We start from the raw sequence: 55109 nt of genomic DNA, 5'->3' as shown, positions 1-55109 counted from the left end.
AGCTCGCCAAGATCAACTCGGACGAAAACCCCGAGCTTTCCGCCCAGTTCCACGTCCGCAGCATCCCGTACGTAGTGGCGTTCGTGGATGGCAAGCCGGTCGACCAGTTCGTCGGGGTTTTGCCGGAAGCGCAATTGCGGGCGTTCCTTGACCGCGTGATCCCGCAACCCGCGGAAGTCGCCTATCGCGAAGGGCTGGCCGCGAGCCAGGCCGGTGAAACTGCCCACGCGCGCGAAGCATTCCAGAACGCCCTGGCCTTCGACCCCGGCTTCGACGCCGCGCGCTTTGCGCTGGTGAACCTGCTGCTCGACACCGGCGACGCGCATGCCGCGCAGGACGAATTCGCATTGCTCTCGCCCAAGGCGCCGCAGGACGAGCGCTATGCTCCGCTGCAAACGCGCCTGCGGGCCACCGAACGGGCCGACACGCTGCCCGATGCCGGTGCCCTGCGCACGGTCGTGGAAGCGCAACCGGACAACCTGCAGGCCCGGCTCGACCTGGCGCAGCAGTACATCGCCGGCCAGGATTACGAAGCGGCCCTGGAGCAATTGCTCGCCATCGTCGAGCGGGATCGCGCCTTCCGCGACGACATTGCGCGCAAGACGATGGTCTCGGTATTCGACATGATGCGGGACGCGCCCCAGGCGGTATCACACTGGCGCCGGCAGCTCGCGTCCAAATTGAATTGAGGCAGCCATCATGCGATTGATCTACGTGGCCGATCCGATGTGTTCGTGGTGCTACGGCTTCGGCCCGCAATTGGCTGACCTGCGCAAGCGGCTGGGGGACACGCTGGGTGCGCCGGTGCCGCTTACGGTCATCACGGGGGGCCTGCGCCCCGGCCAGCGCGAGCCGATGGCCGCCGACAAGCGCGACGAAATCCTCCACCACTGGCATGCCGTGGCCGAGCGCAGCGGCATGCCGTTCGACCAGTCGCCCCAGGTGGCCATGCGTCGCGACGGCTTTGTCTATGACACCGAACCCGCCTGCCGCGCCGTCGTCATGGCGCGCGAACACTGGGCCGAGGACGACGAACGCGTGCTCACCGTCTTTCAGGCGATCCAGCACGCTTTCTACGCTGAAGGGCGCGACACCACACAAGCCGATGTGCTGCGCGACGTTGCGCTGGCCCATGGCGTTAAGGCGGAACACTTCGATGCCGTGTTCGATACGGATGCGCTGCGCGATGAAACACGCGAAGACTTCCGACTCTCGCGCCGCTGGGGCATCAATGGCTTCCCGAGCCTGCTGGCGGAACAAGGCGGCACGCTGTACCAGATCGGGCGTGGCTATGCGCCATCGGTGGCGCTCTATGCGCGGGCGGTGGAAGTGCTGCAGCAGCATCCCGCCCCGGACGCCGGCTAACAGGTTTGCCCGTCGTCAAACTGCGGCGCGGTGTACCTCACTTAAGCTGATCGCCTCGCCCATCCCATTTCCCAGCCTGCCATGCCCGTGATCGAATGGTCAGAAGCGCTCCAACTCGGAGACGCCGCCACCGACGCCAACCACGTCGAGTTCTGTGCGCTGCTCAATGCCGTTGCAGATGCGTCGGACGCGGAGTTCATCCACGCACTCGACGCCTTCATCGACCACACCGAGCATCACTTCGCTGAAGAAAACGCCTGGATGGACGCGGCCGACTTTCCCCCGCGTCACTGCCATCGCGGCGAACACGACAACGTGCTGGCGCTGTGCCGCGAAGTGCGCAAGCGCGCCGCGGCCGGTGAGATGGAACTGGGCCGTCGGCTGGTGGCGGAATTGCCCGCCTGGTTTGCCCAACATGTCGACATGATGGACCGCATGATGACGACGTATCTGGCGCAAATGGGCAGCCCGCTGCGCAATATCGAGCCCGTCGCCTGAACACAGGTTGTCGACCGGCGGTCTGCTGCCTAGAGTCAGAGTGGCCCTGCCCGCAGGCCTTCGTTGCGCGGGCGTCCACTCCACCCTGGGAGCGCCCATGAAGACCGTCAACGATGCCTCGTTTCAATCCGATGTGATCGACGCCTCGCAACGCAACCCGGTGGTGGTGTGCTTTGCCGCAGAGTGGAGCCATCCCAGCCAGTCCGCCGTGGCCAGCCTTGAACAGATGGAATCGAGCTACGCCGGACGCGCCACCTTCGTCACCATGGACTTCGACGAAAACCAGCACACCGCCGATCGATACGGCGTGTCGGTCATGCCGGGTTTTGTGGTCTTTGCCAACAGCCAGCCGCGAGACGGGTGGTCGGGCGTGTACGCCGACACCATCCGCGAAAAGCTGGATCAGGTCATCCCGCGATAAGGCCGCACGCCGTCACACGCCGGCGATCGCGCGCAGCGCCGTTGAGGCGGCCACCATCCCGAACACCGCCGTCACACATACGGACGAACCAAACCCCGCGCATGCCAGGCCCTGCGGCCCTTGCGCCGGCTGCGGCGCGGGCGGCGCGTTGACCACGGCAATGTCGCCCGCCGCCGCAAGGTCGTGGATGCCGGCGTGGCTCGACTCAACGGGCAACTCGACGGCGCACGCCTGCTGCTCGGGTTCCGGGTAGCGCAGCGGCTCGTCGGAGAACACCGCGTCGATACCGAAACGCGACTTCGGGTTCTTCGAAAAGCCGTGCTGGCGACGCAGGTTGCCGCGCACCTTGGCCAGCAGGGGGTCTTGAATCGTGCGCGAGAGATCTGTCACGCGAATGCGTGTGGGGTCCAGTTGCCCACCCGCGGCGCCGCACGTCACGACGCGCTTGCCGGTGCGTTTGCAGAACGCGATGATGGCCGTCTTCACCTTCACAGCATCGATGGCATCGATCACGTAGTCGAACGGGTGGCCGAGCAATGCCTCGACGTTTTCGACGGTCACGAAGTCGTCGATACGGCTGATTTCGGCGCGCGGATTGATCTGGAGCATGCGCTCGGCCATGGCGTCGACCTTGGCCATGCCATACGCGTCGCCCAGCGCGTGGATCTGGCGGTTGGTGTTGGACACGGCAATGTGATCGAGGTCGATCAGCGTGAACTTGCCGACACCGCAACGCGCCACCGCCTCAGCCACCCACGACCCCACGCCGCCGATGCCGATCACGCACACGTGCGACGCCGCAAACCGCTCGAGCGCCTGCGGGCCGTACAACCGGGCGACGCCGCCAAACCGGCGTGCGTATTCGTCATCGAGGATGGGCGGGTGCGCGGGCGCGCTGATTGCTACTTGGCTCATGACACAATTGAATCGTGGTTGCGCCGAACTATATATCAACGCGCGCGGTCGCATTTTTGTGCCAATACCAACAAAAACACGATGCGTACATCCGGCAAACTCGCCCTCGGACTGGTCATCACACCCGTCGTCATCGTGGCAGCGGCGGTCATCTTTGTGCTGACGTTCGACTGGAACCGCGCCAGGCCCTATCTGAATGACCGCGTCTCGCAAGCCATCGGGCGCCCCTTCGCCATCAACGGCGACCTGATCCTCACGTGGAAGAAGCCTCAAGGCGAATCCGGCTGGCGCGCGTATGTGCCGTGGCCGCGATTGATCGCCAACGACATCACGGTCGGCAACCCGGACTGGGCCAAGCAACCGCACGTTGCCACCATCCATCAACTCACGTTTGTGCTGGAGGCGCTGCCGCTGCTGGCGCATCGCATCGTGATCCCGAGCGTGACGCTCGACACGCCCGCCATTGCGCTGGAGCGCGACAAGCAGAACCGCAACAACTGGACGTTCAACCTGCCGGGCAGCGAGGGCGACAACAAGAAGCCATCGGATTGGAAACTGGACCTGCGGGAGATCGCATTCAGCAAGGGCTCGCTGGTGCTGGACGACGACATCAAGCGCATCCACCTGGCCGCGACCATCGACACCGTCGACAACCAGGCGCTGTACACCGCCGCCAACGGCACCGTCGTCAAGAGCGCGGACCAGCCCCCCAAGGTGCCGGCTGCTTCGGGCGCAGCAGCTTCCGACACTGCGGCGCAGATGCCAGTCGCGCCGGACCCCCAGCAGCCTTACGGCATCGCATGGACGGTCAAGGGCACCTACAACAACGCCACCATCAACGGCACCGGCAAGGCCGGCGGCGTGCTCCGTCTACAGGACGCCCAACGTCCTTACCCGCTGCAGGCCGATGTGACGGTCGGCAAGACGCGCATCGACCTGGCTGGCACGCTCACCAACCCCGCCAGCCTGACGGCCCTCGATTTGCGCTTGCACCTGTCGGGCGCAAGCATGGCGCAGTTGTATCCGCTGACCGGCGTGGTACTGCCCGACACACCGCCGTTTGACACGCGCGGCCGCCTGATCGGCGAACTGCGCAAGCAAGGCTCGACGTGGCGCTACGAGAAATTCACGGGACGCGTGGGCGGTTCCGATCTGGGCGGCACGCTCACTTATGCGATGCGCGAGCCGCGTCCGCAATTGACGGGCGAGCTGGTCTCGCATCAATTGCTGTTTGCTGACCTCGCGCCCATCATCGGTGCCGACTCCAACGCCAGCAAGGCCAAGCGCGCCGACCCGAGCGCCGACCCCGGCGACAGCAAAACCGTGCGCCAACCCGCCGACAAGGTCCTACCGGTGGAGCCCTTCCGCACCGATCGCTGGAACGCCATCGACGCGGACGTGAAGTTCACCGGCGAGCGCATCGTCCAGACCGCCGACCTGCCGATCAACCACCTCGTCACACACATCAAGCTGCAGGACGCGGTGCTCACGCTCGATCCGCTCAACTTCGGCATTGCGGGCGGCACGCTCACGTCCAATATCCAGCTCGACGGACACGCCACGCCGATGCAGGCGCGCGCGGCGCTGGCGGCACGACACTTCAAGATCAAGCAACTGTTTCCGAAAATCGAATCCGTGCGGGCCAGCGTGGGTGAGATCAACGGCGACGCTCGGCTCTCGGCGACGGGCAACTCGGTGGCAGCGCTGCTCGGTTCGTCCAACGGCGAGGTCAAAATCCTGGTGGAGCAAGGCACCATCAGCAAGTTCATCCTGGAAGCCATGGGGCTGAACGTCGGCAACGTGATCCTGACCAAGCTCTTCGGAGACAAGCAGGTCACCATCAATTGCGCCGCCGGCGACTTTGCCGTGAGCAACGGCCTGGCGCAGGCGCGCACGTTCGTGGTGGATACGCAGGATGCCGTCATCGATGTGACCGGCGCGACGAGCTTCAAGCAGGAAGCGCTGGACTTTACGATCCACCCGGATTCGAAGGGGCTGCGCGTGTTTTCGCTGCGCACGCCGCTGTATGTGAAGGGCACGTACAAGCATCCGGATGTGTCCGTCAATCCAGCCGTCGTGGCGCTGCGGGCAGGCGGTGCAGTGGCGCTGGCGCTGACGGCGCCGGTGGCGGCGGTATTGCCCGTTCTGGAACTGAAGCCGGCGCCGGAGAGCGCCTGCGGCAAGCTGCTCGCCGACGTTCGCCAGCGCCCCACCGCGCCGCCACCCGGCCAGACGTATCACAGCAAGAAGCCGGGGCGCACGCCGGAAGGCGAGTTGAAGTCGACACAACCCGACGCGGGCAAGACGGTGGCGCCCCAGCGTCCTGCACCCCGCCCCGCCCCACCCGCGTCGCGCGATCCGCTGACCACCGGCGGCTGACACGCCGCCGGCACGGTGGCGCTACTTGGCTGAGCGCCGTTTGGCGATGGCTTCCGCGGTCACCGCCGGCGTGGCGGGGTCGCCAAACTGGTGCGTGACGTAGTTCGTCAGCGCAGCGAGCTGTTCATTCGACAGTTCGCGCCCGAACGCCGGCATGCCGATGTGCCGGTCGCCCGCCTTGCGCTCAATGCCGAACAGAATGACCTGCACGAGGTTGGTCGTATCCCGTGTGCCGACCGTGGAGTTGTGCAGCAGCGGCGGGTAGTAGCCGTCGGGCGTGCCGCGTCCATCGGCTTGGTGACACGTGGCGCAATTGCCGAGATACAGGCGCGCGGCGTCGATCGTGGTCTCGATGGGCTTGCCGCGCAGCGTCGTCACATCGGTGGCAGGCTTGCCCCAATCCTGCCGTGCGCGTTCGAGGTTGTTGCTCACCGCAGGCACCGTCCGCAGATATTCGGCGATGGCCTGGACGTCCTGCATCGTCATCTTCGAAAAGCTGTGCTGCACCGCTTCGCCCATCGGCCCGGCGGCCTGTGCCACGCCGGGCACGCTGCCGGTGCGCAGGTATTGCACCAGCTGTTCGGGCTTCCATGCGCCGATGCCGCTCGTGGGGTCCGAGGTGATGTTGAACGCTGTCCAGCCGGCCAGCGTCGAGCCCGCCAGATAGCCGCTGCCGCGCTCGTCCAGCGCCTTCTCCTGCATGGCAAAACCGCGCGGTGTATGGCACGTACCGCAGTGCGCCAAGCCCTGCGTGAGGTACGCACCGCGATTCCATGTCGGCGACTTGTCGGCCTTCGGAACGTACGGCTCGCTCTTGAGGAAGATGAGGTTCCACAGCTTGAGCGGCCAGCGCATGTTCAGCGGCCAGCGGATCGTGCTTTGTGGCGGGTCGTTCTGCACGGCCGGCACACCGTTGCGGAAGTACGCATAAAGATCGCGCATGTCCGCATCGCTGATCTTTGCGTACGACGGATACGGCATGGCCGGATACAGGTTGTTGCCGTCGTCGTCCACGCCCTTGCGCACGGCGCGCTCGAATTCTTCGTAGGTCCATTTGCCGATGCCGGTCTTCTCATCGGGCGTGATGTTGCTGCTGTAAATGGTGCCCAGCATCGGAATCTGCATCGGCAAGCCACCGGCAAACGGCTTGCCGCCGGGCGCCGTATGGCAGGCCGCGCAGTCCGCCGCAATGGCGAGGTATTCGCCGCGTTTGATCTGTGCGGTGTCGGCCGGGGTGTCCTTCGCCCAGGCATTGGCTACCAGGCCGGTCAGCAACAGCAGCGAAAAAGAAGCGATCGTTTTCATCTCACGCCTCCTTCTTCAGTTGATCGGCGATCCGCAACGCCAGCGCCGCGATGGTCAGCGTCACGTTCACGGTGCCCACCGTCGGCATGGTGGAACTGCTGCTGATGAACAGGTTCGGGTGGTCAAACGTCCGGCAATCCTTGTCGACCACGGAGTCTTTCGGATCGGCACCCATGATCGTGGCGCCGGTGATGTGATTGTTGGGCGCGAAGTCGTCGTGAAACTCGACATGGGTGCCGCCCATCACCTGCGCCGCCGTTGCGTAGACCTCGCGTGTATGCACGGCGCTGCGTTTGACGTAGTCGTCGATGTGGTACGTGATCTCCGGGCGCGGAATGCCAATGGCGTCGACCTCAGTCGCGCTCGGCACGATGCGGTTTTCCGGCAGCGGCAGGATCTCGTGGAAACTGTCGAACTGCACGTAGCGCGCGGCCTGGTCGCGGATGCGCGCATCCAGTTCGGCGGGCTTGATGAGCTTGCCTTCCTTGAAGATGCGCTGCGTCTCCTGCTCGATGCGCGAGATATTCGACAGGTGCAGCTTCTTGCCGGCCTGCGTGGCGCGGAACGGCCCGTCACGAAAGCCGATCAGCGAGGTCATTTCCTGCGGCCCGCGGCCCGGCCACAACTTGCGGTCGGCATAAAAGCTCACGCCGGTGCCGGGGTGGTCCATCAGGTTGCGCCCGACCATGTCAGAACTGTTGCCAACGCCCTTCGGAAAATCCTGGCTGGTCGACATCAGCATCAGCTTGGGCGTTTCGATACCGTTGGCGGCCAGCACGAACCATTTGCCTTCCACGCGGTGCTCGGCGCCTTTCGCGTCTTTGTAGCGCGCAGCCACGATGCGCTTGTTGGGGCCGACCTCGAGCTTGAAGACCACGGCGTTCTCGATCAGCCGCGCGCCGGCCTGCTCGGCTTTCTCCACGTGGACGATGCCGTTGTACATCGCACCGATCGGGCAGATCGGCATGCAGTTGTTGTTGCCACAGCAGGTCGGCCGGCCGTCGTACGGGCGGCTGTTGCGGGCCACGGGTTCGGTCACCACGTGGAAGCTCGCGTCGTGCGCGTTGAGTGCATCCTTGATCGTGCGTTCACTGAATGACAGCGGAAGCGGCGCCATGGGATACGGCTGGCTGCGCGGCGAGCCGAGGTCTTCGTCGTTCGGGCCCCATACGCCGAGGGCCTCTTCAGCCAGGCCGTAATAGCGCTCAAGATCCTGATACTGGATCGGCCAGTCGCGCGCGATGCCGTACACGCTGCGCAGCTTGAAGTCGTTCGGCAGAAAGCGCCACGTCGATGCGGCCCAGTGCCACGTCGTGCCGCCTACCGCGCGAATGTATTGCGAGTTGAACTGATGCTCGCCCTTGAGCACGAGGTAGTTGTTGGGCGGGCCATATTCCGGATGCGGCGCCCATGGCGTCGACGGATATGGCGCCATGAAATCCATCTTGTCGGCCTGGTTGCGAAAGCGCTCGACGATCTCCCAGCGCGGCAGGCGCGGGCCGGCTTCGAGCATCAGCACCGACTTGCCCGCGCGGGCCAGTTCGTACGCCACCAGCGCCCCGGCCACGCCGGAACCCACGACCACGATATCGGCTTGTTGGGTATCGGCCATCAGGCTTGCCTCTCGACAGGGGGCTCGGCCCAGAAGCCGGGCTGGTTCGGGCAATACGTGCGGATGACGAGCGTGTCGGAGACCACGCTGTACATCAGCGCCTGCTCGTACGTAACGACATTGCCGTCGACCACACCCAGGTACCACGCTTCGAGAATCTGCAGCGCCGTCTTCTGCTGTGCGTCGGACAGCGAGCCCGCTGCCAGTGCCTGTGCCAGCGGCCGTAATTGCGCGGCAAAGTCGGCGCTGGATTTGCCCAGCGCGGCCAGCAACCGCGTGCCCACGCCGCGATCCAGCGCGGGCCGTGCCGTCAGCGCCTGTGACAACGCCATGAATGCATCGAGCGATTCAGTCGGGGCCTGGGCGACTGCACGCAGCACCTGCGAGCCTGCCAGCCCGGCCGCAGCCAACGCGAGCGTGCCCTGCAGCCACTGGCGGCGCGTCAGACCAGCGGCGGTGTCGGGAACATGGGAACGGGGGACCATTTCGACATCCTGTTGAAATTTTTGTGGCAGACATGGCAAGCGCCGCAGCCTGATGCCCTTGACTAGCCAATATAGGCGGCGCAGAACGGATCGCCAGCCCCCGGCGGCAAGCGCAAACCGTGCCAGCCCCCTTTGCGCGCGAGCAAATAACGGCAGGCGGTGTTTGTCTATACTCGGCCCGTTCGCATGCCGCATTCGCCACGCCCATGACCTCCATTGCCGATATCCGCACCGATTACGCCCGCGCTTCGCTCGACATCGCCGACGTCGACGCCAACCCCCTGCGCCAGTTCCGCCGCTGGTTCGACGAGGCCCTGAAGGCCGAGATCGCTGAAGTCAACGCCATGACGCTCGCCACCGTCGACCCGCATGGCCAGCCGTCGGCCCGCATCGTCCTGCTCAAGAACCTGGACGAGCGCGGCTTCACCTTCTTCACGAACTACGCCAGCCACAAGGGCGAAGAACTGGCCGCCAACCCCCGCGCAGCGCTGCTGTTCCACTGGATCGGGCTGGAGCGGCAAGTGCGCATCCAGGGCATCGTCGAAAAAGTGAGCGATGCCGAAAGCGACGCCTATTACCACTCGCGCCCGCTGGGCTCCCGTCTGGGCGCCTGGGCCTCGGAGCAAAGCAGCGAGGTGCCCGATCGCGCCACGCTGGAAGCGCGCGAAGCCGAATACCGCCAGCGCTTTGGCGATGCGCCGCCGCGCCCGCCGCACTGGGGCGGCTACCGGCTGCTGCCGGAGCGGCTCGAATTCTGGCAAGGCCGCCCATCGCGCCTGCACGACCGGCTGGAGTACCGCAAACAGGCAGACGGCAGTTGGGCGATCGTCCGCCTCGCCCCATAGCCGGACGGGCCGGCGCAATGGGTTATTGCGCATTGCGCCATGCCGGCACGGCGCTTGCTGCCAAGCGATTGGCCCGGCACGCGCCCCTAAGACCCGCACAGCACAATGGGAAAGTTTGTCGTAAGCTAATGTGATCCGTTCGGGCCGCAATCCGATGGCCGTCCCGAACACCTGCACATCAGGGAGGCGTCGACATGTTTTTCCAACAGGCGATTGACCGCAAGCTCGAGCAGTGGATCCACGACATCCGCGAGTCTGCCAACCTTCCTGTGCGCCTGCGGTTATGGAACGGTGATCAATACGAACTGGGCCGCTTCGAGCAGCCCCGCGTCACGCTCACCGTGCGCGAAGCGAGCGCCCTGCCGCTGCTGCTTTCCCCGACCCTCAACAATCTCGGCGAAGCCTACGTCCAGGAGAAGATCGACCTGGACGGCAAGCTGGCCGACATCATCAACGTGGGTTACAGCCTCGCCTCTGCGGCGGCAGTCAGCAGCGGCAATGCGCTGGCCCGCGTGGTGCGCCACTTTGCCCACACCAAGGAAGGCGACAAGGAATCGATCCAGTACCACTACGACGTTTCCAACGACTTCTACAAGCTGTGGCTGGACCAGAACATGGTCTACTCCTGCGCCTACTTCGAGAACGGCGATGAAACGCTCGACGAGGCGCAGCTCAAGAAGATCGACCACATTCTCACGAAGATCCGCCTGCAGCCCGGGCAAACGCTGCTCGATATCGGCTGCGGCTGGGGCGCGCTGGTGCTGCGTGCCGCGCAGAAGTACGGCGCGCGCTGCCTGGGCGTGACGCTGTCGCAAAACCAGTACGACCTCGCCACCGAACGCGTGCGTGCTGCGGGCCTGCAGGACCAGATCGAAATCCGTATCCAGGACTACCGCGACCTGACCGGCAAGTTCGATCGCATCACGAGCGTCGGCATGTTCGAGCACGTCGGTCGCAAGAACCTGCCGGGGTATTTCCGCCGCATGCACGACCTGCTGGCCGACGACGGTATCGCCATGAACCACGGCATCACGTCGTCCGATCCGGCCGGCGGCGAAAGCTCGATGGGCGGCGGCGATTTCATCGACCGCTACGTCTTTCCGCAAGGCGAGCTGCCGCACATCTCGCTGGCACTGAGCGCCGCCCAGGATGGTGGCCTGGAAGCGCTTGACGTCGAAAGCCTGCGCCGCCACTATGCGCGCACGCTCGAGCACTGGGCCGAGCGCTTCGAGACCAACGGCGAAACCATCCGCGCGATGGTGGGCGAGAAGAAATACCGCATCTGGCGTGTCTACCTGGCCGGCTGCGCACACGCTTTCGACGCCGACGAAATCTCGATCTTCCAGACCGTGCTGCAGAAGGCCGGCAAGTCGGCGACGTCGATCCCGTGGTCGCGCCGCTATATCTACGCGTAACCATTTGACCGCCAGTTCCCCCATCGACGATCTGTTCGGCGCGCCGCCCGCCCCAAGCGACAACGCGACCGCCGAACCCGGCACCTCCGCTCCGAAACCCAAACGCTCGCCCGCGCGACAGGGCGTGCAGCCGGCCGTGATTGCGCCCGATGTGGTGGCACTCGCGCAGCGCTTGCCGCGCGACCTGCGCATCGGCACTTCGTCGTGGTCGTATCCGGGCTGGGACGGGCTGGTGTATGCGGGCGAATACTCCGATTCGATGCTCGCGCGCAAAGGCCTGGCGGCGTATGCCCAGCACCCGCTGCTGCGCACGGTCAGCATCGATCGCGGGTTCTATTCGCCGATCCCACTGGCGGACTACGTCGCTTATGCGGCCAGCGTGCCGGAAGACTTCCGCTTTGCGGTCAAGGCGACCTCCGCGGTATGCGACGCGTGGATTCGGGAATCGGACGGGCGCGGCCGCATGGCCAATCCCGCCTTCCTGAATGCTGAATTTGCCATCCGCGACTTTGTCGAGCCCGCCACTCGCGGGCTTGGCGTGCGGTGCGGGCCGCTGGTGTTTCAGCTCTCGCCACTGGGGGCGCTGGCCGAAGATGCGGCCGGCTTTGTGGAACGGCTCGAGGCGTTCCTGGCCGCGTTGCCGCCACTCGATCCGCAACTCAATCCCGACGCCGTCTACACGGTGGAATTGCGCGACGCCACGCTGCTCACGCCGCGCTTCATCAAGATGCTGCGCGCCGCAGGCGTGCGTTATTGCGTCGGCCTGCATGAGCGGATGCCGGCCGTGGACCGGCAAGCCGCGGCCGTTGCGTTGCTGGATGAAGGCGCGGGCGGCCCGCTGGTGGTGCGCTGGAACCTGAACAGCCGCTATCGCTACGCACAAGCCGAAGCGGCGTACAAACCGTTCAACAAGCTCGTCGATGAAGACCCGTTCTCGCGCGAGACGCTGGCCGACATGGCCGTCGCCGCGCTGGCGGCCGGGCGCAAGGTGACGATCCTGGTCAGCAACAAGGCGGAAGGATCGTCCCCGCTGTCGTGCATCAAGCTGGCCGAGGCCATTGCCGCGCGCCTGCCGGCGGACGCGGCGTAGCCTCGGCGCTCTTTCTCAGCCCTGCAAGCGGTGCGCGAACTGCTTGCGGAACTTCGCCACCTTGGGCGAGATGACGAACGCGCAATAGCCCTGGGCCGGGTGGTCGCGGAAGTAGTTCTGGTGCTCGTCCTCGGCACGCCAGAACGTCACCTTGCCGTCAGCGGCATCCACCAGCTCCGTCACGATGGGCGCTTCAAAAATGTCGCTGGCGCCCAGTTCGGCAATGGCCGTGCGCGCCGTCGCCAGTTGCTCGGGCGTTTGCGCAAAGATGGCCGAGCGGTATTGCGGGCCGACATCGTTGCCCTGGCGGTCGACCGTGGTCGGATCGTGAATGGCGAAGAAGATGTCCAGAATCTCGCGATACGGAATCACGGTCGGGTCGAACTTCACGGCGACCACTTCAGCGTGGCCGGTATTGCCGTTGCAAACAGCGCGGTAACTCGGGCGATCGACATGGCCGCCGGCATAGCCGGACACCACGCTCTGCACGCCTTGCACCTGCTGGAACACGGCTTCGAGGCACCAGAAGCAGCCTCCGCCCAGGACGGCGGTTTCAAGGGCGCGTTGTTCAGTCATTCGGTTTCTCCTGCATTGATTGGGCTGCCATTGGTCGGCCGAAGACGCCAATCCTGACACAGTCGCCATCATGTGGACGCAGCATCACGCAAAGCCCTACGTCCGGGCGGCCTATCGGTCGTCCGTTACAATTGCGCATTACTTTCGGTAGTTTTCATGGATCAACACGGAGCCATTCCCATGGATGCGCGCGACAGGGAATCTTCCGCGCGCGAGGCGTCGTCACATCGACGCCCACATGGCCGCGCCACCCCGCCCGACTTCGATGCCGCGCATTTCCGGCATGCCCTGTCCCAGTTTGCGACGGGCGTGACGGTGGTCACCACGCGCTCGGAAGGCCGGCCAGGAACCCCGGCGTTTGTCGGCGTGACGGCCAGCTCGTTCAATTCGGTGTCGCTGGACCCGCCGCTGGTGCTGTGGAGTCTGGGCATGCAGGCGAATTCATTCCCGCTGTTCCACGCCGGCTCGCACTACGTCATCAATATCCTGGCCGCCGAGCAGCTGGACCTGTGCAAGCGCTTCGCCACGCTCAAGGGCGACCGCTTTGCCAACATCGACTACCGCCTCAGCCCGACCGGCCTGCCGATCCTCGCGCAATCATTGGCCTGGTTCGAATGCCATAACCGCAGCCGATACGACGAGGGCGATCACGTCATCTTCGTGGGCGAAGTCGAGCGCTGCGGCGTCGTCGATGCGGAGGGTGCGCCGCTGGTGTTTCATCGCGGCGCGTTTTCGTCGCTCACCCGCCTCGGCGACTGAGTCGCCGTCATGCGGCGGTAACGTCCTGGCCATGGCCCGCTTCAGTCGACAAGACACGGGCCACTATCCACTATCCGCGCATGCTTGCAGCGGGGCATTGACCCACGCCAGCAGGCGGCGCGCTCGTTAGCCCTTCCCGCGCTTGCCCGTCGCCCCGCCTTCCAGCGGGCGCACGCCACGCGCGTCCATCAGCAGCGCGAGACCGCCCTCGCGGTCCTTGATGGTGCGCAAGACGATATTCGAGCGGATATCCATCACGCCGGGCGTCTTGTACAGCCGCTCGATGATGAATTCCGAGTAGTGCTGCAGATTCGGCGCCTGCACGCGCAGGATGTAGTTGCAATCCCCGGTGATGATGTAAGCGGCCACGATCTCCGGCCAACTCTGCACGGCGGCCATGAAGGTCTCGTGCCAGCCCGTCACGTCCTGGCGCATCGACACCTGCACGATGGCTTCCAGCTCCAGGCCGAGCGCGGCACGACCGAGTTGCGCCCGATACCCCGTGATGGCACCGCCGTCCTCGAGCATCCGCACGCGCCGCAGGCAGGCCGACGGCGACAACGCAACGCGCTCGGCCAAGTCCTGGTTGCTGATTCGGCCGTCTTCCTGCAAGACCTGCAGAATGCGCAGATCGGTGGTATCGAGTTGCATCCTTCGTGTTTCCTTGCGTCATCTTGTTGTTGCTTTGCATTTTATGCGAATCCATCGAGACGACACGCACGATTATGCAAACCCATTGCGCACGGATTTCCCTATCATTTCGGCACGGATTCACCGATTTTCTTGCCCTGGAGCCGCCTTGGAACGCACTTTGTGGGACATCAGCCCCGCCCTTTCGCCCGCCACGCCGACGTGGCCCGGTGACACGCCGTTTTCGCAGGAAATTGCGTGGAAGCTCGAAGGTGACTGCCCGGTCAATGTCGGACGCATCACGCTCTCGCCGCACACGGGTGCCCATGCCGATGCGCCGCTGCATTACCGCGCGGACGGCGCTGCCATCGGCGAGGTGCCGCTGGACGCGTACCTGGGCCCGTGCCGCGTTATCCACTGCGTGGGCGTAGCGCGTGTCGAGCCCGAGCACGTGCGCGATGCATTGACCGACGCACCGCCGCGCGTGTTGCTGCGCACGTACGCACAGATGCCGCAGACCGCATGGGACGACAACTTTGCCGCCGTTGCGCCCGAGACCATCGCATTGCTGGCCGCGCACGGCGTCAAGCTCATCGGCGTCGACACCGCCTCGCTCGATCCGCAGACGTCCAAGACCATGGACGCGCATCACGCCGTGGGCAAACACGGCCTCGCCATCCTGGAAGGGCTCGTGCTCGACGACGTGCCCGCCGGCGATTACGAACTGATCGCCCTGCCACTCAAGTTCGCCACGCTTGATGCGAGCCCGGTGCGCGCCGTGCTGCGCAGCCTGCCCTGATCGATACATCGACAGAACACCAACCGTTTTTTCTTCGCCCCCAATTCACATGACCATCACCCGCAACTCCTGCGTCGAACGCGACGCGGCCGATCCGATCGCCGCGCTGCGCGACGCCTTTGCGCTGCCCGACGGCGTGATTTACCTCGACGGCAACTCGCTGGGCGCCCGCCCGAAAGCGGCGCTCGCACGCGCGCAGGAAGTCGTCGCCAACGAATGGGGCGATGGCCTGATCCGCAGCTGGAACCAGGCTGGCTGGTTTGAACTGCCGCGCCGCCTGGGCAACAAGCTCGCCCCGCTGATCGGTGCACGCGAAGACGAAGTCGTCGTCACCGACACCACATCGATCAACCTCTTCAAGGTGCTGGCCGCCGCGATTCGCGTGCAGCGCGAAGACGCACCCGCCCGCAAGATCATCGTGTCGGAAACGCATAACTTTCCGACCGATCTGTACATCGCTGAAGGGCTGGCCGACCTGCTGCGCGACGGCTACAAACTGCGCCTGATCGACTCGCCGGAAGAGCTGGAAGGCGCGTTGGGCGACGACGTCGCGGTCACGATGCTGACGCACGTGAACTACAAGAGCGGGCACATGTACGACATGGCCGCCGTCTCGGCACTCGCGCACAAGCACGGCGCGCTGGCCATCTGGGATCTGGCACATTCAGCTGGCGCCGTGCCCGTCGACCTGCACGCAGGCGGCGCGGATTACGCGATCGGCTGCACCTACAAATACCTGAATGGCGGCCCTGGCTCGCCGGCCTTCGTGTGGGTGGCGCCTGCGCTGCGCGAGCGCTTCTGGCAGCCGCTGTCGGGCTGGTGGGGCCATGCGCGGCCGTTCGCGATGGAATCGCGCTACGACGCCGACGCAGGCATCGGCCGCTTCCTGTGCGGCACGCAGCCGATCACGTCGATGGCGATGGTCGAATGCGGGCTCGACATCTTCGCGCAGACCTCGATGGCCGCCCTGCGCGCCAAATCGCTGGCGCTTACCGATCTCTTCATCACGCTGGTGGAAACGCGCTGTGCAGGCTTTCCGCTCACGCTCGTCACGCCGCGCGACCACGCCATCCGCGGCAGCCACGTCAGCTACGAACACCCCAACGGCTATGCGGTGGTGCAGGCACTGATCGCGCGCGGCGTGATCGGCGACTACCGCGAGCCGCGCATCATGCGCTTCGGCTTCACGCCGCTTTACACGAGCTTTGCCGATGTGTGGGATGCCGTGGAAATTCTGCGCGATGTGCTCGAAACCGGCGCATGGCAATCGGCCCAATTCAACGAACGTACGCTGGTGACCTGAGATGTCGAACCCGAACCAACCCGCAGCATCGGGCTGCCCCAATGCCGCCCAGGGCGAAGGCTGGCACGACGCCCAGCTCGATTTTTCGAAATCGATGAGCTATGGCGACTACCTCGCGCTCGACCAGATCCTGAACGCGCAACACCCGCGCTCGCCGGATCACAACGAGATGCTCTTCATCGTCCAGCATCAGACCACCGAGCTGTGGATGAAGCTGATGCTGCACGAACTGCGCGCCGCGCGGGATTGTGTGCGCAATGACAACCTGCCGCCTGCGTTCAAGATGCTGGCGCGTGTGTCGCGCATCATGGATCAGCTGGTGCAGGCGTGGAACGTACTCGCCACGATGACGCCACCGGAGTACTCCGCCATGCGTCCGCACCTGGGGCAATCGTCGGGCTTCCAGTCGTATCAGTACCGCGAGATCGAATTCATTCTCGGCAACAAGAACGCGGCGATGCTCAAGCCGCACGCACATCGCACCGAGCATTACGAACAGGTCAAGACTGCGCTGGAAACGCCGTCGCTGTATGACGAAGCGGTGCGTTACATGGCGCGTCACGGCTTTGCATTCGACGCCGATTGCATCGAGCGCGACTGGTCGCGGCCGGTGACTTACAACGCCTCGGTGGAAGCGGCGTGGCTCGAGGTCTATCGGGACCCGACGCACCACTGGGAGCTGTACGAGCTGGCCGAGAAGTTCGTCGATCTGGAAGACGCGTTCCGGCAATGGCGCTTCCGGCATGTGACCACGGTGGAGCGCGTGATTGGCTTCAAGCGTGGAACGGGCGGCACCGAAGGTGTCGGTTACCTGCGGAAGATGCTGGATGTGGTGTTGTTTCCGGAGCTTTGGAAGTTGCGGACTGACTTGTGACTTTTGCTATTGGTCGATCTCTGGTTTCATCCCCTGCCGGGGCTGACTCACTTTCTTTGTCTTGCCAAAGAAAGTAAGCAAAGAAAGGCGCGCCCGAGATGGCGAAAGATTCCTTGAATTTATGTCGCAGAGAGGGGAAGGGAAAAACTCGCTGCGCTCAGACAGTTTCCCTTCCTTTTTCCTCTCTGCAACAGAAATTCAAGGCGCCATCTAGGGCATCAACGGCCAAACTCGTCTGGATGCGAGGGCCGGCGGCAGAGCAGGTTCTGCCTAATCTTAGAGCGGCCTACGCGGCGGGCTCGATCACTTGGCCTAGCCGTGCCGCAAACTCCCGCAGCGCGGGGGCCAGTTCGTCGCGGATGCGCTCTGCATCGGCGGACGTGTATGGCGCGCTGCAACTCACGACATACGGCTCGCGCTGGCTTGGCGCGAAGAACGCGACTGCGCATGCGTGGATGGCGGGATGCCAGTCACGCAGCGACACGGCGTAGCCGTTGCGTACGCCGGCTTTGACTGCGTCGTCTGCGGCAGCGCCTTCCGCTGCCCACTGTGCGGGCTGCTGCGTGCGCAATGCTTCGTACAACCGCTCACGCCGCGCTACGGGCAACGAAGCCAGATACGCCCGTCCCATCGAACTCGACAGCAGCGACAGCCGCGAGCCCACGCCCAAGCCAGATGAACCGCTCATCGACGGGCTGTCGTGACGGATCGTCTCCAGATAAACCATGTCCAGCCGATCGCGCTTGCCGAGCGAGATCGACACGCCAAAGCGCTGTGCAAACGCGCTCATGTGCGGGCGCGCGAGCTGGATCACATCGCTCGAGGCCAGATAGGCAAATCCGAGTGCGAGCACACCGGCGTCGAGCCCGTATTTGCCGAGCGCGTCGTCATAACGCAGGTAACCGAGCGACACCAGCGTGCCAGCCAGCCGGCTGACGGTGGCTTTGGGAAAGCCCGTGCGCCGGACAAATTCCTGATTGCCGAGCAGCGTGTCGCCAGGGCGGAATGCGCGCAGCAGTTCCAGCCCGCGGGCGAGTGCCGTGACGAAATTCGGATCGCTCGACTCAGCGGGCGCGGTATCGAATTCGGGATCGGGGAGACGGGTGGTGCTCATGGCAAAAAAGCCCTGGAAATCGTCGGTGGTTGCGCTATGATAGCCCTAAATTTCGAAACTGTGTTCCGTACATCGGAACAACAAAGACTCGGAGACTACCGCTGTGACTGCTCGCAACGCCTTCAATTGGGCTGACCCCCTGCTGCTCGACCAACAACTGACCGACGACGAGCGCATGGTGCGCGACGCCGCCGCGTCGTACTGCCAGGACAAGCTGATGCCGCGCGTGCTGGAGTCGTTCCGGCATGAGAAGACCGATGCGTCGATCTTTCGCGAGATGGGCGAGCTGGGCCTGCTGGGTCCGACGATTCCAGAGCAGTACGGCGGCCCGGGACTGAACTACGTCAGCTACGGTCTGATCGCGCGTGAAGTCGAACGTGTGGATTCGGGCTATCGCTCGATGATGAGCGTGCAGTCGTCGCTGGTGATGGTGCCGATCTACGAATTCGGCAGCGAAGCGCAAAAGCAGAAGTACCTGCCGAAGCTGGCGACGGGCGAATGGATCGGCTGCTTTGGCCTGACCGAACCGAACCACGGTTCCGACCCGGCCTCGATGATCACGCGCGCCAAGAAAGTCGACGGCGGCTACTCGCTGTCGGGCGCCAAGATGTGGATCACCAATTCGCCCATCGCCGATGTGTTTGTCGTGTGGGGCAAGCTGCCCAACGACAACGGCGAGGATGAAATCCGCGGCTTCATCCTGGAGAAAGGCTGGAAGGGACTGACGGCGCCCGCCATCCACGGCAAGGTCGGCCTGCGTACGTCCATCACCGGTGAAATCGTGCTGGACGAAGTGTTCGTGCCGGAAGAAAACCTGATGCCGGGCGTGCGCGGCCTGAAGGGTCCGTTCACGTGCCTGAACTCGGCGCGCTACGGCATCGCGTGGGGCGCGCTGGGCGCAGCCGAAGCCTGCTGGCACATCGCACGCCAGTACGTGCTGGATCGCAAGCAGTTCGGCCGCCCGCTCGCCGCCAACCAGCTGGTGCAGAAAAAGCTGGCCGACATGCAGACCGAAATCACGCTCGGCCTGCAAGGCTGCCTGCGCCTGGGCCGCATGAAAGACGAAGGCACGGCCGCAGTGGAAATCACGTCGATCATGAAGCGCAACTCGTGCGGCAAGTCGCTGGACATCGCCCGCGTGGCGCGCGACATGCTGGGCGGCAACGGCATCTCGGATGAGTTTGGCGTGATCCGCCACGTGGTGAACCTTGAAGTGGTGAACACGTACGAAGGCACGCACGACATCCACGCGCTGATCCTCGGCCGCGCACAAACCGGCATTCAGGCCTTCTTCTGATTGCGCTTTGTTTTTCCGGCGAGTTGGGGCACACTCGTGCACCACTCGCCACACGCGTTGCCGCATCTCGCCCGTCCTGGGCACCGTTGTTCCCCTCCCCTCGCGATATACCAATTTGCAAATGACCGGGATACGCCGCGCCGGATGAATCGGCTGTAGCGCGCGTCTATGCTTCGGTCCAAGTGTCGGCGGATTGTTGGGCCGCACGCCCTCACACCGATAAAACGAGCGCGCAATCCACACGCAGAGTGCAGCGCCACGCGACAAAACCAATCGCGAGACAACGGTCTGGAGAATGCCCGCGCATGTACGCCGGCACCCGTACCGATATCAAAACCAGAACAGGGCACCCTACGCGGACGACCAAGATCGCCCGGCGCGGAGTCCTGCCAGGAGACAAACCCACCATGGCTGAACAGTCCATTCCGTCGTCGACGGAACTTGGCGCCGCCGGCATCGCCGATGCGCGTGCCATCGATCGCTATTTCCAGATTTCCGAACGCGGCAGCACTCAAAAGCGCGAGGTCGTGGCTGGCATCACCACCTTCATGGCGATGGTCTACGCGGTGTTCGTCGTGCCCGGCATGCTGGGCAAGGCCGGCTTTGACACCAGCGCCGTGTTCGTCGCGGTGTGCCTGACCACCGCCTTCGGCTCGCTGCTGATGGGCCTGTGGGCCAAGCTGCCGATCGCCATTGGCTGCGCAATCTCGCTGACGGCGTTCATGGCTTTCGGCCTGGTGCTGGGGCAAAAGCTGACGCCGGAAATCGCGCTCGGCGCCGTGTTCCTGATGGGCGTGGTTTTCACCGCCATCTCGGCCACGGGCGTGCGCTCGTGGATCCTGCGCAACCTGCCTTCGGGCGTGGCGCACGGCACGGGCATCGGCATCGGGCTGTTCCTGCTGCTGATCGCGTCCAACGATGTGGGGCTGGTCGTCAAGAACGCCGGTGCGGGCCTGCCCGTTGCACTGGGCCACGTGACTGCCTTCCCGGTGATGATGTCGGTGCTGGGTCTGGCCGCCATCTTCGGCATGGAGCGTCGTCGCGTACCGGGCGGCATCCTCATCGTCATCATCGCCATCTCGGTCCTGGGACTGATCTTTGACCCGGCTGTAAAGTTCACCGGCGTGTTCGCCCTGCCCTCGCTGGCCAGTGCCGGTCACGCCTCGCTGATTGGCGCGATGGATATTCACGGCGCACTCACGGCCGCCGTGCTGCCGAGCGTGCTGGCACTGGTGATGACCGCCGTGTTCGATGCCACCGGCACGATCCGCGCGGTCGCCGGCCAGGCCGGACTGCTCAACGACAAGGGCCACATCATCAACGGTGGCCGCGCCCTGACGGCCGATTCGGTCAGCTCGATCTTCTCGGCGTTCTTCGGCGGGGCACCGGCGGCGGCCTACATCGAGTCGACGGTTGGCGTGGCAGCCGGCGGCAAGACGGGCCTGACGGCCGTGGTGGTCGGCGTGATGTTCTTGGCTGTGATGTTCTTTTCGCCCCTCGCCGGCCTGGTGCCTTCGTACGCAACGGCACCGGCGCTGATGTACGTCGGCCTGCTGATGCTCTCCAGCGTGAGCAAGCTGCACATGGACGACATGGTCGACGCACTGTCGGGCCTCGTCTGCGCCGTGTTCATCGTGCTGACCTGCAACATCGTCACCGGCATCATGCTGGGCTTCAGCACGCTGGTGATCGGTCGCCTGGTGGCCGGCGAATGGCGCAAGCTGAACATCGGCACCGTGGCGATCGCGGCTGCGCTGGTAGCGTTCTACGTAGGCGGCTGGGCGATCTGATCGCACACGGAACCGTCTGCCACAAAAGACAAACCGGCCAGACCCGAAAGGGCTGGCCGGTTTTGTTTTGCCTGAGAACCGCAGCAGGATCCTGAGCCGGCACCAACGCAAAAAACGCCCGGCACAAGGCCGGGCGGCAATCACACTACCAAGGAGACGGTTACTTATTGGGCTGCGGCGTCAGGCGCAGGTAGGGACGCAACGCCTTGTAGCCCTTCGGAAATTTCTGCTTGATGACTTCCTCATCCTTCAGAGACGGCACGATGACCACGTCATCGCCGTCCTGCCAGTTACCGGGCGTGGCCACGCTGTGGTACTCGGTCAACTGCAACGAGTCGATCACGCGCAGCACTTCATTGAAATTGCGCCCCGTCGATGCCGGATACGTAATCGTCAGGCGAATCTTCTTGTTCGGATCGATCACGAACAACGAACGCACGGTGAACGTCTCGCTCGCATTCGGATGAATCATGTCGTACAGCTGCGAGACCTTGCGATCGGGGTCGGCAATGATCGGGAAGTTGACGCTGGTGTTCTGCGTCTCGTTAATGTCATTGATCCAGCCCTTGTGGGACTCGACCGAATCGACCGACAGCGCAATCGCCTTGACATTGCGCTTGGCAAATTCGTCCTTCAGCTTGGCGGTCAGGCCCAGTTCGGTGGTGCAAACGGGCGTGTAGTCGGCCGGGTGCGAGAAAAGCACGCCCCAGCTGTTGCCCAGCCACTCATGAAACTTGATGCGGCCTTCGCTTGAATCCTGCTCGAAATCAGGGGCGATATCGCCCAAACGTAAAGACATCGTGTCCTCCATACACAGATTGGGAACCACTATAGCCAGATTGCCATCCAACCAAAACGACTATAAATTCACAACAACATCACTTTTCGTCATTAGGCGCGGCATTTGCTGACAACAGGGTGGAAGGCATGCGCACATTGCCGGACAATGACCGAGGTCTTGATCCATCGCAGCATGCGCGACGCGAGCGCTTGAAGTTTCGCGGCGCCCACACATATGCTAGCGAATAAGCACGCCGACATATTGACGATTGAACTACCCGATACAGAGGACCCGACCATGACGAACACTTCCCCCAACCTGGCCGATTCCGTCAATAAGGAGAAACTGATGACCGACGTGAAGACTGTACTGTCCGACGCTGAAACCCTGCTGAAGCAAGCTGCGTCCAGCAGCGGCGAAAAGGCCGCCGAACTGCGCGAGCGCGGCATGGGCATGCTCCGCCAAGCCAAGGAAAAGGCGCAGGACCTGCAAGACGCGGTCGTCCACAAGAGCAAGGCCGCCGCCCGCGCCACCGACGACTACGTTCACGATCACCCGTGGCAAGCCGTGGGCGTGGCAGCCGGCGTGGGGCTGCTGATCGGCCTGCTGCTCAACCGCAAGTAACCCGCCGCACCCTTTCTGGCCGATGGCGCGCCCTTTGGATCGCGCCATCGGCCAGTTGCATTTTGGCGGCGCCGTTCCGGGCATGGCGCGTGCTGCGTCTGGAACGACGTCCATCGCCTTGCACCCTCTCCTCACCTCATGACCGACGACACCAGCCCAAAGCTGTTCGCTTCCTTGAAGAAACTGGCCGGCACGGTCGTCTCGATGCTGCAGACGCGGCTCGAACTGGCGAGCGTCGAACTGGCTGAAGAAAAAGAACGGCTGCTTGGCACCGCCTTCCTGGGCATGCTCGCCGTGAGCCTGATCGCCCTGTCCATCATGACGCTGACGGCGCTAGTGGTGATCCTGTGCTGGGATACGTACCGCTGGCAGTCTTTGGCCGTGATGGCGGCGCTTTACGCGCTAGGCGCGGCTGCCTGCCTGTGGAAGGTGCGCTCGCTGCTGCGCAATGCACCGCCGCTGTTCGAGGCCACCCTGGCCGAACTCGACAAAGACCGGGAGATCCTGCGCCGATGACTGATCCAACCGAACACGCGCCGTCGCCCGGCACCTCCGGCACTTCCATGAACGAACCCGCATCGAGCGCGCGTCATCACGTACGGCCGTCACGCCGCAGCGCCGAAACGCGCCTCCCGCTGAGCGTTCGCAAGGAGTTGCTGCTGACCCGCGCCGCCCTGGAGCGCTACGACTACGCCCAGGCCCGCAACGATGTGCATCGCGCCACCAACCGCACCTTCAGTCTGGGGGGCTTCGGGGCGTTGCTGCCAAGCCTGCTTCGCCCTTTGGCTCGTCCGAACAGCCTCATGCGGACGCTGGGCATTGCACGCGAATATCCGTTGGTAGGCACTGCGTTGTCCTTGGCGTATGCGGGGTTGCGCCGCACCGTCATCGGCCGGATCACGCGCAAGCTCGGCAAGGTGGGAATCGTGGCCGGAGCGGCCTGGTGGGGCTATAAGAAATGGCAGGAGGCCCAAGGGCATGACGCCAGCGCGCCTGCACCGGCGCCTGGGGTCGACGCGGAAGAGATCATCCCGGGAAGCACCTCCTGAAGGCGAGCGCCCAACAAAAAGGCCGGAGCACTCCGGCCTTTCTTGTTTGCGGCACCGCACGATCAGTGCAACGGAATCGGATGACGCATCCGCTCCCAGCGACGGGCCATGCTCTGGCGCAATGCCATCAACCCGTGCGGCTGAGAAGCATTGCCGGTGTCGGCCTGGGCTGCCTGCGTTGTCACATCAGCGTCACGCACGACGCGACGCCGGCCATGCCACATCAGCACTCCGCTCGCCGTCCAGCCGATTACGAACAGCGTATCGCCGACATGGCTGAGCGAATCGGGCGACGTGCCCGCGTGGAAGATCGCGCCAAGCATATCGGGAGGCAGTTCCGCGCAGATCCACAGAAAGATCGCCGGGGCAGAAGCAAAGACTCCCGGCTGCCACCACGGGTGGGCAACTTGCACTTTGTCGGTCTCCATGGCGCCCTCCATCGCTTTTTCTAGTGATCTTCTAGTGACGCTTTGATCCTATGCTTCGTCTGCGCAAATGGCGACCCGCCCGCCGCTGAATGGGATGTCGGATTCGTCCGACATCGGCCACGGGTAAGCGCATTCGGCTGATCCGTTCGGGCTAGGGACCATTCCCCATGGCATGCGGATGGCGTAACGACGCGGCGACAGCATGGCGCCTGGGCCCGCGTGTAGACGATTACGGTGGAGGCGCCCCACGCAGGCTCATATGCATAATGCATAAATCCGGCGCATTGATGCCGTACCGTTCGCAACACACTCGTCCCGACATGCTGGCCGCCACCCACCTTCAACGCCGCGATGCACGCTCCGGTGTCACGCTGTTGCAACCTGCCACGCTTGCGGTAGGGGCAGGCGATCGCATTGCGCTGACGGGACCTTCCGGGGCGGGCAAGAGCGTGCTGCTACGCGCGCTGGCGCTGCTCGATCCCGTCGATGGCGGACAGGTGACGTGGCAAGGCCAGGCGATCCGCCTGAACGCGGTGCCGGCGTATCGCTGTCACGTCGCGTACGTGCGCCAGCGCCCGGCGCTGCTGCCCGGCACGGTGGAAGACAATCTGCAGATGCCCTATCACCTGCATGCACGGCGCCACAGCCCCGGATTTGACCGCGACGCCGCCATCGCCCTGCTCGCAGGTGCGGAGCGCGATGCCGGCTTTCTCGACAAGAACGCCGCCGATCTTTCCGGCGGTGAAGCGCAGATCGCCGCGCTGGTCCGCACGCTGCAGACCAGGCCGACCGTGTTGCTGCTCGATGAGCCGACGGCGGCGCTCGACCCTGCGTCCGCGCGCGCGGTTGAGTCGCTCTTGCAGCATTGGTTTGCACAGGCGCCCGATCGGCATGCCTGGATATGGGTGACCCACGATCCGGCGCAAGCGCAGCGCATCGGCCATCAGCAGTGGCGCATGGCGGCCGGGCATCTCGATACGGAGCCAGCGTGATGAACGGGCAAGACCTCTCGCTTTCCGCCTGGCAGGTCGGCATTGCGGCCGCGCTGATCCTCGTGAACGGCGCGCTGTCCATTGGGCTCGGCCTGGGGCTCGAGCGACGCCTGACGTGGGCGGCCGTGCGCACCGTCGTGCAATTGCTGGCGGTGGGCTTCGTGCTCGAATGGGTCTTCGCCCATGCGCATTGGGCAGTGGTACTGGGCATCGTGGCCGTCATGACGCTGATTGCCGGACATGCCACTGGCAGCCGCGGCGCGCGCGGCTATGCGGGCTTGCGGCTGGACGGCACGTTGTCGGTCTTCGGCAGCACGTGGCTGATCGGCGCAATCGGGCTGGTGATCGTCCTGCATGCGCGCCCGTGGTACGAGCCGCAATACGCCATCCCGATCATGGGGATGATTCTGGGGAACACGCTCACGGGCGTGGGCCTGGCGCTGGAGCGCATGACCGGCGAGCTGACTGCCACGCGCGACCAGGTGGAGACGGTTCTCGCGCTCGGCGGTACGCGCTGGGAAGCCGCGCGCAATGCAGCACGCACGGCCGTACGCGCCGGCATGACACCGATCATCAACCAGATGACGGTCGTGGGCGTGGTGAGCTTGCCCGGCATGATGACGGGCCAGGTGCTGGCCGGGCAGTCTCCGCTGGAGGCCGTGCGCTACCAGATCGTCATCATGTTCCTGCTGGCGGCGGCGTCTGGGCTGGGGACGGTTGCGGCGGTGCTGCTGGCCTATCGCAGGCTGTTCAGTCCAAATCATCAATTGCTCAGCGCACGCATCACGCAACGCGGTGGAGCGAAATAGCATGCCGATCGCCCTGTCCTGCGGCCTCGTGCTGCTCAACGAAGATGGCGACGTGCTCCTCGCGCATGCCACCGAGACACGCCACTGGGACATCCCCAAAGGCGCACCGGACCCCGGCGAGGATCACCGCGACACCGCCCTGCGCGAGACGCGCGAGGAGACCGGCCTCGTGCTCGACAGCCACGCCCTGATCGAACTCGGCCGGTTTCCGTATCGCCGCGACAAGGAGCTGCACCTGTTCGCCGCACGCCTGCGCCGCGCCGAAGTCGCACTCGACACGCTGACCTGCACGTCGATGTTCAACAGCTACCACACCGGCCGGCTCATCCCCGAGATGGACGCATACCGCTGGGCCACGGCGGACGAGGTACCGAAGTATGCGAGCCAATCGCTCGCGCGGCTGTTTGCTCAGACGTTGACGCTGGCGAGCATCGATGCCCGCCTCGCCGAGGCCGGGCTGTAGACGAACGGCGCTTAAACCGGCACGTCGCCTTCGATGGTTGTGCGATGCAGCGTGCGCCGATACGTGTCTGGGCAGCCCGGCGCGAAGTGGATGGTGGAGCGGTTGTCCCAGAACAGCATGTCGCCGGGGCGCCACTGGTGCGTGTAGACGTTGTCGGCGCGGACGCTGTGGGCGAAGAGTTGCTCCAGCACGCTGGTGCTCTCGTCTTCCGGCAAACCCAGGATGTGCGACGTGAAGCCTTCGTTGACGAAGAGCGCACGCTTGCCCGTTTCCGGATGCGTGCGCACCACCGGGTGATCGACCGGCGGCACGGCGTCGCGCTGCGCTTGCGTGAGCGGCGGACGCCAGGTCGACAGCGCGCGCAGTCGCTCATAGCGGTACACATACGAATGCACGGCACGGCGGCCTTCGATGATGCGCTTGAGATCAGCCGGCAGCGTTTCGTAGGCGCGCACCATGTTGGCGAACAACGTGTCGCCGCCCTCTTCCGGCAACTCGCGCGTGAGCAGCATCGAACCGAGGCTCGGCAGCGGCTTGTACGAAAGATCTGAGTGCCAATCCCGCCCCGCATCGCCCAAGCCGATCGGCTTGCCGTTCTCGACCACGTTGGAGACGACCAGGATTTCCGGATAGCCGCTCAGATGGAACTGATTCAGCACATGCACCTGCTGCGGGCCGAAGCGGCGGCTGAAGGCCACTTGCGCCTGCGGCGTGAATTCGACGTCACGGAAAACGAGCAGGCCGTCATGCGCGAGCCACGCGTGGCGGATGGCGGCGATGTCTGCGTCGGACAAATCGGCTGCATCGCCCAGGCCAAGAACCTCTGCGCCAAGCGGCGCGTCGGGCAGGCGGCGAATGTGGAATCGGGCCGAGTGAACGGCAGGAGCATCCGTGGCAAGAACGGCGGCAACAACGGCGTCGGACATGATGTAAGCGCGCGGCAATAGACGAATTTCACATTACACCGCTCGCCCCCGCCGCGTGCCAACGAAGGAATGTGCAGATCGATAGGCGCTTAGCCGTAGATAGTGGCGTCGGGCAGGATGCCTTCCAGCGCGTAGCGGCCGATGGCGCGCAGCTTGTAGTCGAGCGGGTCGTGCAGCGTATGCGTGCGCGCGTTGCGCCAGAAGCGGTCCAGCGCGAGCGCCGCCTTGGTCGAGCGTGCGCCCGTCGCCTCGAACAGTTCCTGGGCGACGAACAATGCGGCGCGATGTGCCAATACCTTGGCTTCGGCCGTAGCGAGCGACACCTCGGCACGCTCCTCGGCGCTGAGCGCAGCGCCTTTGCGCCAAGCGCGGTCCAACCGCTGGATGGCGCGATCGGCCAGCGCTTCCGCAGCCAGCAATTGCACGCGCATCTCGCCAAAGCGGTGAATTTGATACGGATCGTCCGCCGCGCGCTCCACCCCTGATGTGATCCACGGCCGTGACGATTGCAGCGTGTGCTTGCGCGCCTCGTCCAGCGCGCCCGCCGCTATGCCGGTGTAGAGATTGACCAGTACATTTTGCGCGATACACGAACGCAAGGTTTGATATGGCGTGAGGACGACCTCGGGGCGCACCAGCACTTCATCTTCGCTGACCTGCACATGCCGGAATTGCACCGATGCGCTGTCGGTCTGGCGCTGCCCGATCGGATGCCAGTCATCCCGCACCGTGATGCCGTAGCGCGCTGTCGGCACCACCGCCACAACGGGGTTGCCGCTGGCCGCGTCGTGGGCAGACACGACCATCACGTCGGAGCCGAGCGTGCCGGAACAGAAACCCTTTTCGCCATCGAGCAGCCAGCCGCTGCCCGAGCGCTGCGCACGCAGGCGATGGTCAAGCGGATTGACGGCATTGCCCCACCACCAGCCCAGCTCGGCGGTCGGACGCAGGAAGCGTTCGCGCTGCGCGTCGGAGCCGTACAGATAGACGGTTGCGGTCTGCAGATACTGGAAAGCGAGCAGGTGCTCAAGGGAGCTGTCGACTGCGGCGATGGCGCGCACCGCGGCAAAGGCATCGGCCCAACTGACGCCGCTTCCGCCGTATTGCGTGGGGATCACCAGGGGCAGCAGGCCCGCTCGCGCAATCGCAGCTTTCTCGTGCGCGGCATGACCGCCGTGCTGGTCACGCTGCGCAGCGGTTGCCGCCAACTCAGCCAGCAGATGCGTAAGGTCGGGAAGTTGATGCAGATCGTCGAGCTTCATGCGTTTGCCTCGCGTCGGAGACGCCATCCGGTGCAGGCACTATACGGACGGCGCCTACCGCCTTGAAGGAAGCAATCCGCATACGCATATCCAGCGCGCGACTATGCGTAGTGCACGCGCATGCGCTCAAGGCACGCGCGCACATCGCCCACGACGAGGTGACAACTGCACGCGATCATGAGGTTGCGCGGCAAGCCGAAATCTTCCACGGCCCAGCCGTCGGCATCGTTGCCGTTTGTGTTCGGCACCTGCGCCAGGAGCGGCGCGGCGGGCACGTGATAGCACCACACGTCTTTGCCGCGGGCGATGGCGTAGCCGATTTCGAAGCACGTGCCGGAATCGGGCTCGTGGCCGCGGAAGTCCGCTACGTTGGCGAGCACGGCGTCAGCTGAATCGATCAGCGCGATGTTCTGGCGATAGATTTCCGCAGCCGTCGCAGGGCCGTCGGCCTGCGGGGCGATCGCGTTATCGAGCGGATACAGACCGATGAAGCCGAACTCCGCGCACAGCGTTTTAAGGGCTTCGCCATGCGCGATGGGCTCGGGGCGGAAAACATCCGGCCCGGCGAGGTAGAGACGCAACGTCATGACGCGGCCTCGACAACATGCACCGTCGAAGCACGCTCGACGAGCGTACCAGGCAGCAACACGACACGGGCATCGCCGGTCACGCCTTCGATGCGTTCATGCACAAATTCGACGGCCTTGTAACCGATGTCGTACGTCGGTTGCCGGATCGTCGTGATGCCGATCAATTCCGCCCATTCCGGATCGTCGATCGACAACAGCGCCGCACGCTCCTGCCACGCCGCGCCGAACTGCGTGCGCAGATGCCGCGCCACGATGAGCGCCACCGGCGCATTCGCAACAAACAGCGCCAGCCGTTTTCCGCCGCGGCGGTGCACCGCCTCGATGCGTGCGGCGATCTCGGCCAGCGCACGTTCAGTCGAGGCGGCGTCGTTCGGGTCAAGCACAATGGCTGGCTCCGCTGGCCGCCCTCGCGCTGCCATCGCCTCTCGGAATGCACGTTCACGCTCGCGCCGCGAGCTGACTTGCTGAAATGGCTGCACGATGAACTGAATGGCATCGAAACCTTGATCGAGCAAATGCTGCACGCCCAAGCTGACGGCGTCGCCGTTATCGAGCCCCACGAGGTCGGCGTCGAACCCTTCTACCGTGCGATCCACCAGCACAGCGGGAATGCCGCCACCCCGCAGCGGCCGCAACACGGCCTCTTCCGCGCCGAGCGCATTGACGATCAGGCCTTCGACCCGATACGTCGTCAGCAACTGCACGAACCGGCGCTCCATCTCGATCTCGTTTGCGGCGTGGCAGATGAGCGGCATGTAGCCCAGCGCGTGGCAGGCAGCTTCAACGCCCTGCAGGACTTCGATCGTGTAAGGATTGGTCAGGTCGGCCACCAGCATGCCGAGCAGCCGATTGCGGCCGCGCTTGAGACCACGCGCCATCTGGTTGGGCCGGTAGTTCAACCGCTGGATGGCCGCTTCGATGCGCTGTCGCAAATCTTCGGAAAGGACCTGCATCTCGCCGTTCAGATAGCGGGACACGCTGGTCTTGCCGGTTCCCGCTTCGCGGGCCACGTCGGTGATGGTCGCAGGGCGCGAGGAAGAGGATGGGAAATCAGTCACGATGCGCTTCAGAACGGGCCGTCGGCGCGGGGGGCCGGAGCCGGAGTGCGAGGATCATAGCGCAATCCCGGCACGCGGCTCACGAGGTGCGCGCGTGCTCCAGCACCTGTGGATTGACCAGGTTCTCACGCAATGTACCGGCCAGGGCCTTGATCAGGTTGTCGGCCGCGCAGCGCGCCATGGCGTGCCGCGTCTCGTGCGTTGCGGAGCCGATATGGGGCAAGGCCACCACGTTCTTCATTGCCAACAGCGGCGAGTCGGCCGGCAGGGGCTCGTGCTCGAACACATCGAGCCCCGCACCGCGGATCGTACCGTCGCGCAATGCATGGATGAGCGCCGCTTCGTCGACGACGGGGCCACGCGATGCGTTGATCAGGATTGCACTGCGCTTCATCTTCGCCAGTTCCGTCGCGCCGATGAGATGGTGCGTTTCGGGCGTCAGCGGCACCTGCAAGCACACAAAATCCGATTCGGCCAGCAATGTGTCGAGCGTCGCGCGGCGCGCGCCGTACTGCGCTTCAGCCTCGGGATGCGGATGCCGGTTCGTGTAGAGCACACGCATCCGGAACCCCAGCGCCGCACGGCGGGCCAACGCCGCGCCGATCCGACCCAGCCCGACGATGCCGATCGTCTTGCCCTGGACATCCGTGCCGTAAAGTTCTGGCCCGATGCTGCGCTGCCAGTTGCCGGCCCTGACCCACTCGGCCAACTCCACCACGCGACGCGCCGAGGCGAGGATCAGCGAAAACACGGTATCGGCGGTCGATTCGGTCAACACATCCGGCGTGTGCGCAAGCGCAATGCCGCGACGCGTGAGATCGGGCACATCGAAATTGTCATAGCCGACAGAGATCGTGGACCATGCCCTGAGCCTGGGCGCGCTCTCGAGCATCTGAGGCGTGATCTTCAGACTCGCGCCGATCGCGCCTTCGGCGTTGGCAAGCGACTTGGTCAACGCCTCGGCACCGTCAACCTGCACGAGTTCGACATGCTCTCGCAACTCGGCTACAACGTCGTCGGGCAGCGGCTTGTAGGCAACGACACGCGGTTTCATCGGTTCATTTTCCAGGGACAGGATTGGCAAGCGGGTAAGCGTCACGCGGTTGCAGCTTGACGCAGAGCGTGAGCACCACGGCGGCCAACAGCGCCGCGCTCATGAATGCGTACGACGCCAGCGGGGAGCCCGTGGCACCGTTCAGGTAGCCAACGAAGTACGAGCCGACAAACGAACCGAGGGCACCCATGCTGTTGATCAGCGCCATCGCGCCACCGGCGACGTTCTTCGGCAGCAACTCCGGCACGATCGCGAAGAACGGACCATACGGCGCATACATCGCCGCACCGGCAATCACGAGCAGCACATACGACATCCAGAAATGCGTTGAGCCGAGTGCAAACGATGCGGCAAACGCTGCGGCACCCACCAGCAGGAACGGCCAGACGAAGCCGCGCCGCGACCCCACCTTGTCGGATGCCCACGACGCCGCGAGCATCGCGATGGTGGCCGCCAGATACGGCAGCGCCGACAGCCAGCCTGTCTCGACCATGCCGAGCGACGAGCCGTTCTTGACGATGGACGGCAGCCACAGCACAAAGCCATAGACGCCGATGCTCCAGCAGAAGTACTGCGCACACAGCTTGATGACGGCAGGCGAGCGGAAGGCCTCGCCATAGTTGCGCATCGGCTTGATGGCCGCCTGCTCCGCCGCCAACGCTTGTTCCAGATCGCGTTTTTCCTGGGGGCTCAGCCACGGCGCCTGCGCAGGCTTGTCCTGCACCAGACACCACCAGCACACGGCCCAGATGATGGCAGGCACGCCCTCCGCGATGAACATATGGCGCCAGCCAAACTCGCGCACGAGGTAGCCCGACACCACCGACATCCACAGCACCGTCACGGGATTGCCGAGAATCAGAAACGTATTCGCGCGCGAGCGTTCTTGCTTGGTAAACCAGTTGCTGATGTAGATCAGCATGGCCGGCATGACGGCCGCCTCGACCACGCCCAGCACGAACCGGATCGCCAGCAGCGACGGAATGTCACTCACGACACCCGTCAGCGCGGCGCACAAGCCCCACAACACGAGGCTGATGAACACGAGCTTCTTCACGCTCCGACGCTCGGCATAGATGGCGCCCGGAATCTGGAAGAAGAAATAGCCGAGGAAGAACAGCGCGCCAATCAACGACGACAGCCCCTGGCTGATCCCCAGATCGTGATTGATGCCGGCCGCCGCCGCAAAGCCATAGTTGGCGCGGTCGAGGTAGGCGAGGCTGTAGGTGATAAAGACGATCGGCATGATCATCCACCAGCGCCGCGCAGCAAGTTGCGTTGCCATGTTCGTGTCTCCTTTGATGGTGTGCGTTGCCCGCGAGGGCTGCAGTCGAAACGCTGCGTTAGACGCTGGGAATGGATTCCGGCTCGCACCCCAGGCGGGCCGTTTGTTCAAGCACCTCGAGCGCGGCGCGCGTCGGCAGGCCTTCGGAATCGCCGATCACCTGGATCGCCAGCGCGCCAATCCGGTTGCCGCGCGCAACGGCCTGCTTGGCAGACAGCCCTTCAAGCAGCGCGCTGACTACGCCCACCGCAAAGCCGTCGCCGGCGCCGACTGTGTCGACAACGCGGTCCACACGCACGCCGTCGGCAACGCCTTCCGCGCCATCAGCGGTTTGGTAGTAAGCGCCGCTAGCGCCCAGCTTGATGGCAACGCCGCGCGCACCTCGGTCCAGATAGAAGCGCGCGATGTCAGCCGGAGTGTCATAGCCGGTCAGTTGCTGCCCCTCGGCCAAGCCGGGCAGCACCCAATCGGAAAGCGACGCCAGCGCGTTGAGCGTGCTCACCATCTCCGTTGCGGAAGGCCACAGCGTTGGGCGCAGGTTCGGGTCAAAGGAAATCGAGCGACCGGCCGCACGCATCTCCCTCGCGAGGTGGAACGCAAGTTCACACGACGATGCAGAAATGGCAGGGGCCACGCCCGTCAGATGCAGATGGCGCGCGCTGAGCACGTAGTCGGCGACATAGTCGGCGCGGGAGAGGCGGCTGGCGGCGGAGCCTTTACGGAAGTATTCGACCCGCGGGTCGCTGCCATCGTCGGCGCGCGACTTCAGCTGGAAGCCCGTCGGATAGCGCGGGTCCACCGCTACACACGAGGCGTCGATCCGTTCGCGTGCCAGCGTGTCGAGCACATATTCGCCGAACGAATCCTGCCCCACCCGGCTCACATAGCCGACGCGAAAACCCAGCCGGCTCAAGCCGACGGCGACGTTCAGATCGGCACCGGCGATGCGCTTGGTGAACTGCGTGGCCTGCGCGAGCGGCCCGGGCGCCGTCGCCACGAACATCGCCATGGCTTCGCCGTAGGTGATGACATCCAACGTATGCGACATGCGTAAGCTCCTTCGATGTCGAGTCACCGTCAGGCGGCCTTAAGCCACATGACATGTTGATGGGCGTCCGCGGCAGGGTCGACCGCGTTGAACGGAAATTCGATGCCGCGCGGTACATCGCCGGGCAGCGCGGCCAGCACAGCGGCGAATCGCGCATCGTTGCCCGCAGGCGCCACGGCAAAGCGACGCGCGCCCTCGCCCGCGACGCTCTTGCAATGGATGTATTCGACGTACGGGGCCAGCGCCTGCGCGCATGCAAGCGGCGTTTCGCCAGCCCACTCCCAGTTGCCAACGTCGAACGTCATGCCGAGCATGTCGGCCGCGCCCGCGGCCTCCAATGCGCCGAACAAGCCTTGGAACTGCGACAGCGACCCGCCCACCGCCTGCTGACCGTTCTCAACGAGCACCCGTGCGCGCCAGCCTTGCAACAGTTGGGCCAGCGCCTCCGGCGACGCATCGCCGGCAAACCCGCCGAGCTGGAACTTCACGATGCGCGCGCCCAAGGTTTGCGCTTCGGCCAGCGCACTGCCAATGGCGCCAGCGTCCAACGCGCCGTCGTGGGAGTACAGCGTGGCAGGCGTCGAGTACACCGCCCACAAGCCGTGCGCGGCCATCAGGCGACCCAGGGCGGCCAGGACATCCGCCGATACCGTGCCATCCAGCCCAGCAGGCAACAATTCACGCCGCACTTCGAAGCCGGCCGCACCGACCGACGCGGCCAGCGGAACATAGGCGTGATGCCCCTGCTCAAGCACCTGCGCGGCGCCGAACGCGCTCGCCACGATCACGATATCTGCCATTTGTGCGCTTTTCTCCGTATGGAACCGGTTCCATTAGGAGACATGGTCGCGGCTGGAGATCGTCGAGGCTATAGAGGAAATCCCTAGCGGCGGCGGCAAAATGCGACGCGCCGCGCATGTACTCGGCGAATCGGGGATAGGCCTATCGGCAAGGAGTAAGTGCCCGCGCTTTCGATGTGGAAGCAAGGCCACGCGCAGAGCAGAGAAGCGGCAGGCGTGCAAAAACAGCCAAACAAAAAGGGCCGACAGTCGCCTGTCAGCCCTTCGAATTTTGGTGGGTCCTGCGGGATTCGAACCCGCGACCAATAGATTAAAAGTCTACTGCTCTACCGACTGAGCTAAAGACCCCAAAGACCGCGATTATAGGGAGATACCCGCGATTCTGTCAACGGTCCGACAGATCAAACCAGACGTTCCATTCGCCACATCTGGTAGCGGAACGCCAGCACCGCACCAATCACGATGCCGGCCAGCGCAATGAACGAACCGATCGCCAACGTCGATACGCCAGACAGCCCTTGTCCGATCGTGCACCCGAGCGCCGTGACGCCGCCAATGCCCATGAGGATGCCGCCGACGATGTGGTTGCCCGTGTCCTCGGCGTTGGCAAAGCCCTCCCAGCGGAACGTGCGCGTGACCAGCGCCACCGCCGCCGAGCCTGCAATCACGCCGAGCACGCTGACGATACCGACCGTCAGCACCTTCGATGTATCGCTGAAGAACATCAGCCACTCCAGCGTGTACGACACCGGCGCCACGAAACTCAGCGCTTCCATGCGGCCGCTGTTGGTCGCCACGAACGTTTCCTGCAGCGTGTTCGGATCTTCCTGCACATAACCGAGATGCCCCGAGACATACCACATGCCGACGATGATGAGGCCAACGCCAATGCCGCCCAGCAGGTTGTCACCCGTGCGGAAATCGCGCCCCAGCAGCGCCCACAGCGACAGGGCCCCACCGATCAGCAGCGCCAGCACCAGGCGCAACATGCGCGCATCGGCAGAGAACGCGTGGCCCAGCACACTCGGCAAATCCTGCGACGTCGGCAGCGCAATGGCAACGCTGTCCACCGTGGCCACACGCACGACGCCAAACACGCCCTTGAGCGTCATGTACGCCGCCAGGCCCAGGAACACGAACACCACCACCGACTTGAGGTTGCCGCCGCCGATACGCACCAGCGTCTTGCTGCCGCATCCCGAGCCCAGCACCATGCCAAATCCGAACAGCAGCCCGCCCACCAGCGACGACAGCCATAGCAGCTTGCTCGCCGTGTAGATCGTCTTGCTTGTATCGATCAGGCCAAGCCAGCTCAGAAACCCCGTGCCGATCATGGCCACACCGATGGCCAGCGCCCACATGCGCAGCCGGTTCCAGTCGCCGATGTTGACGACGTCGGACACCGCGCCCATCGTGCAGAAGTGCGTGCGCTGAAGGATCGCGCCAAACACGAACGTCAGCGCAAACGTGCCCCACAGCACCGTGTGGGACAACGCGTTGAGGTCGATATCGGGCATGGCGCCTCAGACGTAGCGGGTGGGGTCGGGCACGCCTGCGGCTTCGAAGCCGGCCTTGCGGATGCGGCACGAATCGCACACGCCGCAAGCGCGGCCGGCGTCGTCGGCCTTGTAGCACGACACGGTCAGGCCGTAGTCCACGCCCAGCCGCACGCCGGCCTGGATGATCTCCGCCTTGGTCATGTCGATGATGGGCGCGTTCACACGGATGCGCTCGCCTTCCACGCCGGCCTTCGTCGCCAGGTTGGCGAGCGTTTCGTAAGCGGCCACGTATTCGGGACGGCAATCCGGATAGCCGGAGTAATCCACGGCATTCGCGCCAAAGAACAGGTCACGTGCGCCAACCGCCTCGGCCCAGCCGAGCGCCAGCGACAGCATGATCGTGTTGCGCGCCGGCACATAGGTGATCGGAATGCCCGATTGCGCGCCGTCGGTCGGCACGTCGAGCGTGTCGTCGGTCAACGCGGAGCCACCGAACTTGCGCAGGTCCAGATCGACGATTTCATGGCGCACTGCGCCGAGCGCCGCCGCCACTTTCTTGGCCGCCTCCAGTTCGGACGAGTGACGCTGGCCGTAGCGCATCGACAGCGCGTAGGTCTCAAAGCCATCGGCATTGGCCATGGCGAGCACGGTGGCAGAGTCCAACCCGCCGGAAAGCAGGACGATGGCGCGTTTTTTCATGGGCGAAGCCTTGCAAAGCGATTCGGGAAGGCCCGCATTTTAGCGTGCCACCGCCCGGCGCGCCCCGGCTGCCCCATATGTCCGCCATTTGGCGCCCCATGAAAAACGCCCGCCGGTGCAGCCACGGGCGGGCGTTGGTCCACATGCTGTGCGGCTTGCCGATCAGCGCATCGTCTTCAGACGGCTTTGGGCGGTCTTGGCCTGCTCGGTACCGGGATACTGCGAGGCCACCGTTTCGAGCGTCTTGCGTGCGGCTGCCTTCTGGCCTGACTCGCCCTGGTTGGTCGCCACCTGCAGCAGCGCATCGGGCGCCTTCGGGTGCTGCGGATTAGTGCGGGCCATGTTCTCCAGCACGTAGCTCGAGCCCTTGTAGTCGCGCTGCGCATAGAGCGCGTTGCCCAGCCAGAACTGCGCCAGCGGCAGATACGGGCTTTGCGGATACTTCTTCACGAACGCCGAGAACTGATTGCCCGCGCCCTTGAAGTCGCCACCCTGGAATGCCTTGAGCGCAGCGTCGTATTCGGGCTTCTCGTTCGGCTGCACCATGCCTTCGCGGCCGTCCACCGTCGCTTGCTGCGGCTCGAACTTCTTCAGGCGCGCATCGAGGTCGGCGTAGTAATCCTTCTGCTGCTTGGTCAGCGTATCGACGCTGTTCTGCAGGACTTCGTTCTGCCCGCGCAGGCGCGCCACTTCGGATTTGAGTGTCTCGATCTGGTTTTGCGCGTCGATCAGGTTCTTGCTGTTCTGATCGATGCGCTGGGCCGCCGTCGACTGGAAGTTGTTGAACTTGTCGCGCATGTCGATGATGGCGCGGCGCGCCTCATCGTCGTCAAACACCCCCGCTGCCGCCGGGCCGGCCATGGTGAGGGCGCCACCCGCGACGAGCGTCGCCATCAGGATGGCCCGACGCGTGGCCCCATAAGCGCGCTGTTTCATCATCGTATTCATGTGATTGCCAACGTAAGAACGCCGGCCGCAACCTCGCAGCCGGCGCGTTCCACTTCAAACCGTACCGATCAATAGACGATGTCGGCGCGGCGGTTCTGTGCCCACGAATCTTCGTCGTGGCCGGTCGCTTGCGGCTTTTCCTTACCCAGGCTCACGGCTTCCATCTGGCTGTCAGGCACGCCCATCGACGACAGGGCGCGACGCACGGCCTCGGCACGCTTCTGGCCCAGTGCCAGGTTGTATTCGCTCGTGCCGCGCTCGTCGGTGTTGCCTTGGATCAGGACCTTGCGCTGGTTGTGCGATTGCAGGTAGCGCGAGTGCTGACCCAGCAGACCTTGGTACTCCGGCTTGACCGAGTAGCTGTCGAAATCGAAGTAAATGCTGCGCTTGGCCAGCGGGCTGTTCGGGTCGGTCAGTTCGTCACGGCCCACGTCCACCGGGGTGACCGTGCGGGCATCGGCGCCCGTACCGGCAGCGCCGCCCGTACCGTTCTTGGCGGTGTCATCGAGCTTCACGCCCGAGCTGCAAGCGCCCAGGGCCAGCAGCGCGGCAATGGCTGCAAGTTTGATCATGGTTTGGGACTTCGACATGTCCGATTTCTCCTAGTGGAACAGCTTCGTTATTGCATGAAAGGACCCCACGCCGGCTCACGAACCTCGCCGGCCTGGAGGGAAAGAACCTGACGCGTACGGCCATCGGTCGACACCGCGGCCAACACCGATTTGCCGCCCACGCGCGTGGAATACAGGATGAACTTGCCGTTGGCCGCAAAGCTCGGCGATTCGTCGTTCGAGGTGTCTGTCAGCGCGTTCACATCGCCGTTGGACAAGTCCTGCGTATACAGGCGGAAAGCACCGCCCACGCGCGAGATGTACGCCAGCAGCTTGCCGTCCGGCGACACACGCGGGCTGGTGTTGTAGCCGCCCTTGAACGTCACGCGTTGCGCACCGCCCGACTCTTCCCCGTCAACCGACATGCGATAGATCTGCGGAGCACCACCACGGTCGCTGGTGAAGTAGATGTAGCGGCCATCCGGCGAGAACGACGGCTCGGTATCGATCGCGCTGCTGCGGCTCAGGCGGCGCAGGCCCGAGCCATCGGCGTTGACCAGGTAGACCTGCGTATTGCCATCGCGCGAGAGCGACACCGCCACGTGACGGCCATCCGGCGACCAGGCCGGCGCCGAGTTGTTGCCCTTCTGGTTCGAAATGACCGTGCGGCGGCCTGCCACCAGGTCATGCACGTACACCACCGGCTTCTTGCTCTCGAACGACACATACGCGACCTTGGTGCCGTCCGGCGACCACGACGGCGAAATGATCGGCTCATTGCTCGTCAACGCGATCTGCGGGTTGGCGCCGTCCGAGTCGGAAACCTGCAGCTGGAACCGGCGGCCCACCTTGGACACGTACGACAGGCGCGTCGCAAAAACGCCGCGCTCGCCGATCAGCTTCTGGTAGATGTAATCGGCAATTTCGTGTGCGGCCAAGCGCAATTGGCCGGGGCCGCGCGTGAGCGACAGGCCGCCCAGGCTTTCGCCCTTGGCGGTGTCGTACAGACGGAAGCGGATTTCATAGCGGTCGCCGTTGCGGGTCACGGTGCCGCCCACGAAGGCTGCAGCGCCCTTGGACTTCCAGGCGCCCAGGTCAGGCGCCGGGCTTTCCGGCACGACCGCCCCGGCCACATCGACGTTCGAGAAGCGGCCGCTGCGCGCCAGGTCCGCCCGCACGATCGCCGAGAGGTTTTGCGGAGCCTGTGCCTCGCCCTGGAAATTGGCGATCGCGATCGGGTACTGGCTGGCGCCGACCCCCGAGATCTCCACGTTGAGCTGGGCATGGGCCACGCCGACGCTTGCCGCAGTCAGCAGCAGCGCCTGCGCCGCGCGTCGAAACATCGGGATCCACATCGTTCGCATCATGTTCATCTTCCCTACTATCAAATCCGGAATCTGAGTACGCTGGCCGGCGCAACTTTGAGGAGCGCCAACCCGTTATTCCTTCGGCCGGAACGTCAGGATGACGCTCGACGGCGCTTTGCCGTTGGTATCGCGCGGCAGCGGATCCGAGCGCTCGACCGCGCGCATCACGGCTTCGTCATAGGCGCCGTTGCCGCTCGATTTCGTCAGGCGCTTCGACAAGATCGAACCATCCGGCGCCATCTGCACCGACACGACCGCCGACGGGTTGCCATTGACGGCCGAAGGATCGAACAGGATGTTCGGCTTGACCTTGGCCCGTACGCGCTCGGCATACCCGGCCGACGCCGTGCCGCCCGTGCCCTGGGCATTGCCGACACCGCCGCCGGAGCCCGCAACCGTACCCGTCGCGCCCGCACCGGCCATCGCGCGCAACCGATCCAGCTGCGCCTGGCGTTGTGCATTGGCACGCGATTCATTCGCCTTGCGCTCGGCGTCAGCCTTGGCTTTGGCCTCTGCGGCGGCCTTGGCCTTCAATTCCTTCTGCTTCGCATCAGCTTCCGCCTTGGCCTTCGCTTCGGCCTGGGCTTGCAGCTGTGCATTCTTGCGGGCCTGCGCTGCGTCCGCGGCAGCCTTCTCAGCGGCCTTCTCCTTGGCCTGCTGTTCGGCCAAGGCCTTGCGTTGGAGTTCCGCCTGACGCGCCTGTTGCTCTTCCTTCAGACGGGCCTGTCGCTGGGCTTGGGCGCGCTCTTCGGCGGCGCGGCGGGCGAGTTCGGCCTCACGGGCGGCGGCAGCCTCCTGTTCGCGCTTGCGCTTCTGCTGCTCCAGCGCGATATCCGCTTCTTCTTCCACCTTGGCCGGCGGCGCCTTGATCACCGGTTCCGGCTTGACGTCCGGCACCGGCGCGGCCTGCTGCACGGCCTGCTGAACCGCCGCCTCGTCCCAGAGCTCGGCCTCTTCGCCGCGCGGGGTACTGCTCTGCCACTGCACGCCAAAGTACAGAAAGATCAGCAGCAGAATGTGTGTCAGGACCGCCAACCCGAACGCGCGCAGCGTCCCGCGCTCGCGAACAGGCTCGTAACGGTGCAACGACGTCGTAGCCATGACGTTCAGGTTGCCTCGCCCGGATTCTTCAACGTGCTCATGACGATTTCACCATCAGGCCGACGCGCTTCACGCCATCACCCTTGAGCACGCTCATCACGGTCAGCACGCGGTCGTACTGCACCGACTTGTCGGCGGCAATCACGACGGGCTGATCGGGGTTTTCGTCCGTGCGCTGCTTCACAAATGCGCGCAGCTCGTTGTTGTTGGCGAGCTTCTGCTCGGTGGCGCCGGAACCCGTCTTGATGCGAGCAAGGATCGTGCCGTCGCCCTTGATCGTCACGACGATAGGCGGCTGGGTCTGCTGCGGCGTGGCGTTGGCCACCGAGGGCAGATTGACCACGCCCGGGTTCACCACGGGCGCCGCCACCATGAAGATGACCAGCAGCACCAGCATCACGTCGATGTACGGAACGACGTTGATGTCAGCCTTGGCCCGTCGGGCGCGGCGCGTTCGCTGGATGGTAGCCATGAGCGCGGCTCCTTAGCGCGTCTGGCGCTGGAGGATGTTCGAGAACTCTTCCATGAAGCTCTCGAAACGGTTGGCCAAGCGGTCCATCTCGGTGGCGTAGCGGTTGTAGGCGATCACCGCCGGAATGGCCGCAAACAAACCGATGGCCGTGGCGACCAGCGCTTCAGCAATGCCCGGTGCCACCGCCGACAGCGTCGCCTGTTGCACGTTGGACAGGCCGCGGAAGGCGTTCATGATCCCCCAGACGGTGCCGAACAGGCCGATGTACGGGCTGACCGAGCCGACCGATGCCAGGAATGGCAGGTGCGATTCGAGCGAATCCATCTCGCGCTGGTAAGCCGCACGCATGGCACGGCGGGAGGCATCGAGAATGGCGCTCGGATCGCCGCCGCCGCGCTGCAGCTCGCGCGCCTTGAGGTATTCGCGCATGCCGGCTTCAAAGATGCGTTCCAGCGCGCCGGTGGTGTGGCGGTTGTTGGCAGCGCTCTGGTACAGCGCCTGCAGGTCGCCGCCGGCCCAGAAATCGCGCTCGAACGATTCGGTCTGGCTGCGCGCGGCGCGCAGCGCAAACGCTTTGCGGAAGATGTACGTCCAGGAGAACAGCGACATCACCAGCAGCAGGCCCATGACGAATTGGACCAGGAGGCTGGCGTGCAGCACCAGCGAGACGATCGACAGATCTTGTGTGACCTCGACGGGATTCATGCGGCGGCTTTGATGGTTGCGAGTACGGGAGCGGGAATCGGGGTCGGCCGGAAAGTGAGCCGGTCGACACATCCAACACGAATCGTGCCTGATGCGAGCAAAACGTCGCCGCGCCAGCCTTCTTGGGCGAATTGGACTGACGCGGGGCCGACCCGTTCCATACGCGAACGGATCTGCAGCAGGTCGTCCAAGCGGGCCGGCGCGCGGTAATCCACGGCGGTGCTGCGGACCACGAAAATGGCCCCGGTCGTGTCGGCCAGCGCCTGCTGATCGACCCCAAGGGCGCGCAGCCACTCGGTGCGGGCGCGCTCAAAAAATTTCAAATAGTTGGCGTAAAACACCACGCCGCCTGCGTCGGTATCTTCCCAATACACGCGCAGGTTCCAGTCAAAAGAAGCCATCGGGTAATTTTACCAAGACGCAAGTGACGGCCAGCCATCCACCGACCGGCCGAGGGCTTGCGCTCGAATTCAGGCCATGCCTCGTGTCACGCTGGTGGCAGAGAATGACTGGCAAACGGGCATCAGTTCCATCGCGTTGACATTGAAGTGCGCCGGCAACGCCGCCATCCAGTAGACGGCCTCGGCGATGTCGTCGGCGGTGAGCGCCTCGGTGCCTTCATAGACCTTCTCCACACGGGCATCGTCGCCCTTGAAACGCACGTTGGAAAACTCCGTGCCGGAGCAAAGGCCTGGCTCGACGTTCGATACGCGTACGCGCGTGCCGGTCAGGTCCGCCCGCAAGTTCAACGAAAACTGGCGGACAAACGCCTTGGTGGCGCCGTACACGTTGCCGCCCGGATACGGGTACGTCCCGGCAATCGAGCCAATATTGATGATGTGACCGCGATTGCGCTCCACCATGGCCGGAAGTAACGCACGCGTCATATGCACCAGCCCCGAGCAGTTGGTGCCGATCATGCGGTCCCAATCGGTCAGGTCAGCACGCTGCGCGGGTTCGAGGCCCAGCGCCAGACCGGCGTTGTTGACCAGCACGTCGACTTCCCGCCAGCCCTCGGGCAGCGTACCCGGCAGCGCCGCAACGGCGTCGGCATCCAGCACGTCCAGCACGAACGGCAACACGGCATCGCCCAATTCAGCCTTGAGTGCATCAAGGCGGTCCTGGCGGCGGCCTGCCGCAATCACACGATGGCCTTCTCGCACGAAACGCCGCGCGATGGCCGCGCCGAACCCGGCTGTTGCGCCGGTCACGAATACGATCATGGAAGTGTCTCCGGGCCTGAAAAAACGAAAGGTCAGAGTTTACCTGAAGCGTTGTGCGGTATTGCACCGCAATGTGCGCGTCTGCACGCCCGCTTCTTGCAGCGGCCATGGGGCTGTCGTACACTCGCGGGCAACCATTCCACCTTGCGCGACTGGCGAATCCTGAAGCTGCTTTGAGCGGCTTCGACATGTGGGCAGCGACCACGAGGAAGCGCAAGGTTCCTGGCGTCATGCACAACGGCGCCTGCCGCTCGCCTGGGCAGCGAATGGGAAGCACAGGGTGACTTGGACACCCGCTGCAATCGGCCAACCCCGAGCGCAGTCGTTCAAGCCGCGCGCATGTTTCCCCACGCCTCGCCCGATCTCCGCCATTTCCGTTTCGTTTCAGACCAGACACTCGCCATGTTCGAACGCAGCCGCTATACGATCGACCAGATCGATCCCGAAATCTTTGCCGCCATCCAGAAGGAAAATCAGCGTCAGGAAGACCACATCGAGCTGATTGCCTCCGAGAACTACACGTCCCCGGCCGTGATGGCCGCGCAGGGCTCCCAACTGACCAACAAGTACGCCGAGGGCTATCCCGGCAAGCGTTACTACGGCGGCTGCGAATATGTGGACGTGGTGGAACAGCTCGCCATCGACCGCGTGAAGCAGCTCTTCGGCGCCGAAGCCGCCAACGTGCAGCCGAACTCGGGCTCGCAGGCCAACCAGGGCGTGTTCTTCGCCGTGCTCAAGCCGGGCGACACGATCATGGGCATGAGCCTGGCCGAAGGCGGCCACCTGACGCACGGCATGGCGCTCAACATGAGCGGCAAGTGGTTCAACGTAGTCAGCTACGGCCTGAACGCGCAGGAAGACATCGATTACGACGCGCTCGAAGCTCTGGCGCAGGAGAAGAAGCCGAAGCTGATCATCGCCGGCGCATCGGCATTTGCGCTGCGCATCGATTTCGAGCGCATCGGCAAGATCGCCAAGTCGATCGGCGCGTATTTCATGGTGGACATGGCGCACTACGCCGGCCTGATCGCCGCTGGTGTGTACCCGAACCCGGTGCCGCACGCAGACTTCGTCACGACGACCACGCACAAGAGCCTGCGCGGCCCGCGCGGTGGCGTGATCCTGATGAAGGCCGAACACGAAAAAGCCATCAACTCGGCGATCTTCCCGGGTATCCAGGGTGGCCCGCTGATGCACGTGATCGCCGGCAAGGCGGTGGCGTTCAAGGAAGCGCTGTCGCCGGAATTCAAGGCGTACCAGCAACAGGTCGTGAAAAACGCGGCTGCCATGGCCGAAACGCTGATGGCCCGCGGCCTGCGCATCGTGTCGGGCCGCACGGAAAGCCACGTGATGCTGGTCGACCTGCGCGCCAAGAAGATCACCGGCAAGGAAGCGGAGAAGGTACTGGGTGACGCCCACATCACCGTCAACAAGAACGCCATTCCGAATGACCCGGAAAAGCCGTTCGTGACGTCGGGCGTGCGCCTGGGTTCGCCGGCCATGACCACACGCGGCTTCAAGGAAGCGGAGGCCGTTAAGGTCGCGCACCTGATCGCCGATGTGCTGGACAATCCGCACGACGAAGCGAACATCGCCGCCGTGCGCGCCAAGGTGGCCGAGCTGACCAAGCAGTTCCCGGTCTACGCCTAAGGCATCCGCCGATGGCCGGATCTTCCGGCCACGTAGTACCCTGCCGCGATGCGCCCCGAATTGAATGAGGGGCCATCGCGGCGTTGTTCTTTTAGCGCAGTGCGTTCTTTGAGGTTGCCGAGGAGACCACCGGCATGAAATGCCCCTTTTGCGGCCACGCGGCCACCCAGGTGATTGATACCCGCATGTCGGAAGAAGGCGACACCGTGCGCCGCCGCCGCCGCTGCGAATCCTGCGACCGCCGCTTCACGACCTACGAACGCATCGAGCTGTTCTTTCCGGCCGTCGTCAAAAAGAACGGCAGCCGCGTCGACTACGACCGCAACAAGGTCAAGGATTCCATGCGGCTGGCACTGCGCAAGCGCCCCGTATCCGCCGAGGCCATCGACGAGGCCATCGCCCGCATCGAAGAAAAACTCCTCAGCCACGGCGAAAAGGAAATCGGCAGCGACCGCGTGGGCGAACTGGTGATGCGCGAACTCAAGCGGCTGGACAAGATCGGGTACATCCGGTTTGCGTCGGTGTATCGGAGTTTTGAGGATCTGGCAGAGTTCCGGGACGTGCTGGATGAGGTTGCGGCGACGAACGTGCGGAAATAGAAAAGGGCCCAGATGGGCCCTTTCCTGTTTTCTGTTACCAACACTGTGCTGACGTGGTACCCGCAGCCATGTTGGCGTTGCCTTGCACGCCGAGTTGGTTGATGGTGTATGTACCACACGCATCGGCCGTCTGCGGACTGACCGGAACAGCGGAAGCGGAATAGCCAGGCGCTGCAGCACCACTCGCGCCTGCCGTGCCCGTTACCGCAACATTGAGCTGATAGTACGACTGCGTGCCAGACTGAATGGCGAACGGAAAACTCGCCGCCGCATAGCCGAGTGAAGCGGGTGAAGCAGCGTAGTTATTCTGCAGCGTAAAAAACCGCTCCTGACGCACTGCCAAATCCAGCAGTGCGGTCTTCGCGTCTGCCCGGTGCGATTTGAGGATGTATTGCTGGTACGACGGATAGGCAATGCGGGCCAGGATGGCGATGATCGCTACCGTGATCATCAATTCCATCAGTGAGAAACCGCCTTCGCTACGCGACAGGGCAGACGTTGCATTTCGGCTCATCATTAGCGTAGCTTGGTCCAAGTCATGCGCGAGCCGACACCAGCTGCGCTCGGGTTGATCTGGTTGACAGTACCTGTTCCGCTCACGGTTTGCTGCACCAGATACGGCAGCTTGTTGGCGGTCACGATAGACGGTGTGCCGGTACCACTCAAGCCGATACCGCTGACAATGCCGCCGTTGAGAGTCGGGAAGTTATTGTTGTTGTCACCGAAAAACGACGCAGTGCCCGCCCCACCCGATGCGACAGAGATGGCCATGGTGTAGCCAGACGCAGGCGTCGAGGTACAGGACAAAACCTGTTGGGTTCCCGGCACCGTCGTGTTGACGATGAACATGCCATAGGCCAGCGTTGGGTTATAGACCACCTGCTCATAGTTGGTAACCGCGCTCGAACCAGAGCCCGTGGTGGTGCTTGGCAACGCGAGCTTCCAGCCGAACTGGGTATTGGCAGTACTGCTAGTGCCACACGTTGTCGAACCCACCCAGCACACCTTGTTGTTGCTCACAGTCCGGTACGATGGCGTCGTTCCCGAGCTGACCGAGGTGTTCGTAATGCTCTGCGTCTGCAGGGTCGACGCAGTCACTGTCTGCGGGCCCGTCAGAGTTGCATACACCGCAGCCGCCGGTGCGATCGCGTTCCAAGCGTTCATGTTCCAGTCCCAGACACCATACAGAGACTGCGCAGTGTTGCTGGAATAGGCGGCAGCGCTGGTCTGCGTTACGGGGAAAGCCTGACCCGTGCCGAAGCTGACGAGCACACGCGGCGCGCCCGTGCCGCTACCCGGGATGGCGGCGACCGCCACCTTGCTCGTAATCGGTTGACCGGCCGGCGTTGAGAACATCGGCGCGCTGGAAACGCTCCACGATGCAGGATTCTGCGACGTCAGATCGAAACGCCAGACGTTGCCGAACGCATCGCCTGCGTACACGTAGTCGGTAATGTGGTCGCCATCAAGATCCGCTGGCGTTACATAGGCGATGCCGTTCTTGTTGTTCGCTTTCAGGGGGTCCTTGCTCGGACCGTAGCCAGTGTCGAGGTAGTAGAAGGATGTGGTTCCATCGCTTGCCACCAGCATGATGTACAGACCTGCGCCACCGCTCGAGCTATTCAAACCATTTCCGAACAGCACCGCCCAATTGCCATTGTGAAGACGGCGGATCACTGGGGTCCCGTAGGTGTTACCAAGATAGCTGGCACAACCGGCGACGTTGGTGCACTTGAGGTTGGCGGACGACCATTCGCCGATAACCAGCGAGCTGGCGTTGCTCTCACTGAAGTTCGCGGGATTAGTGATATCAAGGGCATAAAGAGCGCCCGTGCCTACGCTCGTGTTGTCCGCAATCGCCCCGGCGGTATTGCCACCACCACCCAGCCCACCGACCAGCCACGTATGCCAGGCATTGTTGTAGTAAAGCTCGCCTGTACCGGGAGTCGCATCCACATACAGATTGTGGGCATACGACGGGGAGCTGAAATCCAGTTTGCCGTTGGTGTTGTAGATGGCGTTCAAGGCCGCCGCCGGCATGTAGGCAAGAACTTCCTTCCCGTCGTTCGGTGTCGTCGCCGTGGTGAACTTGCCGTTGGCATCGTAGCCCCCAGCACGGAAACCATGCAGCATGCCGTCATTGGCGCCCACGTACACAACGTTGGCACGCTGAGCATTATTGGTCTTGAAGAGGGCATAGCTACCGGCAGGTTCGGACGGAGTTGCCGAGGAGTAAAGAGAATCCACCCAAGGCCCGGTATACGGCGCCGATGGCGCGCCAACCCAGGTCGGGCTGGAATTCATGATGTCGCCCATCACGCCAGTACGGGAGCGGAATGACCCACCATTGGCGACTTCATTGGTGCGATCACCGCGCAAGTAAGCCTGGCGCGGGCTGCTTGCACCACTGGCTGAAGCGCTGTCCAACGCAGACTTTTGCGCAGACGTAAGGTTTGACCATTGGAACGGAATGCCGCTGGTGCCATTCCACGTCAAAATGCTCCGCGCTGACGGGGCCTGCGCTGTCACAGTCGACGTAGAGCTGATAGCCGGGCATGCCCCACCGGTCAAGGTGCAGCTGGCATTCCAGTTGGCATTGGTCGCGATGGAGACAATGCCCGTGGTCGGGTCCATCACCAGGTTCTGCGCGGTCAGCTCCCCCCACCAGTTCGTCGGATGGTAGTAGGCCAGATACACCTGCGTCCCAGCCTCCACGCGAGCCGATTGCTGCACGTTGGTACCCGCCGAACTGTTCGCCTGCCCGACTGGCGCAGCCTTGAAGCAGGTAATTTCGTGGACGTTACTGCCCCCGCCCGTACCGGCTGAGAAGCCGAAGCGGAATGACGCAGGCAACGGCCCATTCGACGCGGTAATGCTCTGGTTTGTGATCACAGGTTGGGCCGTGCCGCCATTCACGCTATATGAGAGGCTCAGCAGACCGTCTTGCGTGATGCTCAGCGCGTAGGTGATGGGCGTCGCGTTCCCGCGCACCGCCTTGCTTCCGCCCGCCGCATTTTTCCCAGCAGCCTCCTGGCTGTACAGCGTCACGTTGCTGCCGAGCGTATCGCCCGAAATGTAGTTGTAGTTGTAGGTCAGCTTGTCGTTGGTTTTAGCGCCGTTTTTGATGCTGGCACCGGTGGAGTCTGTCTGCGTCGTGCCGCTAAAGTTATAGAGATTGCCTGCAGCACAGGTTTTTTGCACGGCGCTCATCTGTGACGACGCACTGAGACCCGAGGGATAGTACTTCGGGTAAGTCGCCGACAGGTTCGCCCAATTGGTATTGCCCGCGCCCCGCAAACTGATGCGATTGGGGATCGCGCCGACACCAGAGTTCGTGTTGTCCCCGGCGTTCGAAAAGTTGCCAAACTCGTCGATCCCAAGGCCGATGTAACCACCCTGTACACCGTCGTACGTGGGATTGCCGTTGGAACAGCTGTAACCGAGACTCCCGCCCAGCGCCCCGACTGTCGCCGGTTTTGAGCCGTCGGCGAGAAAGAAGCTGATACCGTCCGCCCCAGACGCTTGGCCTGCGGCATTGTTGTAAGCGTTGCCGCCGTAGGTCACCGTAGTGAACGTCACCTGAAGACCTTGATTGGTCGGGAAGGTGAAATTAGAGACCACGGCGCCCGTCTGGTTGTTACCGTTACTACCGGTGGTCGTATCACCGTTGGTCAAGCGCAGAGCGCCCGAACCTATTGCATCCGGGAGCGTACCAGTGACACCGCCCACCAGGGTCGTACCACTGTAGTAACTGAGCCCCGAACACGCCGGAATTGTGCCGCTGCCATTGCCCGCAGTCAGGCATGCACCATTGAGCGCCTTCCAGTTATACGAAGACGAGGCACCCGTCAACGTGTCGCTGATCACCAACTGCGCCCTGGCAACCCCCGGCAGTAGCGCAGCGGTTGCCAGCAAACCCACCCGTTGAATTGTTTTCATCACTGTTGTCCCAGATCTTTGGCGCCAGAACTGATGCGATAGGTGCTCTGCACCACTGCTGCTGTCGTCGCATCACCGCCAAAGCCATAGGCGGTGACTTGGTAAAGCTGTGCGAGCCCGTTCGGGCTCATACCGATGTAGTTGATGTACAAGCCTGGGACACCTGCGTAGTTGATATCCCCCGCCGGAGAACTCGCACCGGCCATGCCTCCCCCGCCATTCGCCGTCATGGAAGGCGGCAGATAGGTTGAACCAACGCCCCACGGCAAAGTGGAAGGAGACGCCAGAGCGGTGTTGCACACGCGCATATTCGCAAGCGTGTTGCCGTTGTTTACACCCGAGCACGCGATGCCACTCGAGCCGTTGCCCTGCCCCAGCCACCATTCGCCGTACTGAAGGGCGCTCTGTGCTGCCTCAAGGGCACGCTGCTTATCGCGCGTATTGGCCGCAATCTTCTCTTGCAAGCCAAAGCTACGAAACATGCCAATAGCAAACAGCGTGAGAACCACCAACAGCAGCAGTCCAACAACGAGGGTGTACCCGCGGTCAGCGCGATTTGGCAGCTTGGAAAAACCCATGGTGGTGCTCATGACTGATTCTTCAGGCTGATGTTCTGCACCCACGTTGTGCTCTGCGCCTGCCCAACTTGGTTACCAAACTGTGTCGAAAAAGTGAGCTTGACCTGAACGGTATGGACTTGCGACCAATAGCCGGACGCCGCCACCTGTGCGGCCGTCAGATAAGAATCGTCATAGCCGTTGGTGTTGGTATCGGTGCCATACAGTACGCTCAGTCCCGTGACCCCACTCACCAGCGGTACCGTGGTCGTTACACCGCTGGACACAAGCGTCATCGCGCATTGCAGTTCGTTGTTGGCATTGACGGACAACGTGTTGATGTAGACCTGCTGAGCGCCGCTCGTGTTGGTCTGCCCCAGGCAGTTCATGGTGCCGTCCCCACTGGCAGTCGCAAACTGCGTTGTTACCGTATCGGTACCTGCAGTGGCACCCGACGTACCTGAAATCACCTGGCCAGCGGCCAGCGAGCCATTCGCCGGGAATGCCGACAGGGCCGTGTTGACTGTCGGGTTGGGGAAATACCCCGCCTGCTGTACAACATTGGTGAAAATGGTCAGCGCCAGTCGCTCATTGTCTTGCAACTGCGCAAGCTGATCCTGGCTCGTGAAGCTCTTCTGCATGTTCACGAATACAACCACCACGCCAGTCATGATGAACAGCGCGATGACCATGGCGATCAGTATCTCGACTAGGCTTGTACCGCCCTGGCTGCGAGCCGGTCGCATCCGGTGAGTCATCGAATTGGCGCTCATGGCTGGACGTACACCGTAAAGCTCTGGGTGGACGCCGTGACTACTCCAGACGCCGCCGTTGTGCTGTTGACCGCGACATACTTTTCATTCCAGCTCACCGTGATATTGCAGCTCACTGGCACACCTGTTGCCGTCGTGCAGTTGACCGTAGCCGAATAGCCTGGGAAGTTCGCATTCATCGTGCTGGCCCATTGCTGGACATCGTAAGCAGCCAATTGAGCCGGGGTGCAGGAATTCCCCGAAAGGCAAGCGCCCGCGGTCAGTGTCTGGTTCAACACATTGGAACTGTCTGTGATAGTCGTGCCCGTCACACTAAACGTCGCCGGGGCGGTGCCTCCCGCAGCCCAGAAAGCGCTATTTCCGTGCATGGCCGCTGCGAGGCTTTCGGTCTGCAGCGCCACGAGCGAACGCACGCGCGAGATCTGCGTATTGCTGACTGCCGCCGCCTGAATTTTCGCCAAACCCAACAGGCCTACGCCAACCACCACCATCGTGATAAGCGCTTCAATCAACGAAAAACCGGCGGCCTCACAGCGCCTCATACTCAGTTGCATGAACCGGTCCCCTTCGTCTGTACGACTTGCCGACCGACCATGTTGATCGCCACGCAACGCGTCGCACTGTCATTGACAGGCGCCGCGGTATGCAACGTCATCGTGACGGTGCCATTGGTCAAATTGGTCGCGAAGCCATCGCGGTTATATGTCACCGCTGAAGCCGCCGGACTCGGCCTAAACGTATCGCCGCTCGCAAGAGCGGCACGCACACGCAGCGGTACATCGTTGGTGGAATCCGTCGTACCTGAGCCGTTGACATCATTGAAGACGATCCAGCCGACTTCCCAATTACTCGTATTGGTCGTGTTGCATGCGGTGCCGTTGGATGACGGACAAAGGCTCACCGGCTGCCCACGCTTGATCGCCTCGCTGCGGGCGAATTGCAGATCATTCACCAGAGAATTGGCTTCGGCTTGCAAGCGCGTCCGCTGTGTCAGCCCGACATACGATGGTGTCGCGATTACCGCAAGAACCGCTACGATCGCCAGCGTCACCATCAGTTCAACCAGCGAGATGCCTCGGATGCGGTTCGAACGAATGCAACCGGCGCGCCCCCGCACGCCGCTTTCCCCATTCGGGTACGACATATCTGTATCAATTTGGCTGTGACACGACACGTTGTCAGCGCGAACGCCAACGACTTCGCCACGCCGCGTCCGTCGGCATTGAGGCCAACGGTTGCGTGACGATTGAAATTGATGCGCGGTAAGGTGATTGCGGACCGCTGCCGCCATATCAGTCTAGGAAACGGCTGACTAGAAACCCGCATCGCCCAATGGGCGAAATCCCGTTAAGCATGACTCGAACCCCCGACTATTTGTTTTATGCGGCAGTCACGACGCAATCGATTTCGCGCGCTGCCGATTCGAAACTGATTTGAGTTCTTCTACGCTGGCTCGCGTCCGACCCCCGTGAACGCGGTCATCTGCTGACCAAAACGCCTAGGCAGATGCAACCCCGGAATAGTGGGGAATTAGTCAAAAAGTGTCAACAACCCCTCCTTCAACCGCAAGATTCGGGAGCGCGCATGTTGGCGAAAAACCAACGATCCGCCACATCCCGGAATCCCGGGCGTTCGATTCTCGAGAGGGTATTGACGAGATATGACAGTTATACGGCCCACTTCGCACTAACTTGAGCGGCTGACCAGTACCAGCCGATCATGCCTGTCCGTCCGCACGTTACCCAGCAACACGGCGTCATCCTGCTCGAGGCCCTTGTGGCCTTGGCCGTCCTATCCTTGGCCGCTGCAGCCATGTTCCGCGCGCTCGATTATCTAGAGGCCACCAGCCAAGCCGCCCGCGCGTTAGCAGCTGAGGCCCGCGCTCAAACCAACCAGATGGAAACCCGCTGAGATGCCGCGCCCGCTCCCACGGCATACGCGAGGCGCGTCGCTCGTCGAACTGTTGGTCGGCATGGTCATCGCCTTGATGGTGTTGGCAATCGCATTGCAACTAATGCTGATCGCCCGGGCACGTTACCAGCGGTTGGCCGACGAAGCCCTCATTGAGGATCGCGGAATGCGTGCATTGGAGTTGATTGGCAAGGCGGTACGCCAAGCGGGGTGGATTACTGACACGCCCACCGCTTCCGCCGTCCGTCGCTGGGCGGAGGCAACAGCGCCATTGTCACTTGTCGGAGCGGAAGACTGCGGCCAGCCAAAGAAAACTGTGGAACTGGAATGTGGTCTGCCTGGGACACAACACAGTGACGCATTGCTCGTCCGCTTCTCGGGCCGCAACCACTTGCCACCAACGCCCGACGAACCTGACGGCGCCACGCTGGACTGCGACAACTACGGCGTACGAGAGCGCGCTGGGACAGAAGCTGATCCGCGCTTGGGAAGCATGTTGTTGTTTATCTCCGTCAGCACCGATGTCGAGCAGGCTCCACGACTCATGTGTCGATCCTTGTCACGCAACAGTGGCGATGCTCTTGTCGCAGTGAACTCGAGCGAAATCGTACGTGGAGTCGAGACGTTACAACTGCTCTACACGCTCGCACCCACGACCACATCACCAGCCGAAACCGTATCCGCGCGGACCATGGCGGCCGCAGATTGGTACCGGGTAGAGCAAGTCCATGTTGCCATCGTCGTACGCGGCGACTGGTATTCGCTCAGACCGCCAACACCAGACAATATCGCCCTATTCCCCGCATTTGAGTCCGTACCAGGCGCACGCCCAGAAGACCTGTCCTTCCAGCCTGAAGATCCGCGCCGTAACCGCGCCCTCTTCACCGCCACGTTCGCCGTACGCAACCCACTCCGCTGCGAGGTCGACGCATGCTGATCCAACAAACAAGCGTGCGCGGCTTCTCGATCATCGCAGTGACAGGCACGCTGATCATCATCAGCTTGTTGATGGTTACGGCCTTGCAACTGGTGCAAGACCACCTCCGCCGTACCGGTCTGTCTGCAGACTATGCGATCGCTTTGCACGCGGCCGAGACTGCATTGGGCGCGGCCGAATGCGAACTTGCAGTGGCGACCGGTACGCCAACCCGCAGAAACTGCCCCGTCACGATGGATGCGGCGCGCATTGCGGCACTTGATCCCGTGACTTTGGCTGGCTTTGTTCCCGGCATCTGTGGGCAAGGCACCCAAGCCGGCCTGTGTTGGCCACTGCAGGGGCAATCGGCCTCGAAGCTCGCCAATCTGGTCCAGAGCGGTTCGCGCAGTGTGACGCTCACAACCGCTGCGCAGCGTGACGGGCTCAGCGCAACGCCGGCTCGCTATGTCATCGAGCCGATTCCTGACGCATTGCCGGGCCAGTGGCTACAAGCCGGCGCCGGGCGCGCGCCTTCGCTGTTTAGGATTACAGCTGCGGGCTTTGGCATCAACCCGCAGATCAATGTGCTGTTGCAAACCGTTTTTCGCCCACGGCCAAACCAGCCATGAAAGCATGGCAAATCTGTGTGGGGATCGTCATAGCGCAGGTCAGTTCAACGCTTGCCGCCACGGGCAGCAATCCCGCCGGTCACCTGCCGACTCACATTGTCGTCGCGCCCGGCGCCGACCCTTGGAGCGGCAAACTCCGTGGGATGCAGTTTCTGCCCACACTCGGCACGCTCGATGCCCCGGCACCACCGGATCTTTGGGAGGCGAGCCGCCAACTCCATGATGTCTCACCAGATGCGAGACAGCTGTGGACGTTCCATCGCAGTCAATCGGGCGTTCGCACGCCAGTCCGGCTGCGTTGGACAACCCTATCGCCTGACCAGCAGACCGAAATTGCCACAAGCGTCGAGCTTGGTACCCGACGCGTCGACTATCTGCGTGGCGTACGACAACACGAGCACGACGATCCCACGCTGCGGCCACGCAAATCGGTGCTAGGCGCAATGCGCGGCGCACGCGTGCAATTGCTCGGCCCGCCGGGCTTCGCTCTCGATGCAAGTCACGAACCATTTCGCCAACAGCACGCGCGCCGCCCATGGATGGTCTACATCGGCGCGAACGACGGCATGTTGCATGGCTTCGATGCGCTAAGCGGCATAGAGCGCTTCGCCGTCATCCCAGACGCCGCCCTGCCCGCGGCTGTGCGCAATATCTCTCTCGGGCAACCGGTACCGGCGCCAATCTGCAGCCACCCCTTCGCAGCCGATGCGCTGGTCGGAAAGCAATGGCGGTCACTACTCGCTTGCCCAAATGGTGAAATGGGGTCGGGCATGTTTTTGGTAGACGTCACCGATCCGACCTCGTCCGCGCCGCTGCAGATGCTCGCCTATGATGCGAGCAACGATCCCAGTGTCGGCCACATGGCAGGCCCCATCCCTATCGTCCCCGTTAACAACGGCGGCGACGGACAACGCCGCTGGTTTGCCATC

The 55109-nt window shown here is 63.6% G+C and carries 59 protein-coding genes, 1 tRNA gene and 1 riboswitch (2 of these 61 running past the window's edge); of the genes, 26 read left to right on the top strand and 34 right to left on the bottom strand.

Annotated features, from left to right (window positions below; genetic code table 11):
• The 4 genes from trxA to ABIC76_RS23190 form a co-directional block, all read left to right on the top strand.
• Positions 1 to 689, top strand: the 3' portion of a protein-coding gene (gene trxA, locus ABIC76_RS23205) for a thioredoxin (RefSeq protein ID WP_102064749.1). Its footprint begins 157 nt before the window's first position; the window shows 689 of its 846 coding nt (coding positions 158-846); the start codon falls outside the window, past its left edge; it ends in the stop codon at positions 687 to 689.
• 10 nt (positions 690 to 699) lie between these two features.
• Complete coding sequence (locus tag ABIC76_RS23200) at positions 700 to 1365, top strand: DsbA family protein (RefSeq protein WP_354535384.1); 666 nt, start codon at positions 700 to 702, stop codon at positions 1363 to 1365.
• 81 nt (positions 1366 to 1446) lie between these two features.
• Positions 1447 to 1863: a bacteriohemerythrin gene (locus tag ABIC76_RS23195; protein ID WP_354535383.1), complete on the top strand. Its 417-nt coding sequence runs from the start codon at positions 1447 to 1449 to the stop codon at positions 1861 to 1863.
• Between the two features lie 97 nt (positions 1864 to 1960).
• The gene (locus tag ABIC76_RS23190; RefSeq protein ID WP_004629440.1) at positions 1961 to 2284 is read left to right on the top strand and encodes a thioredoxin family protein; all 324 of its coding nucleotides are present in this window, start codon (positions 1961 to 1963) and stop codon (positions 2282 to 2284) included.
• A gap of 12 nt (positions 2285 to 2296) precedes the next feature.
• Here the strand turns inward: ABIC76_RS23190 and tcdA are convergent, their stop codons facing one another.
• Positions 2297 to 3199, bottom strand: a complete 903-nt coding sequence (gene tcdA, locus ABIC76_RS23185; protein ID WP_354535382.1) for a tRNA cyclic N6-threonylcarbamoyladenosine(37) synthase TcdA — start codon at positions 3197 to 3199, stop codon at positions 2297 to 2299.
• Positions 3200 to 3280: 81 nt separating this feature from the next.
• Between tcdA and ABIC76_RS23180 the strand changes: the two genes are divergently transcribed.
• Positions 3281 to 5578 carry an AsmA family protein gene (locus tag ABIC76_RS23180; protein ID WP_354535381.1) on the top strand — a complete coding sequence of 766 codons (2298 nt, stop codon included), beginning with the start codon at positions 3281 to 3283 and terminating at the stop codon, positions 5576 to 5578.
• Between the two features lie 21 nt (positions 5579 to 5599).
• Here the strand turns inward: ABIC76_RS23180 and ABIC76_RS23175 are convergent, their stop codons facing one another.
• The 3 genes from ABIC76_RS23175 to ABIC76_RS23165 are packed head-to-tail and all read right to left on the bottom strand — an operon-like array spanning position 5600 to position 8980.
• Positions 5600 to 6883, bottom strand: a complete 1284-nt coding sequence (locus ABIC76_RS23175; RefSeq protein WP_354535380.1) for a c-type cytochrome — start codon at positions 6881 to 6883, stop codon at positions 5600 to 5602.
• A 1-nt stretch (position 6884) separates the two neighbouring features.
• Entirely contained in the window at positions 6885 to 8495 is a 1611-nt protein-coding gene (locus ABIC76_RS23170; RefSeq protein WP_354535379.1) for a GMC family oxidoreductase, read from the bottom strand.
• Complete coding sequence (locus ABIC76_RS23165) at positions 8495 to 8980, bottom strand: sugar dehydrogenase complex small subunit (RefSeq protein WP_027677930.1); 486 nt, start codon at positions 8978 to 8980, stop codon at positions 8495 to 8497. The genes ABIC76_RS23170 and ABIC76_RS23165 overlap by 1 nt, the downstream gene beginning before the upstream one ends.
• Positions 8981 to 9186: 206 nt before the next feature.
• Between ABIC76_RS23165 and pdxH the strand changes: the two genes are divergently transcribed.
• From pdxH to ABIC76_RS23150, 3 genes are all read left to right on the top strand, one after another.
• The gene (pdxH, locus tag ABIC76_RS23160) at positions 9187 to 9825 is read left to right on the top strand and encodes a pyridoxamine 5'-phosphate oxidase (RefSeq protein WP_206275640.1); all 639 of its coding nucleotides are present in this window, start codon (positions 9187 to 9189) and stop codon (positions 9823 to 9825) included.
• A 194-nt stretch (positions 9826 to 10019) separates the two neighbouring features.
• Positions 10020 to 11240, top strand: coding sequence for a class I SAM-dependent methyltransferase (locus ABIC76_RS23155; RefSeq protein WP_102064740.1), 1221 nt, complete (start codon positions 10020 to 10022; stop codon positions 11238 to 11240).
• A 4-nt stretch (positions 11241 to 11244) separates the two neighbouring features.
• Positions 11245 to 12330: a DUF72 domain-containing protein gene (locus tag ABIC76_RS23150; RefSeq protein ID WP_354535378.1), complete on the top strand. Its 1086-nt coding sequence runs from the start codon at positions 11245 to 11247 to the stop codon at positions 12328 to 12330.
• Between the two features lie 15 nt (positions 12331 to 12345).
• On the opposite strand, the gene msrA is transcribed toward ABIC76_RS23150, so the two are convergent.
• Positions 12346 to 12906, bottom strand: coding sequence for a peptide-methionine (S)-S-oxide reductase MsrA (msrA, locus tag ABIC76_RS23145; RefSeq protein WP_354535377.1), 561 nt, complete (start codon positions 12904 to 12906; stop codon positions 12346 to 12348).
• A 180-nt stretch (positions 12907 to 13086) separates the two neighbouring features.
• On the opposite strand from msrA, the gene ABIC76_RS23140 reads away from it, so the two are divergent.
• The gene (locus ABIC76_RS23140) at positions 13087 to 13665 is read left to right on the top strand and encodes a flavin reductase family protein (protein WP_027677934.1); all 579 of its coding nucleotides are present in this window, start codon (positions 13087 to 13089) and stop codon (positions 13663 to 13665) included.
• Positions 13666 to 13791: 126 nt separating this feature from the next.
• On the opposite strand, the gene ABIC76_RS23135 is transcribed toward ABIC76_RS23140, so the two are convergent.
• On the bottom strand, positions 13792 to 14316 hold the full coding sequence (locus ABIC76_RS23135; RefSeq protein WP_354535376.1) for an Lrp/AsnC family transcriptional regulator: 525 nt from the start codon (positions 14314 to 14316) through the stop codon (positions 13792 to 13794).
• 148 nt (positions 14317 to 14464) lie between these two features.
• Here ABIC76_RS23135 and kynB point away from each other — a divergent pair, with 148 nt between their 5' ends.
• The 3 genes from kynB to kynA are packed head-to-tail and all read left to right on the top strand — an operon-like array spanning position 14465 to position 17271.
• Complete coding sequence (gene kynB, locus ABIC76_RS23130; RefSeq protein ID WP_354535375.1) at positions 14465 to 15094, top strand: arylformamidase; 630 nt, start codon at positions 14465 to 14467, stop codon at positions 15092 to 15094.
• Positions 15095 to 15143: 49 nt separating this feature from the next.
• On the top strand, positions 15144 to 16397 hold the full coding sequence (gene kynU / locus ABIC76_RS23125; RefSeq protein ID WP_316884452.1) for a kynureninase: 1254 nt from the start codon (positions 15144 to 15146) through the stop codon (positions 16395 to 16397).
• Position 16398: 1 nt separating this feature from the next.
• Positions 16399 to 17271, top strand: a complete 873-nt coding sequence (gene kynA, locus ABIC76_RS23120) for a tryptophan 2,3-dioxygenase (protein ID WP_354535374.1) — start codon at positions 16399 to 16401, stop codon at positions 17269 to 17271.
• Between the two features lie 286 nt (positions 17272 to 17557).
• On the opposite strand, the gene ABIC76_RS23115 is transcribed toward kynA, so the two are convergent.
• Positions 17558 to 18385 carry an IclR family transcriptional regulator gene (locus ABIC76_RS23115; RefSeq protein ID WP_354535373.1) on the bottom strand — a complete coding sequence of 276 codons (828 nt, stop codon included), beginning with the start codon at positions 18383 to 18385 and terminating at the stop codon, positions 17558 to 17560.
• 103 nt (positions 18386 to 18488) lie between these two features.
• Here ABIC76_RS23115 and ABIC76_RS23110 point away from each other — a divergent pair, with 103 nt between their 5' ends.
• Both ABIC76_RS23110 and ABIC76_RS23105 read left to right on the top strand, forming a co-directional pair.
• Positions 18489 to 19682 (top strand): acyl-CoA dehydrogenase, encoded by a 1194-nt coding sequence (locus tag ABIC76_RS23110; protein ID WP_045204570.1) that lies wholly within the window; start codon positions 18489 to 18491, stop codon positions 19680 to 19682.
• Positions 19683 to 20089: 407 nt separating this feature from the next.
• Entirely contained in the window at positions 20090 to 21472 is a 1383-nt protein-coding gene (locus ABIC76_RS23105) for an NCS2 family permease (protein WP_502947894.1), read from the top strand.
• Positions 21473 to 21632: 160 nt separating this feature from the next.
• Here ABIC76_RS23105 and ABIC76_RS23100 read toward each other — a convergent pair whose 3' ends face one another.
• Positions 21633 to 22271: a peroxiredoxin gene (locus tag ABIC76_RS23100; RefSeq protein ID WP_004629475.1), complete on the bottom strand. Its 639-nt coding sequence runs from the start codon at positions 22269 to 22271 to the stop codon at positions 21633 to 21635.
• A 279-nt stretch (positions 22272 to 22550) separates the two neighbouring features.
• Between ABIC76_RS23100 and ABIC76_RS23095 the strand changes: the two genes are divergently transcribed.
• From ABIC76_RS23095 to ABIC76_RS23085, 3 genes are all read left to right on the top strand, one after another.
• Positions 22551 to 22877, top strand: coding sequence for an ElaB/YgaM/YqjD family protein (locus ABIC76_RS23095; protein WP_009238780.1), 327 nt, complete (start codon positions 22551 to 22553; stop codon positions 22875 to 22877).
• 138 nt (positions 22878 to 23015) lie between these two features.
• Entirely contained in the window at positions 23016 to 23393 is a 378-nt protein-coding gene (locus ABIC76_RS23090; protein ID WP_027677941.1) for a phage holin family protein, read from the top strand.
• A complete protein-coding gene (locus ABIC76_RS23085) occupies positions 23390 to 23926 on the top strand; it encodes a DUF3318 domain-containing protein (protein ID WP_102064730.1) in 537 nt (178 codons plus the stop codon). The genes ABIC76_RS23090 and ABIC76_RS23085 overlap by 4 nt, the downstream gene beginning before the upstream one ends.
• Before the next feature lie 62 nt (positions 23927 to 23988).
• Here the strand turns inward: ABIC76_RS23085 and ABIC76_RS23080 are convergent, their stop codons facing one another.
• Positions 23989 to 24354, bottom strand: coding sequence for a hypothetical protein (locus tag ABIC76_RS23080; protein WP_354535372.1), 366 nt, complete (start codon positions 24352 to 24354; stop codon positions 23989 to 23991).
• 320 nt (positions 24355 to 24674) lie between these two features.
• Here ABIC76_RS23080 and ABIC76_RS23075 point away from each other — a divergent pair, with 320 nt between their 5' ends.
• The 3 genes from ABIC76_RS23075 to ABIC76_RS23065 are packed head-to-tail and all read left to right on the top strand — an operon-like array spanning position 24675 to position 26618.
• The gene (locus tag ABIC76_RS23075; RefSeq protein ID WP_354535371.1) at positions 24675 to 25346 is read left to right on the top strand and encodes an ABC transporter ATP-binding protein; all 672 of its coding nucleotides are present in this window, start codon (positions 24675 to 24677) and stop codon (positions 25344 to 25346) included.
• On the top strand, positions 25346 to 26155 hold the full coding sequence (locus ABIC76_RS23070; protein WP_102064728.1) for an ABC transporter permease: 810 nt from the start codon (positions 25346 to 25348) through the stop codon (positions 26153 to 26155). The genes ABIC76_RS23075 and ABIC76_RS23070 overlap by 1 nt, the downstream gene beginning before the upstream one ends.
• A gap of 1 nt (position 26156) precedes the next feature.
• Positions 26157 to 26618: an NUDIX domain-containing protein gene (locus ABIC76_RS23065; RefSeq protein WP_102064727.1), complete on the top strand. Its 462-nt coding sequence runs from the start codon at positions 26157 to 26159 to the stop codon at positions 26616 to 26618.
• Between the two features lie 11 nt (positions 26619 to 26629).
• Here the strand turns inward: ABIC76_RS23065 and ABIC76_RS23060 are convergent, their stop codons facing one another.
• The 19 genes from ABIC76_RS23060 to ydfG all read right to left on the bottom strand — a co-directional run bounded on the left by ABIC76_RS23060 (position 26630) and on the right by ydfG (position 43206).
• Positions 26630 to 27544 carry a TauD/TfdA dioxygenase family protein gene (locus ABIC76_RS23060; protein WP_354535370.1) on the bottom strand — a complete coding sequence of 305 codons (915 nt, stop codon included), beginning with the start codon at positions 27542 to 27544 and terminating at the stop codon, positions 26630 to 26632.
• 89 nt (positions 27545 to 27633) lie between these two features.
• Positions 27634 to 28806, bottom strand: coding sequence for an acyl-CoA dehydrogenase family protein (locus ABIC76_RS23055; protein WP_354535369.1), 1173 nt, complete (start codon positions 28804 to 28806; stop codon positions 27634 to 27636).
• 101 nt (positions 28807 to 28907) lie between these two features.
• Positions 28908 to 29393 (bottom strand): nucleoside 2-deoxyribosyltransferase, encoded by a 486-nt coding sequence (locus tag ABIC76_RS23050; RefSeq protein ID WP_354535368.1) that lies wholly within the window; start codon positions 29391 to 29393, stop codon positions 28908 to 28910.
• Positions 29390 to 30454, bottom strand: coding sequence for a LacI family DNA-binding transcriptional regulator (locus ABIC76_RS23045; protein WP_102064724.1), 1065 nt, complete (start codon positions 30452 to 30454; stop codon positions 29390 to 29392). Before ABIC76_RS23045 ends, ABIC76_RS23050 begins: the two co-directional genes overlap by 4 nt.
• Positions 30455 to 30533: 79 nt before the next feature.
• Positions 30534 to 31508 (bottom strand): NAD(P)-dependent oxidoreductase, encoded by a 975-nt coding sequence (locus ABIC76_RS23040; RefSeq protein ID WP_354535367.1) that lies wholly within the window; start codon positions 31506 to 31508, stop codon positions 30534 to 30536.
• Positions 31509 to 31512: 4 nt separating this feature from the next.
• Complete coding sequence (locus ABIC76_RS23035) at positions 31513 to 32793, bottom strand: MFS transporter (protein WP_354535366.1); 1281 nt, start codon at positions 32791 to 32793, stop codon at positions 31513 to 31515.
• Between the two features lie 58 nt (positions 32794 to 32851).
• On the bottom strand, positions 32852 to 33841 hold the full coding sequence (locus ABIC76_RS23030; RefSeq protein ID WP_354535365.1) for a sugar kinase: 990 nt from the start codon (positions 33839 to 33841) through the stop codon (positions 32852 to 32854).
• A gap of 29 nt (positions 33842 to 33870) precedes the next feature.
• Complete coding sequence (locus tag ABIC76_RS23025; protein ID WP_354535364.1) at positions 33871 to 34641, bottom strand: sugar phosphate isomerase/epimerase family protein; 771 nt, start codon at positions 34639 to 34641, stop codon at positions 33871 to 33873.
• A 272-nt stretch (positions 34642 to 34913) separates the two neighbouring features.
• Positions 34914 to 34989 (bottom strand) — tRNA-Lys (locus ABIC76_RS23020).
• Between the two features lie 53 nt (positions 34990 to 35042).
• Entirely contained in the window at positions 35043 to 36158 is a 1116-nt protein-coding gene (locus tag ABIC76_RS23015) for a YeeE/YedE family protein (RefSeq protein WP_354535363.1), read from the bottom strand.
• Between the two features lie 6 nt (positions 36159 to 36164).
• Positions 36165 to 36839 carry a 7-cyano-7-deazaguanine synthase QueC gene (queC, locus tag ABIC76_RS23010; protein WP_027677956.1) on the bottom strand — a complete coding sequence of 225 codons (675 nt, stop codon included), beginning with the start codon at positions 36837 to 36839 and terminating at the stop codon, positions 36165 to 36167.
• 162 nt (positions 36840 to 37001) lie between these two features.
• Complete coding sequence (gene ybgF, locus ABIC76_RS23005; protein ID WP_102064718.1) at positions 37002 to 37787, bottom strand: tol-pal system protein YbgF; 786 nt, start codon at positions 37785 to 37787, stop codon at positions 37002 to 37004.
• A gap of 68 nt (positions 37788 to 37855) precedes the next feature.
• Positions 37856 to 38377, bottom strand: a complete 522-nt coding sequence (pal, locus tag ABIC76_RS23000) for a peptidoglycan-associated lipoprotein Pal (protein ID WP_009238838.1) — start codon at positions 38375 to 38377, stop codon at positions 37856 to 37858.
• 29 nt (positions 38378 to 38406) lie between these two features.
• Positions 38407 to 39711, bottom strand: a complete 1305-nt coding sequence (gene tolB, locus ABIC76_RS22995; protein ID WP_502947892.1) for a Tol-Pal system beta propeller repeat protein TolB — start codon at positions 39709 to 39711, stop codon at positions 38407 to 38409.
• A 66-nt stretch (positions 39712 to 39777) separates the two neighbouring features.
• Positions 39778 to 40806 (bottom strand): cell envelope integrity protein TolA, encoded by a 1029-nt coding sequence (gene tolA / locus ABIC76_RS22990; protein ID WP_354535362.1) that lies wholly within the window; start codon positions 40804 to 40806, stop codon positions 39778 to 39780.
• Positions 40807 to 40843: 37 nt separating this feature from the next.
• On the bottom strand, positions 40844 to 41278 hold the full coding sequence (gene tolR, locus ABIC76_RS22985) for a protein TolR (protein WP_004629515.1): 435 nt from the start codon (positions 41276 to 41278) through the stop codon (positions 40844 to 40846).
• A gap of 12 nt (positions 41279 to 41290) precedes the next feature.
• Complete coding sequence (tolQ, locus tag ABIC76_RS22980; protein WP_004629517.1) at positions 41291 to 41983, bottom strand: protein TolQ; 693 nt, start codon at positions 41981 to 41983, stop codon at positions 41291 to 41293.
• Positions 41980 to 42384, bottom strand: a complete 405-nt coding sequence (gene ybgC, locus ABIC76_RS22975) for a tol-pal system-associated acyl-CoA thioesterase (RefSeq protein ID WP_004629519.1) — start codon at positions 42382 to 42384, stop codon at positions 41980 to 41982. The genes tolQ and ybgC overlap by 4 nt, the downstream gene beginning before the upstream one ends.
• Before the next feature lie 69 nt (positions 42385 to 42453).
• On the bottom strand, positions 42454 to 43206 hold the full coding sequence (ydfG, locus tag ABIC76_RS22970) for a bifunctional NADP-dependent 3-hydroxy acid dehydrogenase/3-hydroxypropionate dehydrogenase YdfG (protein WP_092971769.1): 753 nt from the start codon (positions 43204 to 43206) through the stop codon (positions 42454 to 42456).
• 138 nt (positions 43207 to 43344) lie between these two features.
• A riboswitch (ZMP/ZTP riboswitch) is annotated at positions 43345 to 43474 on the top strand.
• A gap of 134 nt (positions 43475 to 43608) precedes the next feature.
• Here ydfG and glyA point away from each other — a divergent pair.
• A complete protein-coding gene (gene glyA, locus ABIC76_RS22965) occupies positions 43609 to 44856 on the top strand; it encodes a serine hydroxymethyltransferase (protein WP_027677962.1) in 1248 nt (415 codons plus the stop codon).
• Positions 44857 to 44990: 134 nt separating this feature from the next.
• On the top strand, positions 44991 to 45455 hold the full coding sequence (nrdR, locus tag ABIC76_RS22960; protein ID WP_004629525.1) for a transcriptional regulator NrdR: 465 nt from the start codon (positions 44991 to 44993) through the stop codon (positions 45453 to 45455).
• 34 nt (positions 45456 to 45489) lie between these two features.
• Here nrdR and ABIC76_RS22955 read toward each other — a convergent pair whose 3' ends face one another.
• Genes ABIC76_RS22955 through ABIC76_RS22930 form a run of 6 tightly spaced genes read right to left on the bottom strand, consistent with a single transcriptional unit; the run spans position 45490 to position 51868 of the window.
• Positions 45490 to 45969, bottom strand: coding sequence for a type IV pilin protein (locus ABIC76_RS22955; protein WP_092971893.1), 480 nt, complete (start codon positions 45967 to 45969; stop codon positions 45490 to 45492).
• A gap of 2 nt (positions 45970 to 45971) precedes the next feature.
• Positions 45972 to 49394, bottom strand: a complete 3423-nt coding sequence (locus tag ABIC76_RS22950; protein WP_354535361.1) for a pilus assembly protein — start codon at positions 49392 to 49394, stop codon at positions 45972 to 45974.
• Positions 49394 to 49984, bottom strand: coding sequence for a pilus assembly PilX family protein (locus ABIC76_RS22945; RefSeq protein WP_354535360.1), 591 nt, complete (start codon positions 49982 to 49984; stop codon positions 49394 to 49396). The genes ABIC76_RS22950 and ABIC76_RS22945 overlap by 1 nt, the downstream gene beginning before the upstream one ends.
• The gene (locus ABIC76_RS22940) at positions 49981 to 50724 is read right to left on the bottom strand and encodes a PilW family protein (protein WP_354535359.1); all 744 of its coding nucleotides are present in this window, start codon (positions 50722 to 50724) and stop codon (positions 49981 to 49983) included. The genes ABIC76_RS22945 and ABIC76_RS22940 overlap by 4 nt, the downstream gene beginning before the upstream one ends.
• Entirely contained in the window at positions 50721 to 51278 is a 558-nt protein-coding gene (gene pilV, locus ABIC76_RS22935; protein WP_354535358.1) for a type IV pilus modification protein PilV, read from the bottom strand. Before pilV ends, ABIC76_RS22940 begins: the two co-directional genes overlap by 4 nt.
• Positions 51269 to 51868: a GspH/FimT family pseudopilin gene (locus ABIC76_RS22930; protein ID WP_354535357.1), complete on the bottom strand. Its 600-nt coding sequence runs from the start codon at positions 51866 to 51868 to the stop codon at positions 51269 to 51271. Before ABIC76_RS22930 ends, pilV begins: the two co-directional genes overlap by 10 nt.
• A 575-nt stretch (positions 51869 to 52443) precedes the next feature.
• Here ABIC76_RS22930 and ABIC76_RS22925 point away from each other — a divergent pair.
• The 4 genes in view from ABIC76_RS22925 to ABIC76_RS22910 are tightly spaced (at most 1 nt apart) and all read left to right on the top strand, a layout consistent with a single transcriptional unit that may run on beyond the window.
• The gene (locus tag ABIC76_RS22925; protein ID WP_354535356.1) at positions 52444 to 52635 is read left to right on the top strand and encodes a prepilin-type N-terminal cleavage/methylation domain-containing protein; all 192 of its coding nucleotides are present in this window, start codon (positions 52444 to 52446) and stop codon (positions 52633 to 52635) included.
• A gap of 1 nt (position 52636) precedes the next feature.
• Positions 52637 to 53572, top strand: a complete 936-nt coding sequence (locus tag ABIC76_RS22920; RefSeq protein ID WP_354535355.1) for a PilW family protein — start codon at positions 52637 to 52639, stop codon at positions 53570 to 53572.
• Entirely contained in the window at positions 53566 to 54180 is a 615-nt protein-coding gene (locus ABIC76_RS22915) for a pilus assembly PilX family protein (protein ID WP_354535354.1), read from the top strand. Before ABIC76_RS22920 ends, ABIC76_RS22915 begins: the two co-directional genes overlap by 7 nt.
• On the top strand, positions 54177 to 55109 hold the 5' portion of the coding sequence (locus tag ABIC76_RS22910) for a pilus assembly protein (RefSeq protein ID WP_354535353.1). Its footprint extends 876 nt past the window's final position; the window shows 933 of its 1809 coding nt (coding positions 1-933); its start codon is at positions 54177 to 54179; its stop codon lies beyond the right edge, outside the window. The genes ABIC76_RS22915 and ABIC76_RS22910 overlap by 4 nt, the downstream gene beginning before the upstream one ends.

The sequence above is a fragment of the Ralstonia sp. 1138 genome, from assembly GCF_040544795.1.
Classification (GTDB): Bacteria; Pseudomonadota; Gammaproteobacteria; order Burkholderiales; family Burkholderiaceae; genus Ralstonia; species Ralstonia flatus.
This window is presented reverse-complemented; position numbering and strand designations above follow the sequence as displayed.

Bases quoted from the DNA above. Each gene is read 5' to 3' on its own strand.
- tolB (WP_502947892.1), bottom strand. From the start codon at position 39,711: ATGAACATGATGCGAACGATGTGGATCCCGATGTTTCGACGCGCGGCG.
- ABIC76_RS23180 (WP_354535381.1), top strand. From the start codon at position 3,281: ATGCGTACATCCGGCAAACTCGCCCTCGGACTGGTCATCACACCCGTC.
- ABIC76_RS22955 (WP_092971893.1), bottom strand. From the start codon at position 45,969: ATGAGCCGAAATGCAACGTCTGCCCTGTCGCGTAGCGAAGGCGGTTTC.
- nrdR (WP_004629525.1), top strand. From the start codon at position 44,991: ATGAAATGCCCCTTTTGCGGCCACGCGGCCACCCAGGTGATTGATACC.
- ABIC76_RS23200 (WP_354535384.1), top strand. From the start codon at position 700: ATGCGATTGATCTACGTGGCCGATCCGATGTGTTCGTGGTGCTACGGC.
- msrA (WP_354535377.1), bottom strand. From the start codon at position 12,906: ATGACTGAACAACGCGCCCTTGAAACCGCCGTCCTGGGCGGAGGCTGC.
- ABIC76_RS23085 (WP_102064730.1), top strand. From the start codon at position 23,390: ATGACTGATCCAACCGAACACGCGCCGTCGCCCGGCACCTCCGGCACT.
- ABIC76_RS22940 (WP_354535359.1), bottom strand. From the start codon at position 50,724: ATGAGCGCCAATTCGATGACTCACCGGATGCGACCGGCTCGCAGCCAG.
- ABIC76_RS23140 (WP_027677934.1), top strand. From the start codon at position 13,087: ATGGATGCGCGCGACAGGGAATCTTCCGCGCGCGAGGCGTCGTCACAT.
- ybgC (WP_004629519.1), bottom strand. From the start codon at position 42,384: ATGGCTTCTTTTGACTGGAACCTGCGCGTGTATTGGGAAGATACCGAC.
- ABIC76_RS23195 (WP_354535383.1), top strand. From the start codon at position 1,447: ATGCCCGTGATCGAATGGTCAGAAGCGCTCCAACTCGGAGACGCCGCC.
- ABIC76_RS23025 (WP_354535364.1), bottom strand. From the start codon at position 34,641: ATGGCAGATATCGTGATCGTGGCGAGCGCGTTCGGCGCCGCGCAGGTG.
- ybgF (WP_102064718.1), bottom strand. From the start codon at position 37,787: ATGAATACGATGATGAAACAGCGCGCTTATGGGGCCACGCGTCGGGCC.
- ABIC76_RS23190 (WP_004629440.1), top strand. From the start codon at position 1,961: ATGAAGACCGTCAACGATGCCTCGTTTCAATCCGATGTGATCGACGCC.
- tolR (WP_004629515.1), bottom strand. From the start codon at position 41,278: ATGGCTACCATCCAGCGAACGCGCCGCGCCCGACGGGCCAAGGCTGAC.
- ABIC76_RS23080 (WP_354535372.1), bottom strand. From the start codon at position 24,354: ATGGAGACCGACAAAGTGCAAGTTGCCCACCCGTGGTGGCAGCCGGGA.
- ABIC76_RS23115 (WP_354535373.1), bottom strand. From the start codon at position 18,385: ATGAGCACCACCCGTCTCCCCGATCCCGAATTCGATACCGCGCCCGCT.
- ABIC76_RS23055 (WP_354535369.1), bottom strand. From the start codon at position 28,806: ATGAAGCTCGACGATCTGCATCAACTTCCCGACCTTACGCATCTGCTG.
- ABIC76_RS22945 (WP_354535360.1), bottom strand. From the start codon at position 49,984: ATGAGCACCACCATGGGTTTTTCCAAGCTGCCAAATCGCGCTGACCGC.
- tolA (WP_354535362.1), bottom strand. From the start codon at position 40,806: ATGGCTACGACGTCGTTGCACCGTTACGAGCCTGTTCGCGAGCGCGGG.
- pal (WP_009238838.1), bottom strand. From the start codon at position 38,377: ATGTCGAAGTCCCAAACCATGATCAAACTTGCAGCCATTGCCGCGCTG.
- ABIC76_RS23105 (WP_502947894.1), top strand. From the start codon at position 20,090: ATGGCTGAACAGTCCATTCCGTCGTCGACGGAACTTGGCGCCGCCGGC.
- ABIC76_RS23095 (WP_009238780.1), top strand. From the start codon at position 22,551: ATGACGAACACTTCCCCCAACCTGGCCGATTCCGTCAATAAGGAGAAA.
- ABIC76_RS23170 (WP_354535379.1), bottom strand. From the start codon at position 8,495: ATGGCCGATACCCAACAAGCCGATATCGTGGTCGTGGGTTCCGGCGTG.
- glyA (WP_027677962.1), top strand. From the start codon at position 43,609: ATGTTCGAACGCAGCCGCTATACGATCGACCAGATCGATCCCGAAATC.
- kynA (WP_354535374.1), top strand. From the start codon at position 16,399: ATGTCGAACCCGAACCAACCCGCAGCATCGGGCTGCCCCAATGCCGCC.
- tcdA (WP_354535382.1), bottom strand. From the start codon at position 3,199: ATGAGCCAAGTAGCAATCAGCGCGCCCGCGCACCCGCCCATCCTCGAT.
- ABIC76_RS22930 (WP_354535357.1), bottom strand. From the start codon at position 51,868: ATGTCGTACCCGAATGGGGAAAGCGGCGTGCGGGGGCGCGCCGGTTGC.
- pilV (WP_354535358.1), bottom strand. From the start codon at position 51,278: ATGCAACTGAGTATGAGGCGCTGTGAGGCCGCCGGTTTTTCGTTGATT.
- ABIC76_RS23100 (WP_004629475.1), bottom strand. From the start codon at position 22,271: ATGTCTTTACGTTTGGGCGATATCGCCCCTGATTTCGAGCAGGATTCA.
- ABIC76_RS23090 (WP_027677941.1), top strand. From the start codon at position 23,016: ATGACCGACGACACCAGCCCAAAGCTGTTCGCTTCCTTGAAGAAACTG.
- ABIC76_RS23175 (WP_354535380.1), bottom strand. From the start codon at position 6,883: ATGAAAACGATCGCTTCTTTTTCGCTGCTGTTGCTGACCGGCCTGGTA.
- kynU (WP_316884452.1), top strand. From the start codon at position 15,144: ATGACCATCACCCGCAACTCCTGCGTCGAACGCGACGCGGCCGATCCG.
- ABIC76_RS22925 (WP_354535356.1), top strand. From the start codon at position 52,444: ATGCCTGTCCGTCCGCACGTTACCCAGCAACACGGCGTCATCCTGCTC.
- ABIC76_RS23015 (WP_354535363.1), bottom strand. From the start codon at position 36,158: ATGCCCGATATCGACCTCAACGCGTTGTCCCACACGGTGCTGTGGGGC.
- ABIC76_RS23070 (WP_102064728.1), top strand. From the start codon at position 25,346: ATGAACGGGCAAGACCTCTCGCTTTCCGCCTGGCAGGTCGGCATTGCG.
- ABIC76_RS23155 (WP_102064740.1), top strand. From the start codon at position 10,020: ATGTTTTTCCAACAGGCGATTGACCGCAAGCTCGAGCAGTGGATCCAC.
- ABIC76_RS23075 (WP_354535371.1), top strand. From the start codon at position 24,675: ATGCTGGCCGCCACCCACCTTCAACGCCGCGATGCACGCTCCGGTGTC.
- ABIC76_RS23040 (WP_354535367.1), bottom strand. From the start codon at position 31,508: ATGAAACCGCGTGTCGTTGCCTACAAGCCGCTGCCCGACGACGTTGTA.
- ABIC76_RS23035 (WP_354535366.1), bottom strand. From the start codon at position 32,793: ATGGCAACGCAACTTGCTGCGCGGCGCTGGTGGATGATCATGCCGATC.
- tolQ (WP_004629517.1), bottom strand. From the start codon at position 41,983: ATGAATCCCGTCGAGGTCACACAAGATCTGTCGATCGTCTCGCTGGTG.
- ABIC76_RS22950 (WP_354535361.1), bottom strand. From the start codon at position 49,394: ATGAAAACAATTCAACGGGTGGGTTTGCTGGCAACCGCTGCGCTACTG.
- ABIC76_RS23065 (WP_102064727.1), top strand. From the start codon at position 26,157: ATGCCGATCGCCCTGTCCTGCGGCCTCGTGCTGCTCAACGAAGATGGC.
- ABIC76_RS22920 (WP_354535355.1), top strand. From the start codon at position 52,637: ATGCCGCGCCCGCTCCCACGGCATACGCGAGGCGCGTCGCTCGTCGAA.
- queC (WP_027677956.1), bottom strand. From the start codon at position 36,839: ATGAAAAAACGCGCCATCGTCCTGCTTTCCGGCGGGTTGGACTCTGCC.
- ydfG (WP_092971769.1), bottom strand. From the start codon at position 43,206: ATGATCGTATTCGTGACCGGCGCAACAGCCGGGTTCGGCGCGGCCATC.
- ABIC76_RS23030 (WP_354535365.1), bottom strand. From the start codon at position 33,841: ATGTCGCATACGTTGGATGTCATCACCTACGGCGAAGCCATGGCGATG.
- pdxH (WP_206275640.1), top strand. From the start codon at position 9,187: ATGACCTCCATTGCCGATATCCGCACCGATTACGCCCGCGCTTCGCTC.
- ABIC76_RS23060 (WP_354535370.1), bottom strand. From the start codon at position 27,544: ATGTCCGACGCCGTTGTTGCCGCCGTTCTTGCCACGGATGCTCCTGCC.
- ABIC76_RS23165 (WP_027677930.1), bottom strand. From the start codon at position 8,980: ATGGTCCCCCGTTCCCATGTTCCCGACACCGCCGCTGGTCTGACGCGC.
- ABIC76_RS23050 (WP_354535368.1), bottom strand. From the start codon at position 29,393: ATGACGTTGCGTCTCTACCTCGCCGGGCCGGATGTTTTCCGCCCCGAG.
- ABIC76_RS22915 (WP_354535354.1), top strand. From the start codon at position 53,566: ATGCTGATCCAACAAACAAGCGTGCGCGGCTTCTCGATCATCGCAGTG.
- ABIC76_RS23135 (WP_354535376.1), bottom strand. From the start codon at position 14,316: ATGCAACTCGATACCACCGATCTGCGCATTCTGCAGGTCTTGCAGGAA.